General features: G+C 67.2%; 53 protein-coding genes (1 of these 53 only partly in view). 42 read left to right on the top strand and 11 right to left on the bottom strand.

Features of this window, described 5'->3' with window-relative positions; translation table 11 throughout:
* Positions 1-598: the 5' end (the start) of an MBL fold metallo-hydrolase gene (locus D3H34_RS10900; protein WP_119553474.1), read on the bottom strand. It extends 1,085 nt beyond the left edge of the window; 598 of the gene's 1,683 nt are visible here — the first part of the coding sequence; its start codon is at positions 596-598; its stop codon lies off the left edge, out of view.
* A 119-nt stretch (positions 599-717) separates the two neighbouring features.
* Here D3H34_RS10900 and D3H34_RS10895 point away from each other — a divergent pair, with 119 nt between their 5' ends.
* Positions 718-1,722 (top strand): Bug family tripartite tricarboxylate transporter substrate binding protein, encoded by a 1,005-nt coding sequence (locus D3H34_RS10895; RefSeq protein WP_119553473.1) that lies wholly within the window; start codon positions 718-720, stop codon positions 1,720-1,722.
* Here the strand turns inward: D3H34_RS10895 and D3H34_RS10890 are convergent, their stop codons facing one another.
* The gene (locus tag D3H34_RS10890) at positions 1,723-2,556 is read right to left on the bottom strand and encodes a TorF family putative porin (protein ID WP_119553472.1); all 834 of its coding nucleotides are present in this window, start codon (positions 2,554-2,556) and stop codon (positions 1,723-1,725) included. It abuts the gene before it with no gap.
* Between the two features lie 120 nt (positions 2,557-2,676).
* Positions 2,677-3,450: a GntR family transcriptional regulator gene (locus D3H34_RS10885; protein WP_119553471.1), complete on the bottom strand. Its 774-nt coding sequence runs from the start codon at positions 3,448-3,450 to the stop codon at positions 2,677-2,679.
* A 165-nt stretch (positions 3,451-3,615) separates the two neighbouring features.
* Between D3H34_RS10885 and D3H34_RS10880 the strand changes: the two genes are divergently transcribed.
* From D3H34_RS10880 to D3H34_RS10860, 5 genes are read left to right on the top strand one after another with little or no spacing between them, the layout of a single operon-like run.
* Positions 3,616-3,825: a DUF3311 domain-containing protein gene (locus tag D3H34_RS10880; RefSeq protein WP_119553470.1), complete on the top strand. Its 210-nt coding sequence runs from the start codon at positions 3,616-3,618 to the stop codon at positions 3,823-3,825.
* Positions 3,822-5,297, top strand: a complete 1,476-nt coding sequence (locus D3H34_RS10875; RefSeq protein WP_119553469.1) for a sodium:solute symporter family protein — start codon at positions 3,822-3,824, stop codon at positions 5,295-5,297. Before D3H34_RS10880 ends, D3H34_RS10875 begins: the two co-directional genes overlap by 4 nt.
* Positions 5,298-5,342: 45 nt before the next feature.
* Positions 5,343-6,548 carry an amidohydrolase family protein gene (locus D3H34_RS10870; RefSeq protein ID WP_119553468.1) on the top strand — a complete coding sequence of 402 codons (1,206 nt, stop codon included), beginning with the start codon at positions 5,343-5,345 and terminating at the stop codon, positions 6,546-6,548.
* Positions 6,545-7,861, top strand: a complete 1,317-nt coding sequence (locus tag D3H34_RS10865; protein ID WP_119553467.1) for a cyanate transporter — start codon at positions 6,545-6,547, stop codon at positions 7,859-7,861. Before D3H34_RS10870 ends, D3H34_RS10865 begins: the two co-directional genes overlap by 4 nt.
* Before the next feature lie 20 nt (positions 7,862-7,881).
* Positions 7,882-8,376, top strand: a complete 495-nt coding sequence (locus D3H34_RS10860) for a nucleoside deaminase (protein WP_119553466.1) — start codon at positions 7,882-7,884, stop codon at positions 8,374-8,376.
* Positions 8,377-8,388: 12 nt separating this feature from the next.
* Here D3H34_RS10860 and D3H34_RS10855 read toward each other — a convergent pair whose 3' ends face one another.
* Entirely contained in the window at positions 8,389-9,216 is an 828-nt protein-coding gene (locus tag D3H34_RS10855) for a DUF7822 domain-containing protein (RefSeq protein WP_119553465.1), read from the bottom strand.
* Positions 9,217-9,354: 138 nt separating this feature from the next.
* Between D3H34_RS10855 and D3H34_RS10850 the strand changes: the two genes are divergently transcribed.
* Positions 9,355-9,747 (top strand): hypothetical protein, encoded by a 393-nt coding sequence (locus D3H34_RS10850; protein ID WP_119553464.1) that lies wholly within the window; start codon positions 9,355-9,357, stop codon positions 9,745-9,747.
* A gap of 32 nt (positions 9,748-9,779) precedes the next feature.
* Here the strand turns inward: D3H34_RS10850 and D3H34_RS10845 are convergent, their stop codons facing one another.
* The 3 genes from D3H34_RS10845 to D3H34_RS10835 form a co-directional block, all read right to left on the bottom strand.
* A complete protein-coding gene (locus D3H34_RS10845; RefSeq protein WP_119553463.1) occupies positions 9,780-10,205 on the bottom strand; it encodes a PaaI family thioesterase in 426 nt (141 codons plus the stop codon).
* Between the two features lie 98 nt (positions 10,206-10,303).
* On the bottom strand, positions 10,304-11,125 hold the full coding sequence (dkgB, locus tag D3H34_RS10840; protein ID WP_119553462.1) for a 2,5-didehydrogluconate reductase DkgB: 822 nt from the start codon (positions 11,123-11,125) through the stop codon (positions 10,304-10,306).
* Between the two features lie 71 nt (positions 11,126-11,196).
* Entirely contained in the window at positions 11,197-12,399 is a 1,203-nt protein-coding gene (locus tag D3H34_RS10835; protein ID WP_119553461.1) for an MFS transporter, read from the bottom strand.
* A gap of 377 nt (positions 12,400-12,776) precedes the next feature.
* Here D3H34_RS10835 and D3H34_RS10830 point away from each other — a divergent pair, with 377 nt between their 5' ends.
* A complete protein-coding gene (locus tag D3H34_RS10830) occupies positions 12,777-15,263 on the top strand; it encodes a P-loop NTPase (protein WP_119553557.1) in 2,487 nt (828 codons plus the stop codon).
* A 494-nt stretch (positions 15,264-15,757) separates the two neighbouring features.
* Entirely contained in the window at positions 15,758-16,024 is a 267-nt protein-coding gene (locus D3H34_RS10825) for a hypothetical protein (protein ID WP_286185620.1), read from the top strand.
* A gap of 50 nt (positions 16,025-16,074) precedes the next feature.
* Here the strand turns inward: D3H34_RS10825 and D3H34_RS10820 are convergent, their stop codons facing one another.
* Positions 16,075-16,920 (bottom strand): alpha/beta hydrolase, encoded by an 846-nt coding sequence (locus D3H34_RS10820; RefSeq protein ID WP_205736710.1) that lies wholly within the window; start codon positions 16,918-16,920, stop codon positions 16,075-16,077.
* 170 nt (positions 16,921-17,090) lie between these two features.
* On the opposite strand from D3H34_RS10820, the gene D3H34_RS10815 reads away from it, so the two are divergent.
* A complete protein-coding gene (locus tag D3H34_RS10815; RefSeq protein ID WP_119553459.1) occupies positions 17,091-17,720 on the top strand; it encodes a 2-hydroxychromene-2-carboxylate isomerase in 630 nt (209 codons plus the stop codon).
* Between the two features lie 33 nt (positions 17,721-17,753).
* Here the strand turns inward: D3H34_RS10815 and D3H34_RS10810 are convergent, their stop codons facing one another.
* Positions 17,754-18,665, bottom strand: coding sequence for a LysR family transcriptional regulator (locus tag D3H34_RS10810; protein WP_119553458.1), 912 nt, complete (start codon positions 18,663-18,665; stop codon positions 17,754-17,756).
* A 173-nt stretch (positions 18,666-18,838) separates the two neighbouring features.
* On the opposite strand from D3H34_RS10810, the gene D3H34_RS10805 reads away from it, so the two are divergent.
* The 11 genes from D3H34_RS10805 (at position 18,839) to D3H34_RS10755 (ending at position 29,475) form a co-directional block, all read left to right on the top strand.
* A complete protein-coding gene (locus D3H34_RS10805) occupies positions 18,839-19,492 on the top strand; it encodes a hydrolase (protein WP_119553457.1) in 654 nt (217 codons plus the stop codon).
* 30 nt (positions 19,493-19,522) lie between these two features.
* Entirely contained in the window at positions 19,523-19,816 is a 294-nt protein-coding gene (locus tag D3H34_RS10800) for a DUF1427 family protein (protein ID WP_119553456.1), read from the top strand.
* Between the two features lie 80 nt (positions 19,817-19,896).
* Complete coding sequence (locus D3H34_RS10795; protein WP_119553554.1) at positions 19,897-21,789, top strand: amidohydrolase; 1,893 nt, start codon at positions 19,897-19,899, stop codon at positions 21,787-21,789.
* 8 nt (positions 21,790-21,797) lie between these two features.
* Entirely contained in the window at positions 21,798-22,196 is a 399-nt protein-coding gene (locus D3H34_RS10790) for a DoxX family protein (protein ID WP_119553555.1), read from the top strand.
* The gene (locus D3H34_RS10785; RefSeq protein ID WP_119553455.1) at positions 22,189-23,769 is read left to right on the top strand and encodes an MFS transporter; all 1,581 of its coding nucleotides are present in this window, start codon (positions 22,189-22,191) and stop codon (positions 23,767-23,769) included. The genes D3H34_RS10790 and D3H34_RS10785 overlap by 8 nt, the downstream gene beginning before the upstream one ends.
* Before the next feature lie 70 nt (positions 23,770-23,839).
* Positions 23,840-24,715: a diaminopimelate epimerase gene (gene dapF, locus D3H34_RS10780; protein ID WP_119553454.1), complete on the top strand. Its 876-nt coding sequence runs from the start codon at positions 23,840-23,842 to the stop codon at positions 24,713-24,715.
* Complete coding sequence (locus D3H34_RS10775; protein ID WP_119553453.1) at positions 24,712-25,407, top strand: DUF484 family protein; 696 nt, start codon at positions 24,712-24,714, stop codon at positions 25,405-25,407. The genes dapF and D3H34_RS10775 overlap by 4 nt, the downstream gene beginning before the upstream one ends.
* Positions 25,404-26,054, top strand: coding sequence for a YdcF family protein (locus tag D3H34_RS10770; RefSeq protein WP_286185619.1), 651 nt, complete (start codon positions 25,404-25,406; stop codon positions 26,052-26,054). The genes D3H34_RS10775 and D3H34_RS10770 overlap by 4 nt, the downstream gene beginning before the upstream one ends.
* 43 nt (positions 26,055-26,097) lie before the next feature.
* A complete protein-coding gene (locus tag D3H34_RS10765; RefSeq protein ID WP_119553452.1) occupies positions 26,098-27,018 on the top strand; it encodes a tyrosine recombinase XerC in 921 nt (306 codons plus the stop codon).
* A 69-nt stretch (positions 27,019-27,087) separates the two neighbouring features.
* Positions 27,088-28,302 (top strand): class I SAM-dependent rRNA methyltransferase, encoded by a 1,215-nt coding sequence (locus D3H34_RS10760; protein WP_119553451.1) that lies wholly within the window; start codon positions 27,088-27,090, stop codon positions 28,300-28,302.
* A 120-nt stretch (positions 28,303-28,422) separates the two neighbouring features.
* The gene (locus tag D3H34_RS10755; RefSeq protein WP_119553450.1) at positions 28,423-29,475 is read left to right on the top strand and encodes a CobW family GTP-binding protein; all 1,053 of its coding nucleotides are present in this window, start codon (positions 28,423-28,425) and stop codon (positions 29,473-29,475) included.
* A 75-nt stretch (positions 29,476-29,550) separates the two neighbouring features.
* Here D3H34_RS10755 and D3H34_RS10750 read toward each other — a convergent pair whose 3' ends face one another.
* Positions 29,551-31,101, bottom strand: a complete 1,551-nt coding sequence (locus D3H34_RS10750; RefSeq protein ID WP_286185618.1) for a YdgA family protein — start codon at positions 31,099-31,101, stop codon at positions 29,551-29,553.
* 380 nt (positions 31,102-31,481) lie between these two features.
* On the opposite strand from D3H34_RS10750, the gene dksA reads away from it, so the two are divergent.
* The 21 genes from dksA to D3H34_RS34230 all read left to right on the top strand — a co-directional run bounded on the left by dksA (position 31,482) and on the right by D3H34_RS34230 (position 55,930).
* On the top strand, positions 31,482-32,435 hold the full coding sequence (gene dksA / locus D3H34_RS10745; RefSeq protein ID WP_286185617.1) for an RNA polymerase-binding protein DksA: 954 nt from the start codon (positions 31,482-31,484) through the stop codon (positions 32,433-32,435).
* 84 nt (positions 32,436-32,519) lie between these two features.
* On the top strand, positions 32,520-34,142 hold the full coding sequence (locus D3H34_RS10740) for an STAS domain-containing protein (protein ID WP_286185616.1): 1,623 nt from the start codon (positions 32,520-32,522) through the stop codon (positions 34,140-34,142).
* A 105-nt stretch (positions 34,143-34,247) separates the two neighbouring features.
* A complete protein-coding gene (gene hslV / locus D3H34_RS10735) occupies positions 34,248-34,793 on the top strand; it encodes an ATP-dependent protease subunit HslV (protein ID WP_119553446.1) in 546 nt (181 codons plus the stop codon).
* A 2-nt stretch (positions 34,794-34,795) separates the two neighbouring features.
* A complete protein-coding gene (gene hslU / locus D3H34_RS10730) occupies positions 34,796-36,124 on the top strand; it encodes an ATP-dependent protease ATPase subunit HslU (protein ID WP_119553445.1) in 1,329 nt (442 codons plus the stop codon).
* Between the two features lie 273 nt (positions 36,125-36,397).
* A complete protein-coding gene (gene mraZ, locus D3H34_RS10725) occupies positions 36,398-36,826 on the top strand; it encodes a division/cell wall cluster transcriptional repressor MraZ (RefSeq protein WP_119553552.1) in 429 nt (142 codons plus the stop codon).
* An 8-nt stretch (positions 36,827-36,834) separates the two neighbouring features.
* Positions 36,835-37,758 (top strand): 16S rRNA (cytosine(1402)-N(4))-methyltransferase RsmH, encoded by a 924-nt coding sequence (rsmH, locus tag D3H34_RS10720; RefSeq protein WP_119553444.1) that lies wholly within the window; start codon positions 36,835-36,837, stop codon positions 37,756-37,758.
* A gap of 2 nt (positions 37,759-37,760) precedes the next feature.
* Entirely contained in the window at positions 37,761-38,105 is a 345-nt protein-coding gene (ftsL, locus tag D3H34_RS10715; RefSeq protein ID WP_119553443.1) for a cell division protein FtsL, read from the top strand.
* Positions 38,102-39,856, top strand: a complete 1,755-nt coding sequence (locus D3H34_RS10710) for a peptidoglycan D,D-transpeptidase FtsI family protein (RefSeq protein WP_119553442.1) — start codon at positions 38,102-38,104, stop codon at positions 39,854-39,856. Before ftsL ends, D3H34_RS10710 begins: the two co-directional genes overlap by 4 nt.
* 1 nt (position 39,857) lies before the next feature.
* Complete coding sequence (locus D3H34_RS10705; protein WP_119553441.1) at positions 39,858-41,411, top strand: UDP-N-acetylmuramoyl-L-alanyl-D-glutamate--2,6-diaminopimelate ligase; 1,554 nt, start codon at positions 39,858-39,860, stop codon at positions 41,409-41,411.
* Positions 41,408-42,865 carry a UDP-N-acetylmuramoyl-tripeptide--D-alanyl-D-alanine ligase gene (locus D3H34_RS10700; RefSeq protein WP_119553440.1) on the top strand — a complete coding sequence of 486 codons (1,458 nt, stop codon included), beginning with the start codon at positions 41,408-41,410 and terminating at the stop codon, positions 42,863-42,865. The genes D3H34_RS10705 and D3H34_RS10700 overlap by 4 nt, the downstream gene beginning before the upstream one ends.
* Positions 42,866-42,880: 15 nt before the next feature.
* Positions 42,881-44,059: a phospho-N-acetylmuramoyl-pentapeptide-transferase gene (mraY, locus tag D3H34_RS10695; RefSeq protein WP_119553439.1), complete on the top strand. Its 1,179-nt coding sequence runs from the start codon at positions 42,881-42,883 to the stop codon at positions 44,057-44,059.
* A 7-nt stretch (positions 44,060-44,066) separates the two neighbouring features.
* Positions 44,067-46,337 (top strand): UDP-N-acetylmuramoyl-L-alanine--D-glutamate ligase, encoded by a 2,271-nt coding sequence (murD, locus tag D3H34_RS10690; RefSeq protein ID WP_119553438.1) that lies wholly within the window; start codon positions 44,067-44,069, stop codon positions 46,335-46,337.
* A complete protein-coding gene (ftsW, locus tag D3H34_RS10685) occupies positions 46,334-47,635 on the top strand; it encodes a putative lipid II flippase FtsW (protein WP_119553437.1) in 1,302 nt (433 codons plus the stop codon). Before murD ends, ftsW begins: the two co-directional genes overlap by 4 nt.
* Complete coding sequence (murG, locus tag D3H34_RS10680) at positions 47,632-48,696, top strand: undecaprenyldiphospho-muramoylpentapeptide beta-N-acetylglucosaminyltransferase (RefSeq protein WP_119553436.1); 1,065 nt, start codon at positions 47,632-47,634, stop codon at positions 48,694-48,696. The genes ftsW and murG overlap by 4 nt, the downstream gene beginning before the upstream one ends.
* A complete protein-coding gene (murC, locus tag D3H34_RS10675; RefSeq protein WP_119553435.1) occupies positions 48,693-50,171 on the top strand; it encodes a UDP-N-acetylmuramate--L-alanine ligase in 1,479 nt (492 codons plus the stop codon). Before murG ends, murC begins: the two co-directional genes overlap by 4 nt.
* Entirely contained in the window at positions 50,168-51,139 is a 972-nt protein-coding gene (locus D3H34_RS10670; RefSeq protein ID WP_119553434.1) for a D-alanine--D-alanine ligase, read from the top strand. The genes murC and D3H34_RS10670 overlap by 4 nt, the downstream gene beginning before the upstream one ends.
* 3 nt (positions 51,140-51,142) lie before the next feature.
* The gene (locus D3H34_RS10665; protein ID WP_119553433.1) at positions 51,143-51,931 is read left to right on the top strand and encodes a cell division protein FtsQ/DivIB; all 789 of its coding nucleotides are present in this window, start codon (positions 51,143-51,145) and stop codon (positions 51,929-51,931) included.
* Positions 51,932-51,961: 30 nt separating this feature from the next.
* Positions 51,962-53,191, top strand: a complete 1,230-nt coding sequence (gene ftsA, locus D3H34_RS10660) for a cell division protein FtsA (RefSeq protein ID WP_119553432.1) — start codon at positions 51,962-51,964, stop codon at positions 53,189-53,191.
* A gap of 170 nt (positions 53,192-53,361) precedes the next feature.
* The gene (gene ftsZ / locus D3H34_RS10655) at positions 53,362-54,576 is read left to right on the top strand and encodes a cell division protein FtsZ (RefSeq protein ID WP_119553431.1); all 1,215 of its coding nucleotides are present in this window, start codon (positions 53,362-53,364) and stop codon (positions 54,574-54,576) included.
* 225 nt (positions 54,577-54,801) lie between these two features.
* Entirely contained in the window at positions 54,802-55,731 is a 930-nt protein-coding gene (gene lpxC, locus D3H34_RS10650; protein ID WP_119553430.1) for a UDP-3-O-acyl-N-acetylglucosamine deacetylase, read from the top strand.
* Between the two features lie 22 nt (positions 55,732-55,753).
* Positions 55,754-55,930, top strand: a complete 177-nt coding sequence (locus D3H34_RS34230; RefSeq protein WP_167481173.1) for a hypothetical protein — start codon at positions 55,754-55,756, stop codon at positions 55,928-55,930.
* 12 nt (positions 55,931-55,942) lie between these two features.
* Here the strand turns inward: D3H34_RS34230 and D3H34_RS10645 are convergent.
* A partial coding sequence (locus tag D3H34_RS10645) for a LysR family transcriptional regulator (RefSeq protein WP_119553429.1) occupies positions 55,943-56,868 on the bottom strand: 926 nt, incomplete at its 5' end.

The raw sequence follows: 56,868 nt of genomic DNA, 5'->3' as shown, positions 1-56,868 counted from the left end.
AGAAGCTGCCGGCCTCGTGGCGTGCCAGCGCATCGGCCGGTCGCACCCAGCAGGGCTCGAACTGCTCGCTCTCGTCGGCCGTGGGCGTCTGGCCCTCGGGCATGCGCGCCACCAGGAAGGGCACGTCGAAGCGCTTGGGCAGGTCGCGGTCGGTGATCCAGTGCGCGAAGGTGAAGACCTCGTCGGCCGACAGCACCAGACCGCGCGCCGCGCACTGGTCGGCGAAGGCCGTGCCGGCGGTGGCGTTGCGGTCCATGGCGGCGACCTCGTCGGCGCACACGGCACGGCCATCGGCGTGGCGGGCCAGCAGGATGCCGAGTTCTTCAAAAGCTTCGCGGATCGCGGCGATGGCCTGCGTGTGCTGCGTCGTGCTTTGCGTGGCGCGCCGCGCCGCGATGCGCGCGGCCGCGGCGTCGGCCGCATCGATGTGGCCCCCCGGAAAGACGTAGGCGCCGGGCGCGAAGCTCGCGGTCGCCGAGCGGCGGGTCATGAGGATTTCGAGGCCGGCGTCAGTGTCGCGCAGCAGCAGGACGGTGGCGGCGGCGCGCACGGGCACCGGCTCGCGATGGGCGTGGAGTTGTTGTGTGGGGCGGACCATGGAGCGATTATGGAGAGGCGGCGCCGGACGCGGGTGTCGCGCATAAGCACATATGCAACCAGGTATCAGCCGCGCGCCACAATGCGCGCTCGCATCGCCCGCCTCGAAGAAAGACTGACATGGCCCATTTTCCCTTCTCGCGCCGCGCCGTGCTGGCCGCCGGCGCCTTGCTCTGCACCACCGCCGCATCGACCCTCGCGCTGGCCCAGCCCGACTGGCCGCACCAACCCGTCACGCTGATCATGGGCTTCCCGGCCGGCTCCGGCGTCGACGTGGTGGCGCGCGCCATCCAGGAGCCGCTGTCGCGCCAGCTCGGCAAGCCGGTCATCATCGACTACAAGTCGGGCGCGGCCGGCAACATCGCCAGCGAGTACGTGGCCCACGCCAAGCCCGACGGCTACACGCTCTCGTTCGGCACCGCCGCCACGCACGGCAGCAACGCCGCGCTGTACAAGAAGCTGCCCTTCGACGTGGAGGCCGACTTCGTGCCCGTGGCGCCCGTGCTCGACGTGTCGAACGTGCTCACCATCAACCCCGACGTGATCAACGTGCGCACGCTCAAGGAGTTCGTCGACCTGGTGAAGGCCAACCCCGGCAAGTACAACTACGCCTCGACCGGCAACGGCGCGGGCACGCACATGGCCTTTGCCGAGTTCAACTCGCGCCTGGGCCTGAACATGGTCCACGTGCCCTACAAGGGCGGTCCCGAGGCCATCACCTCGGTGGTGCGCGGCGAGACCTGCTGCATCATGAACCAGGTGCAGACCGTGCTGCCGCACTACAAGGCCGGCAAGGTGCGCCTGCTGGGCGTGACCACCGCCACGGCCGTGCCGGCCGTGAAGGAAGTGCCGACCATCGCCTCCAGCGGCCTGCCTGGCACCAAGGGCTTCGACAGTGCGATCTGGTTCGGCATCTTCGCGCCCAAGGGCACCGACCCGCAGATCGTCGACAAGCTCAACGCCGCCGTGAAGACGGTGCTCGAACAGCCCGAGATCCGCGAGCGCTTCGAGAGCCAGGGCAACACCGTGCGCATCGAGTCGCCCGCGCAGTTCAAGAAGACCGTGCACGCCAACCGCGTGAAGTGGGCCGAGGTCGCCAAGGCGGCGAACGTCAGCATCGACTGATCAGAGTGTCTTCGTCAGCGTGAGGATGAAGCGCGCCTTGTTGGGCGAGTAGGTGGTCTGGCCGAAGGTGCCGAAGTCGGGGAGCTCGATGCCCGGGTTGGCCACGGAGACGTACGAGCTCTTCTTGTTTGCGCCCTGCACCGAGCCGGTGAGCGTGAGGCCGCTGCCGAAATCGTAGGTGGCGCCCACGTTGTAGTCGACGTAGCTCTTGTAGCCCAGGCTGCGGATGTCGCTCGACATGTTCGTGTAGCCCACGGCCGCCTTGAGCGTGACCTTGGGCACGATCTCCTTGCTGTAGGCCAGGTTCAGGTAGCCGGTGTTGCGGCCCGTGCGGCCCGAGCCGGTCTTGGCGCCGGCATAGCCGAAGTAGTCCTTCGACACCGTGTGCGAGTACTTCAGCGTGAACGAGCCGAGGGTCGCATCGGTGTAGCCCGCGCTCGCGTACAGCTCCGTCGTGTTGCCCGACGAGTTGCCGGGGTAGATATAGGTGAGCGCACCCACGTCCATGTCGACCGGGCCGGCCTTGAACTTGTAGCCGCCATAGAGGTCGCTCTCCAGGCTGTTGCCCTTGAGCCAGTTGACGCTGGAGTTCCAGTTGCCGATGTAGAAGCCGCTGTCGCCGAAGGCGTAGTCGAAGCCGCCCTGGATCGCGGGCTTGAAGCCACGGGTCTTGGCGTAGTCGTTCTTGCCGAGCATGTCCTGGTCCTGACCGCGGAACTTGTAGTTCGTGGTCAGCGCCACATTGCCCGTGAGCTGCGCGTTCGCAAGCAACGGCAGGGCGAACAGGGTGGGAAGAACGAGCACCGGCAAGGCGGTGCGGATGAGGTGTTTCATCGAAAGAATTCGCTGTCGAATGGAGGAGCCGGCAGCGTAGAAGCGCGGGTCTAAAAGCCGCGTAAAAAAGAGGGGCGCGGGCGCAAATGTTTTGCGCGGTATCGCGTGCCCCGGCGCTCGTCAGTGGTCGTGCGTGTGCGTGTGCGCGTGCGGCTTGGCGCCACCGCCATTCAGCAGCGCCGCCAGGTCGACTTCCTGCTCCGCCGCTGCCCCGGCGATCACACGCTGCTCCAGCTCGTCCAGGTGCTCCAGCGCGACGGCGAGCGCAGCGTCGAGCGAGTCGCCCATGAGCGCTTCGATGATCTGTTCGTGCTCGCGCGGCGCGCAGCTCGCGGCCTCCGCCGAGTCGTACAGCGCCTTGTACAGCTCGGTGTTCGCGATCAGCCGCCGGATGTACGACAGCAGCTCGTCGCTGCCCGCCATCTGCGCCAGCAGCAGGTGGAAGTCGCCCGCCAGGCGGATCGCGTCCTCGCGCCGGCCTTCCTTGAACGCCTTCTGCTCCGCCTGCACGTGCTTGCGCAGCGCGGCTACCTGGTCGCGCGCCAGTGCGCCGAACAGCGTGGTCACCAGCCCCGCCTCCACGATGCGGCGCGCGCGGTAGATGCCGCGCATGTCCTCGATCGACGGGTTGGGCACGAAGGCGCCGCGGTTGTGCTCCAGCACCAGCCGCTTCTCGGAACCCAGCCGCGCCAGCACCTTGCGCACCGCGCCGCGCGTGCAGCCCAGCGCCTCGGCCAGCGCGCGCTCGCGCAGCGGCGTGCCGGGGCGCAGCTTGCCGCTGAGCAGCGCCTTCGATACGGCGGCGTAGACGCGTTCGTCCACGTTCGCATCGTCGGTCTCGACGGGATCGGGCAGGGGAGCGGGCGCTGGGGTTTTGCGGGTGGCGGCGGGCATGGGCCTGCGGATTATTGCCCGCGTCCGCCCGCCTCCGGGAAAGCCCGCGGATTGACGCGCCCCTGGGGGCTCCGTACCATTCGCGCCGTTTGGTTAACCAAATACAAAAATATGGTTGACCAAAATAAGAGACAATCCGCAACCAGACAAGGAATCGAGACATCCATGAAATCCGCCAAATGGCTGGCCGTGCTGCCGGTCGCCGCCTTCTTCAGCGGGGGATGGCTGTCGTCCGTCGCCCCCACCTTCGTGCTCGGCATGCCCTTCCTGATGGTCTGGAACGTGAGCTGGCTGGTGCTGACCTCGCTCATCCTGTTCGTGATCGACCGGGCTGAAGGCGACCTCGACGCGCAGGCTGCAGGAGGCACGCGATGAACGCGGCGCTGGGCGTGATCGCGCTCTTCGTCATCGGCGCGCTGGGCCTGGCCGTGCTCGCGCGGCGCGGGCGCACCATGAGCCTGGAGCAGTGGGCGCTGGGCGGGCGCGGGCTGGGCACGATCATGGTGTTCCTGCTGATGGCGGGCGAGTCGTTCTCCACCTTCACCTTCCTGGGCGCCAGCGGCTGGTCGTACAGCAAGGGCTCGCCGGCCTTCTACATCCTGGCTTACGGCGGCCTGGCCTACCTCATGGCCTTCTGGATGCTGCCGGCCATCTGGCGCTACGCCACCGCGCACAAGCTGGTGTCGTTCTCCGACTTCTTCGCCCACAAGTACGACAGCCGCCCGCTGGGCGTGCTGGTGTCGGTGGTCGCGCTGATGGGCATGGTGGCGCTGCTCACCATCCAGCTGCGCGGGCTAGGCATCATCGTGTCGGAGGCCTCGTACGGCTCCATCGCGCCGCAGGTGGCGATCTGGATCGGCACGGTCGTGATGGTCAGCTACATCCTGTTCTCGGGCATCCACGGCTCGGCCAGCATCGCGATCGTGAAGGACATCCTGATCCTTGCGCTCGCCGTGTTCCTGGGCATCTACCTGCCATGGCACTACTACGGCGGCGTCGCGCCGATGTTCACCGCCATCCACGCGGCCAACCCCGGCTTCTTCGAGTTCCCGAAAGAGGGCCTGAACCTCACCTGGTACAACTCGACCATCCTGCTGACGGCGCTGGGCTACTACCTGTACCCGTTCAACCTCACCTCGGTGTACGCCGCCAAGAGCGCGAGCGCGGTGCGGCGCAACACCATCCTGATGCCGCTGTACCAGGTGGTCATCGCCTTCCTGTTCCTGGTGGGCTTCGCGGCCATCCTGCAGGTGCCGGGCCTCAAGGGCTCGGAGGTCGACCTGGCCCTGTTCGGCCTCGTGAAGCACACCTTCGACCCGTGGTTCGTCGGCGTCATCGGCGGCACGGGCGTGCTCACGGCCCTCGTGCCGGGCTCGATGATCCTGCTGAACGCCTCCACCGTGATCGGCAAGAACGTCTACAAGGAAGGCTTCGCGCCGACCGCCACCGACCGACAGGTGGCGCGCGTGGCACGCTGGGCGCTGCCGATGTTCGCGCTGGTGGCCGTGTACTTCGTGCTGCGCGGCGGCACCACCATCGTGGCGGTGGCCATCTTCGCGTCGAGCCTGCTCACGCAGCTGCTGCCTTCGCTCCTGTTCAGCCTCATGAAGAAACCCTTCGGCAGCAAGCAGGCGGCGTTCGCGGGCATCCTCGCGGGCGGTGCGGTGCTGGCATTCATGATGACCACCGGTGCGAACCTCGGCACGCTGTTCCCGTCGGCGCCCGTGGTCGTCAAGTCGCTCAACACCGGGCTGGTGGCGCTGGCGACCAACGCGCTGGTCTTCGTGCTGGTGGCGCTCATCACGCCGCGCGTGCTGCCGCGCGCCGTGGCGGCGCAACCCGCCTGACCGATCTTCTCCTGCTCCTGCCTCACGAACAAAATCGAAAATCGAATGACCTCGTCGCTCCTGATCCGCAACGTGCGCCCCCTCGGCGCTTCTCCTGTCGATGTTTGCGTGCAGGACGGCCGCATCGCCGAGATCGGCGCGGCGCTCGCCGCACCGGCCGGCACTGAAGTCGAAGACGGCGGCGGCGCCTTGCTGCTGCCCGGCCTCGTCGAAGGCCACACCCATCTCGACAAGACGATGTGGGGCATGGACTGGTACCGCAACGAGGTCGGCACCAACCTCATCGACAAGATCGAGAACGAGCGCGCCTTCCGCCATGCCAGCGGGCACGACGCCGCTGCCCAGTCACTGGTGCTCGCCAAGGCCTTTCTCGCGCTGGGCACCACGCGGCTGCGCACGCATGTCGATGTCGACACCCAGGCCGGCCTGCGCCACCTCGAAGGCACGCTGCGCACGCGCGAGACGCTGCGCGAGGTGCAGCAGATCCAGATCGTGGCCTTTCCGCAGTCGGGCCTGCTCGGGCGCCCCGGCACGGCCGAGCTGCTCGACCAGTCGCTCGCACTGGGCGCCGACGTGCTCGGCGGCCTCGACCCCTGCGCCATCGACGGCGACCCCGTGAAGTCGCTCGACGTGCTCTTCGGCATTGCCCACAAGCACCAGCGTCCCGTCGACATCCACCTGCACGAACCCGGCGCCATGGGCGCCTTCTCGCTCGACCTGATCCTGCAGCGCACCGAGGCGCTCGGCATGCAGGGCAAGGTGGCGATCAGCCACGGCTTCTGCCTCGGCGACGTGAGCGAACGCGAGCGCGACGCGCTGCTCGCGCGCATGGCGAGGCTCGGCGTGGTGCTCATCACCAGCGCGCCGCCTTCGCGCACCGTGCCCTCGCTCATGGCCTGCCGCGCGGCCGGCGTGACCGTGCTCGGCGGCAACGACGGCATCCGCGACACCTGGTCGCCCTATGGCAACCCCGACATGCTCGAGCGCGCCATGATCATCGGCTTGCGCTACAACCTGCGCCGCGACGACGAGCTCGAAGTCGCACTCGACACCGTCACCCACGCCGGCGCGCGTGGCTGCGGCTTCGAGGCCTACGGGCTCGACGTGGGCTGCCGCGCCGACCTCGTGCTGGTCGATGCACAGACCGTGGCGCAGGCCGTGGTGGCGCGCCCGGTGCGCCGGCTCGTGGTGTCGGGCGGCCGCGTCGTCGCGCGCGACGGCACGCTGGTGCCCGGCGCCGTGCCCGCGTGAGCCGCAACGCATCTCCCGCATCCGTCAGCTCGCGCAGCGGCGCGGGCCCGGTCTTCTTTGCCTGCGTGGTCGTGCTCGTGGCGCTCAACCTGCGCGCCTTTCTCACGTCGAGCAGCCCCTTGCTCGAACCGATCCGTGCCGCGACCGGCATCGGCTTTCATGCCGTCGCGCTGCTCACCGTGCTGCCGATGTTCGCGATGGGCGCCGTGTCGCTGTCCGGCGCCGCCGTGGGCCAGCGCCTGGGCGCGCGCGGTGGCATCGCGCTCGGGCTCGGCGCCATCGCGCTGGCCTGCGCCGGCCGCTATGTGGCGGGCGGCGCCGCGGCGTTGTTGTGGAGCGCCGCGCTCGCGGGCGCGGGCGTGGGGCTGGTGCAGGCGCTCATGCCCGGCGTGGTCAAGCAGGCGTACCCCGCGCGGCTGGGCCTCATGACCGGGCTCTACTCGGCCGCCATCATGGGCGGCGGCGGGCTCGGTGCGATGGCCAGCCCGTGGCTCGCGCGCGCCCTGGGCGGCGATGCGCAACTCGACTGGCACGCCGGCCTCGCCATGTGGGCGGTGCTCGCGTTCGTGGCGCTCGTGGCGTGGCTGCGCGGCGCAAGGCAGCTGCCGTCCGCGCCCTCATCCGCACGCGGTGCCAGCGACCCGTCGCTCGACCGCGCCTGGCTGCGCTGCTTCGGCCACCGCCGCGCGTGGCTGCTGGCCCTGTGCTTCGGCCTCATCAACGGCGGCTACACGAGCCTTGTCGCGTGGCTGCCGCATTACTTCCATGCCGAGCGCGGCTGGACTGCTCAGCAGGGCGGCGCCGTGCTCGCGCTGATGACGCTGGCGCAGGTCGTCGGTGCGCTCACCCTGCCGGCGCTCGCGCGGCGCGGCGGCCAGCGCGACCTGCGGCCCTGGCTGGTCGGTGCGCTGCTCGCGCAGCTCGCGGGCTTCGCGGCGCTCGGGCTCGCGCTGCCCGTGCCGGCGGCCGTCATCGCCGTCGTGCTCGGCGCCGGCCTGGGCGGTGCCTTCTCGCTGTGCATGGTGCTCGCGCTCGATCACCGGCCCGACCCCGCGCAGGCCGGTGCGCTCGCAGGCTTCATGCAGGGCGTGGGCTTCATGATCGCGGCGCTCGCGCCCTTCGTCACCGGCTGGGTGCGCGAGCAGACGGGTGGCTTCACCATGGCCTGGGCCTATCTGGCCGCCGTCACCGTGCTGCTGCTGCCCGCGGTGCTGCGCTTCGATCCGCGCCGCTACGCCCATGCCACGGCCGGCCTTTTCGACACGCAGAGCGCGTCGAAGCCTTCCCCCATCGACCACGCCCGCAAGGCCTGAGCAACAAGGAGATTCCACCGATGTACAACGAACACTTCATGCAGCGCGCCCTGGCGCTTTCGGCCCGTGCACTCCAGGAGCCCGGCACCGAGCCCTTCGGCGCCGTCGTCGTCAAGGACGGCGTGGTGGTCGGCGAGGGCTTCAACCACTCCGTCGCGCACCACGACCCGACTTCGCACGGCGAGGTCGAGGCGATCCGCGATGCCTGCCGCAATCTCGGCACCGTCGACCTGTCGGGCTGCGAGCTCTACACCTCGTGCGAACCCTGCGCCATGTGCGTGGCCGCCATGCACATTGCGGGCATCGGCCAGCTCTACTACGCGGCCACGCTCGCGCAATCGGGCGAAGCGTTCAAAGGAGTGACCGTGGCGGCGCGCCACCCCATCGATGTCGACGTGCTGCGCACCGAAGCCGGCGCACCACTGGCCGCGCGTGCGCAGCCGGCCGAGCAGAAGATGGACGCCGAAGCCGTGCGCATCCTCTCGGCGTGGGCCGAGCCGCGGCGCGGCGGCTGAAGCCAGGTCGCGCTACGCAGCAGTAGCGTCGCCGCGCGTTGCCTCCTCGAACTCGGCGCGGTTGAACAGCCCGAAGTACAGAACCTCCGACCACTGCAGCCCCAGCGGATATTCCGTCGCGCGGCTGCGCGTGCTGTCGCAGTCGTCGTCGAAGCGCAGCCCGAAGAAGGCATCGAGCGGCGCTGCCTGCTTTCTTGCCCCTGCCTCGCGCAACTGCTGCGCAGCCGCCGCGATGTCTTGCGGCAACGCATCGAGCGCCGCGCCGGCCTGCTGGCAACGGGCGAGTTCCTGTTCGACGCAGGCCCGCAGCGGGCCTTCTTCCGATTCGCTCATCGTGTCGAGCTCGACCGTCTCCAGCAGCAGGTACTCGTCGCGATGGGCTTCCAGAAAGGCGAGGGTGTCGTCCAGCCATGTCAGCAGGTGCGCGGAGCCCACCGCGGTTTTCGCCGCCGCGGCAGGCGCCGCAGTTGGCGGGCTGGGTGGCGAGAACCAGTGCTTGAGCCGGCCGACGAACGACGTCGCCTGTGGCGCGGCAGCAGGCGCAGGAGGTGGCGCCTGCTCCGCCAGAAACCGCATGAGGGCGACAAGGCCCTTCACCCGCGCAAAGCCCGGCTCGAAGCGGCCGCTGATCGCGTACAGCCTGACCTTCTCGTCCCCTTCGTCACTGTCCAGGCCGTCGGAGATCAGCGAAGCGCACAGCTGCGGCTCGCCCGACATCAGCAGCCGGTACATGAACGGGATGTCGTAGTTCCACTCGGACAGGCCCGAGATCGTTTCGGGCCGGTCCGCGTACGCCGTGGGCCGGTTGCTGAGGCTGTAGAGGTAGGAGCGATTGGCCATGGGTCTGAAATGTGAATGGCGGATGCAGTCCGGCGTCGCCGTGACGCACCACCAGGGAATGAAGAAGAACCACCGTTTGCGAAGCGGCCTTCGGCCTGTCTGGCGGATTCTGCCTGTGCCAGATTTACACTCCGCCCCATGCAAGGAAAGCAAGGCAACGGCGACGTTCAGCGCGGTCTGCAGCCCGTGGTGGAGCTGCGGTCGGAGGGCGCGTCGTACTTGTATTCCGTGCGCGCGCCACGCTCCAAGGGCGTGATCCCGCCCAGCTCTTATCGCCACACCGGCTTTGCCAGCCTGCCCGATTGCCTGCGCGACGTGGCACGCGCGCTCGGGGGCAACTTCACGCGCATCTACGTGCGCCTCGAAGGCCATTGCGTCGGGGAGCGCGACATCGCCGAGTTGCGCAAGGCACCCGATGCTGTCGCCGGCGAACTGCAGGCCATGTGCCGCGAGGTGATCGCCGAGCTGGAGAAGAAGCAGCAACAACAGCAACAGCAGGCACAGGGCGAAGCGACCGTGCCGCGCGGGTAGCCGCGAAACGGCGAAGGAGCGAAAGCCCGCCCCTACTGCGCCACGTTCACGATGGTCGCCTGCATCATCGCCACCACCTTGTAGTCCGTGTCGCCCGCCTTCGCGAAGGCGCGCACTTCGCCTGTGCACACCGCGAGCAGCTTGCCCGAGCTCTGCACCCGGCCCACCGCCAGGAAGCGCTCGCCCAGCGCGGGCCGCATGAAGTTGATCTTGAATTCCGCCGTCACCACGTCGCAACCCTGCGGCGCCTTCGTCAGGCCCGCATAGCCGCAGGCGCTGTCGACGATGCTCGTCACCGCGCCCGCATGCACATAGCCGCGCTGCTGCGACAGCGCCTTCGAGAACGGCATCTCGATGTGAACCTCGCCGTCGGCCACATGCACCAGCCGCGCGCCGAGCGTGGCCATCAGGCCCTGTGCGTTGAAGCTGTCGGTGATGCGGGTCTGGATGTCGGTCATGGCTGGCGAAAGAAAAGAGGCAAAAGGAAAGGGCGCCGATCACGACGCCCCCAGGGCTCACCGCATTCTGCCGTGCGGCCCCGCCCGTGCCTTCGGGCTCAATCCCAGGCCGGCGACAGCCCTGCCGGATCGGTCAGCCGCTCGCCCCGGTCGAGTGCCGCGATCTGCGCCATCTCGGCCTCGGTCAGCGTCAGCTGTTGCGTCTTCAGGTTGCTTTCGAGGTTCGCGCGCTTCGTCGACGACGGAATCACCGCGTAGCCCAGCTGCATCGCCCAGGCCAGCACCACCTGCGCGGGCGTGGCGTCGTGCGCCGTGGCAATGGCGCCGATCACCGGGTCGTTCAGCACCTTGCCGTAGGCCAGCGTCATGTACGAGGTGATGCGAATGCCCTGGCTCTGCGCGAAGGCCGCCACCTTGCGGTTCTGCAGGTAGGGGTGCAGCTCGATCTGGTTGGTGGCGATGTTCTGCGCGCCCACGGCGGCAATGGCCTCCTGCATCAGCGCGATGTTGAAGTTCGACACGCCGATCTGCTTCGTGAGCCCCTGCGCCTGCGCTTCGGCCAGCGCGCCCATGAACTCTGCCACCGGCACCGCGTTGCCGGGCGAGGGCCAGTGGATCAGCGTCAGGTCCACATGGTCTGTGCGCAGCTTCGCGAGGCTGTCCTTCAGGCTGGGCACCAGCTTGTCCTTGGCGTAGTGGTCGGTCCAGATCTTGGTGGTGATGAACAGGTCTTGGCGGGCCACGCCGCTTTCGGCAATGGCCTGGCCGACTTCGGCTTCGTTGCCGTAGATCTGCGCCGTGTCGATCGTGCGGTAGCCCGCTTCGAGGCCGTTCTTCACCGAGTCGATCACCACCTGGCCCTGCAGGCGGAAGGTGCCGAGGCCGAAGGCGGGAATGGGAACGTTGTTGTTCGTGGTCATGACGTGTGTGGTCCTTGCGTTCAAAGAAAGAGAAGAAAGAAAAGAGAGGAAGGAGGGGAGAAGAGGAAAGCTCAGTGCCCGACCGGCACCGGCCCCGAGGCGCGCACCGGAATGCCGGCACGACGGTCGAGCGAGCCGCTCCACTGCGTGAGGGCCAGAGAGACCAGCACGACGAGTGCGCCGATCCAGGGCGTGTGCATCAGCCCGAGGTGCGTCACGATCAGGCCGCCGGCCCAGGCGGCGAGGGCAATGCCCAGGTTGAAGGCCGCGATGTTCAGGCCCGAGGCCACGTCCACCGCCTGCGGCGTGAAGCGCTCGGCCTGCTTCACCACGTACACCTGCAGCCCCGGCACGTTGCCGAACGCCACCGCGCCCCACATCAGCACCGCCACCAACGCCAGCCACTTGTGCGGCGCCGCGAAGTTGAAGACCAGCAGCACGGCCGCCAGCAGCGCAAAGATGATCTTCAGCGCCGGAATCGGCCCCAGCCGGTCGGCCAGCTTGCCGCCCCAGATGTTGCCCACCGCCACCGAGAGGCCATAGACCAGCATCACCCAGCCCACTGCGCCGGCGCTGAAGCCCGACACCTCCGTGAGGATCGGCGCCAGGAACGTGAACGGAATGAACGAGCCGCCATAGCCGATGGCCGTCTTGGCATACACCAGCAGGAGGCGCGGCTCGGCCAGCACCTTGGCCTGCTGCGCCAGCGAGGCCGGCGGCGTGTGGCGGATGTTGCCCGGCACGAAGATCCAGCTGCCGATGAAGGCCACCACGCCCAGCGCCGACACCGCCAGGAAAGTCTCGCGCCAGCCGAAGTGCTGCCCGATGAACGTGCCCAGCGGCACGCCCGTGACCAGCGCCACCGTGAGCCCCGTGAACATGATCGCGATGGCGCTCGCCGCCTTTTCCTTCGGCACCAGGCCGGTGGCAATCGTCGAGCCGATCGAGAAGAACACCCCGTGCGCCAGCCCCGTGAGCACGCGGGCGGCAATCAGCGATTCATAGCTGGGCGCTTGCCACGCCAGCAGATTGCCGACCGTGAAGAGGGCCATCAGCCCGAGCAGCAGCGCCTTGCGCGGCAGCTTGCCCGTGAGGGCCGTGAGCACCGGCGCGCCAATGGCAACGCCCAGCGCATAGAGACTGACCAGCAGGCCGGCCGAGGGGAGGCCGATGCCGAGGTCGGCAGCGACGGTGGGGATGAGGCCAACGATGACGAACTCGGTCGTTCCGATGGCGAAGGCGCTGAGGGTCAGCGCTAGCAGGGCGATGGGCATGAGAGCACTCCTTGGGGGATGAGGAGGAGTGTCTCGTGGTTACCTTTGCGGATAAATGGGGTACGAGACAGAAGATAGTTGCGATTGAATCAACTATTGAAGCGCGTGCAAAGCGAGAGTGACGCTGATTGACGCTGCTGTGGCGGAGATTCCAACAGCGCTGAGAAGACATCCAGTTCCGCTTGTCGCAACGGGCTATTTTTGCCAACTCTCCATGCAAACTCACTTCAGCAGCCGTTATCAAGACTTCACGCTACTACAACATCCGGCATGATCGATGATGCAGTGAGAATCCATCATCTAGCCGAGGAGCTTCGCCGCTCACGGTTGGATTGAATTTATTTCAAATTTCAAAAATCATTTATGAGGGCGGAACGATGAAGCTTGTTACTGAATTCAATATTCCAGAATCGGATGCAAAAAAACTCGTGGCGGCCCTCACAGAGGAGGCGGTTAGCTTGCTAACTGGTGCGGGAGCGAGTTTTGGTGCAACAGGCGGGGATGGCGTTGCTCTAGCCGGTGGGGGCGAACTTGCAAAGGAAATGAACACAATTTTCGACCTCGGACTTGTAAATGGTGAGGCTGAAAATTTACCTTTGGTCTATAACGATATTAAGAGTCAAGCCTCATATCGAGGTCGGCTAAATTCTTTTTTGCAAAAGAGATTTACAAGATGTAGTCCGACGTGGCAATCAAGCATCAGAAGCGTTCCCTGGAAGCGTATTTGGACATTAAATATCGACGACGTTCTTGAGCGGGTGGCGTCAGATCCAAAGCACGAGAAAAAGAAGGTATTTTCATGGGGTGACGCCTATGAGCCGCGTCGCATGGATAGGCGTGAATTGCAAATAGTGCATTTGCATGGCCGGGCTAGTGAGCTAAATGATCATCCCGATCATTTGATTTTTTCCATGGTTGAATATGCTAGCAGGGCTGAAGCTAGCCCTGGATGGCACACGGAGTTTCGCTCTGAATTTTGTCAAAAACCTTTTATTGTTTGTGGCGCTCGTCTTCAGGAAGAATACGATTTGTCGACTGTCCTGAATTTTGGTAATCAATCTCGTGCGCGCGGAGGTTGCCCATCGCTGATTGTTCTTCGCTCGTTCTCGCCGGGGCAAAAAGAACGTTTTGAACGACAAGGACTTCTTGCAGTCGCTGCGGATGGAGAAAAATTCTTCAAAGCTCTAATTGAGGATATTGAAAACTGGCGCTCGGATAATGAAGTGACTGATGAGGCTTTGAATCGTGGGTATTTGGAGTTGAAATCTCATTTTAAACTATTGAGTAAAAAAGACGATAGTCTTGTAAAGCGTAAGGTCCTTAATTTTTATGAGGCTGCTGAAACTCAATGGAGTCATGTAGTAAATGGAAATGATGCCATTTTTGAAGAGTCTAAAACTGCCGCAAATCACCTTGCTACTGATAGCGATGCGATAGCGCGAGTTAGTCTGATTAATGGTGGTCCTACATCGGGAAAGACTGCAGCGTTGTTTCGAGCAGCTTTGACATTATTGAACGCAGGTTACAGCGTGTGGGAATTTCGAGGGGAAGAAGGATTTAATGTCGATGAATTGTTTTTGTATCTCGCTCGAAATGAAAAATTAGTTCTTCTTTTTGATGATTGCGCAAATTATTCAAGTCTATTTGTCGAGCTCATGGAGGTCGCAGATCAGTTGAATTGCAAGATACTAGTGCTCGCGGCATGTGACCTTGTTCGAACTAGAGCCGTAACTGCTGACTGGCGAGGTGCAGATGTTCGTACTATTAGTATGAGTCCTTTGAAGCGGCGGTCGTTTGAGCTTCTATTTCAAAAAAGAAGCGACAAAGGCCGACTTGGTCGATGCGCGAATTTATCTGAAGCAAATGCTTGGTTCGAATTTTCCAAAGTATATGGAGGTCATATCTTGGAGTGGCTTGAGAGCTTGGAAAATGCGCATCCCTATCGGGATGCAATTGTAAATATGTTTCGAGGTGCATCCGACGTTGCCGATGTAGATCGAAATTTATTGTCAGCTGTCGCAGCCGTTCACAGATTTGGTTATTCCTTGCCGTTCTTTATTTTCGACTCTTACAGAGCTACGTATGCGCAGAATGAAATATTTGCTGATAAGGGCCCGTTGCAGCAACTTGGCTACATCGACCGCAATGGTGCAAGACTTCGGAGTCGCGCTTTCTCTGAATTTGTGTGGAACCAGTTGTCGGTGGAAAAGAAATACCTGTGGTCGAAGGTAATTGCCTCAACCCTTGCGCCGATCGTCGTTCGCTCCGCAATTGCTCGTAGAACGCTCGCTTATCAGATAATGAAGAGCCTTATGAGTTGGCAGGTCGTAGTTAGTAATGTAGGTGAACGCGCTGATGATTGGTATGGAGAATTAGAATTGGCGTGTGGTTGGAATGCGAGATTCTGGGAGCAGCGAGCACTGCTTGCTAGCGAAAACAACGACGAATCCAAAGCATTTTCATTTGCCAAAAAAGCTGTCACGCTACACCATAGTGACCCATTTACTCACACCACGCTTGGTAAAGTCTGCGTGCATATTGGGATCAATAGGAAAGATCAAGTCGGTGTTGATCGTTTTTGGGAGGGGGTTGATTCATTGGAGAATTCAAGACAAATTGCAAGAGATTCTGGCCTCGAGTGGGAGCATCCTTACATCACCTTCTTTTCTCATGCCTTGCGGGCAGCAGACGAAAATCATTTTAAGAATGAAAATTCCTCATTAAATAAAAAATGGGCAGAGTGGATGCGCGCAGCGCGTGTTTCAAAAGCCTTTCCTCCTAATTCTATTGGTGCTCGTGATTTGGATGATTTTGATCATCGGTGGCGTATGGTGTTCGTTAGGAATAACAAGGGGTACGCGTAATCTTTCGAAATTCTGCATTGCCCTTCGTTTTATTTGACACCCATTTTCTGTGGCAGTCAGAGCGATGAGGGATTTCATTTTGATGCGTTTTTAATGAACAAAAAAAGGGGGGCAGGAGCGTCCAATGTTGCGAGAGGGTGATTTCGGACGCTTGAGCGTTGAAGGCGTTTAGTGCAATCCGTAGATATCTGTCGCCGTCGCGTACAAGCGCGGCCGGGTTTGGACGCCCGCAGAAGTTCTGCGACGAAAGCCGCGGTCACCGCAACTTGGACTGCGGCTTCTCTGTTTGCGCCTCCATTTTTTGGAGGCTCGAACGGGAAGGCGCGAGCCCTGCCGGTTTCTTGCAAGAGTTTCCCGGTCTTCCAACCCGTTTGAGCTGCCGCCCCCGTTTGGAAGCGGGTGCGGCGGTTGTAGCAAACCGAAATTCTTGGAGGCCTCTCATGGCTGAAGCTGCATCCGCGCCCGGGCAATTACCCAGTCAGCACGATCTCGTCTTGCCCTCTCTCGACGACCTCGCCCTGCAGGCCTGCGACGACGCCGACAACCTCAACGCAGTAATGCGCGCCTACACCGCCCTAGAAAAGCTCGTAGACACCGGCGCCCTGAACGACAGCGAAGAGTTCGCCCCCACCCGCACCGAACTGAGCGCCTTGCTGCGCCTGCTCAACGAAGCGTTGATGACACGCATCGCCACCGTCAACACAACAGCCGGCGCCGTGCGCGACGCGCTGCAAGCGCAACCCTCACTCAAGCCGGTCTAGCCCACAGAGGCCGGCGTGAAGCCTCTGCACCACGACCGGCCCGCAACGCCTCAAGCCGCCTTCGGCTCCGGCAACACCGCCGTCAACGCAAAGTCCACCAGCATCAGCCAGGTCTCTTCGAGTCCGGTGATGTTGTGGTGGTCCGAGTTCGACACGGTCTGCACGCTCACGGGCGTGGGCCAGGCGGCGATGAGTTTTTCGGAGCGTTCGTGCGGCACCACGTCGTCGCTCGCGGCCAGCAGCACCTGGGTCTTGGCGGCGACTTCCTTGCTGTGCTCGATGGAGTTGAAGCGGTGCCGCAGCAGCAGCGACAGCGGCACGAGCGGAAAGCGCTTCTTGGCGACTTCGAGCAGCGAGTCGTAGGGCGTGACGAGCTGCAGGCTCTCGAACTTCTGCTGCGCCACGAGCTGGATGGCCACGCCGGTGCCGAGGCTGCGGCCCACCACGTGCAGGCGCGCGTGCGGGAAGGCGCGGCGCAGGTGGTTGGCGAACTGGGCGGCGTCGGCCACGGAGGCGATTTCGGAAGGCGTGCCCTCCGAGTCGGCCACGCCCCGGTAGTTGAGCGCGGCAAAGCCGAAGCCCTCGGGCAGCCAGTGCAGCATCTGCGCGGTGGCGCGCACGTCTTCGCCGCGGCCGGCGAAGTAGATGAACAGATCTTGCAGCGCGTCTTCGCCCTGCGGGTGGTACACGTAGCCGCGCACCATGCCGCCCGGCACGGAGTGGGAATAGGTCGAGAAGTCGTCCGACAGATGCACCACAGGCAGCTTGCGGGCGTTGAAAAGAATGTGGCCCTGGCGCGTGGCGAGCAGGGTCCAGTAGGCGGCGAGGCTGCCGATGGCGGCGGCCGAGGCGGACAGGGCAATGCGGGCAATCTTGGCTTGAGTCTTCGGCTGCAAATCGGGGCTCCCGGAAAGTGGCGGCGGTGCATCGCAAGGGCAGGGCCGGCAGATGCAGAGCGCGCAAGGGGCGTAGTTTCACCGCGTTCGCGGGGCGGTGCGTTGCGAGGTGTATGCCGGCGCCCGGCGGCCCCGCGGCGCGGTGGCCGGGGGCTGACCATAATCCCCGCATGATCGCCATCGACTGCTACTACAGCCTTTCCTCGCCCTGGGCCTACCTCGGCGGCCCGCAACTCCAGGACATCGTGCGCCGCCACCATGTGCAGCTCACGCTCAAGCCCTACGACTTCCAGGCGGTGGTGCCGCAGACCGGCGGCATTCCGCTGAAGACGCGCCCGGAGCCGCGCCGCACGTACCACGCGCTGGAGCTCTCGCGCTGGCGCGACTACCTCGGCATGCCGATGAACCTGGAGCCCGCGCACTACCCCAAGGGCGCGCCCACCGATCCGAACTGGAACAAGTACCCCGGCTGGATGGTGATCGCCGCCCAGCTGAAGGGCCTCGACGCGCAGCCGCTGTCGCACGCGCTGCTGCGCGCGCTGTGGGCCGAGGAGCGCGACACGGCGCAGGCCGGGGTGCGCATCGCCGTCGCCGACGAGAACGGCTACGACGGCGCGGCGCTGCAGGCGATGGAGCAATCGGCCGAGGTGCTGGCCGTGTACCGCGCGAACAGCGCCGACGCGGTGGAAGCGGGCGTGTTCGGCGCGCCCACGTTCATCCTGAACGGCGAGCGCTTCTGGGGGCAGGACCGCCTGGCGTTTCTCGATCGGGCGCTGGACAAGCTGCGCGCCGGCCGCTGAGCGCGCACCGCTCTTTCTTCTTTTTCTTTCTCTTCAGCCGAACGAGCGCGGCAGCAGCGCAGGCACGAGCGCGCGGTTCAGCCGCTCGCGCCACCAGCGCAGCGCCTGGCCTTGCGCGCCGGTCTTCCACGCGAGCCAGAAGGCTTCGGGCGAGCGCGGCTCTTCGGTCGGCAGTTCGACCAGCGTGCCGCGCGCCAGCTCGCCGGTGATGCAGGCACGCGGCAGAAAGCCGTGGCCCAGCCCGGCGACTTGGCAGGCGACCTTGGCGGCCATCGACGGCACGGTGATGCGCGGCTGGCCGGCCATGAGGCCGACGGTGCGGTCCGACAGGATGCGCGCGGTGTCGCCGACGACGATGGCGTTGCAGTCGATGAGGTCGCCGCGCTGCACGGGGCGCGTCAGCCGCGTGAGCGGGTGGGTGGGCGCCACGCAGAAGGCGAATTCGAGGCTGCCCACGGCCGCGGTCTGGTAGCCGCCGCCGGCCGGGCCTTCGCCCGCGGCCACGACGATGTCGGCGCGGCCTTCGCGCAGGGCTTCCCAGCTGCCGGTGAGCGCCTCGCAGCCGATGCGCAGCCGCGTGCCGCAGCGCAGGTCTTCGAAGGCGCGGATGTCGCTCATGAACGCTTCGGTGGGAATGAGCGAGTCGTGCACCAGCCGCAGCTCCGACTCGTAGCCGGTGGCGATTTGCCGCATGCGCGATTCGAGGTCGCTCGCGGCGCCGAGCAGCCACCGGCCTTCCTTGAGCATTTCCTCGCCGGCCCCGGTGAGGGTCACGCGCGGGCCGTTGCGCTCGAACAGCAGCATGCCCAGCTGCTCCTCGAGCTTGCCCACGGCGTAGGAGATGGTGGAGGGCACCTTGTTCAGCCGCGTGGCGGCGGCGGCGAAGGAGCCGTGGCGCGCGATGGCGTCGACGACCTCGATGGCTTCCAGGGTGAGCTTGAGCACGGTGGTCCTTGAGAGGGTGAAAGGTAATGATCGAAAACTTCGATCATGGATGGTGAAAAGTTTCGTCGAAGGCCGGGTATGCGGAACCGATGATTGCGTCCATGCCAAGGAGATTTCCTCCTGAAGCAATGGTGAATCCAATCGATTATCCGCTCAACCCCAGGAGTCTTTTCATGTCCATCCAAGCCACCCCCACCGCCGGTTCGAAGCTGCTCACCCCCACCGACCACACGCTGGTGATGATCGACTTCCAGTCGCAGATGGCCTTTGCCACGCACTCGATCGACGCCGTGAACCTGCGCAACAACGCCGCGCTGGTGGCGCAGGCGGCGGCCGGTTTCAAGGTGTCGACCATCCTCACGACGGTGGCCGAGAAGAGCTTCTCGGGCCCGATGTTCAGCGAGATCACCGACGCCTTCCCCGGCCAGCCGATGCTCGACCGCACCTCGATGAACACCTGGGAAGACGCTGCCGTGATCGACCGCGTGAACGCCATCGGCAAGCCGCGCATCGTGCTGGCGGGCCTGTGGACCAGCGTGTGCATCGTCGGCCCGGCGCTGTCGGCGCTCGACCAGGGCTTCGAGGTGTACGTGATCGCCGACGCCTGCGGCGACGTGTCGACCGAGGCGCACAACCGCGCGATGGACCGCATGGTGCAGGCCGGCGCGCGGCCGATGACCTCGCTGCAGTACCTGCTCGAGCTGCAGCGCGACTGGGCGCGTGGCGACACCTACGAGCTGACCACGGGCATTGCGAAGAAGGTGGGGGGTGCGTACGGTATCGGCATCGACTACGCCAAGACGATGTTCGGCGCCCACGAGGGTTGAGCGACACCCGTCCCGGAAGGCCGACCGACCATGAAGACCTATGTCGTTTCCCTCGCGCTCGGCCTGCTGGTCGGCGTGATCTACGCGCTCTTCCAGGTGCGCTCGCCGGCGCCGCCGGTGATCGCCCTGGTGGGCCTGCTGGGCATCCTGCTCGGCGAGCAGATCCCGCCGCTGGTGCGGCAGGTGTTCGACCGCCCGGCCACCGCGACCTCGTGGCTGCATCACCAGGTCAAGCCGCACGTGTTCGGTGAACTGCCCAAGTGCGTGCAGCCAGAGGCGGTGAAGACCGCCACTGCGCGCCCGTCCGACCGGAGCGACGCATGAGCGCCCCCGACCCGCAACGCCGCCACTTCATCGGCGCCCTCGGCGCCTTCGCCGCCACCTCCCTCGCACCCGGATCGACCATGGCCCAGAACCTCACTCCCGACCTCATCCTGCGCAACGGCCGCTTCACCACGCTGGACCGTGCCAACCCCACGGCCGACGCGGTGGCGATCAAGGATGGCCGCTTCACCCGCGTGGGCCGCGCCGAAGACGTGCTGCCGCTGGCCGGCAGCCACACCCGCGTGATCGACCTGCAGGGCAGGCGCGTGCTGCCGGGGCTCATCGACAACCACCTGCACATCATTCGCGGCGGGCTGAACTACAACATGGAGCTGCGCTGGGACGGCGTGAAGAGCCTGGCCGACGCGATGGGCATGCTCCGGCGCCAGGTGGCGATCACGCCCGCGCCGCAGTGGGTGCGCGTGGTGGGCGGTTTCACCGAGCACCAGTTCGTCGAGAAGCGCCTGCCGACGCTGGCCGAGCTGAACGCGGTGGCGCCCGACACGCCCGTGTTCATCCTGCACCTGTACGACCGCGCGCTGCTCAACGGCGCCGCGCTGCGCGCCGTCGGCTACACCAAGGACACGCCCGCGCCGCCCGGCGGCGAGATCGTGCGCGACAGCGCCGGCAACCCCACGGGCCTGCTGCTGGCCAAGCCGAATGCGGCCATCCTCTACGCCACGCTGGCCAAGGGGCCGAAGCTGCCGTTCGACTACCAGCTCAACTCCACGCGCCACTTCATGCGCGAGCTGAACCGCCTGGGCGTGACCGGCGCCATCGACGCGGGCGGCGGCAACCAGAACTACCCCGACGACTATGAAGTGATCCAGAAGCTGCACGACGACGGGCAGCTCACGATCCGCCTGGCCTACAACCTCTTCACGCAGAAGCCCAAGGCCGAGAAGGAAGACTTCCTGAACTGGACCGCCAACTCGGCCTACAAGCAGGGCGATGACTACTTCCGTCACAACGGCGCGGGCGAGATGCTGGTGTTCTCGGCGGCCGACTTCGAAGACTTCCGCCAGCCGCGCCCCGAGATGGGCCCCGAGATGGAAGGCGACCTGGAAGGTGTGGTGCGCATCCTGGCGCAGAACCGCTGGCCGTGGCGCATGCATGCAACCTACGACGAGACGATCAGCCGCTCGCTCGACGTGTTCGAGAAGGTGAACAAGGACACGCCGCTGGCCGGCCTGAACTGGTTTTTCGACCATGCCGAAACCATCTCCGAAAAGTCGATGGACCGCATCGCCGCGCTGGGCGGCGGCGTGGCGGTGCAGCACCGCATGGCCTACCAGGGCGAGTATTTCGTTGAGCGCTACGGCGCCGGCGCGGCCGAGGCGACGCCGCCGGTCAAGCGCATGCTGGAGCGCGGCCTGAAGGTCTCGGCTGGCACCGACGCGACGCGCGTCGCCTCGTACAACCCGTGGGTGTCGCTGTCGTGGCTGGTCACGGGCAAGACGGTGGGCGGCCTGCAGATCACGCCGCAGCGCAACCTGCTCGACCGCGAACAGGCGCTGCGCATGTGGACCGAGAACGTCACCTGGTTCTCGAACGAGGAGGGCAAGAAGGGCCGCATCCAGGCCGGCCAGCTCGCCGACCTGGTGGTGCCCGACCGCGACTTCTTCGCCTGCCCCGAATCGGATATCGCCGACACCACGGCGCTGCTGACGATGGTGGGCGGCAAGGTGGTCTACGGCGCCGGTGCGTTCGCCGCGCACGACGAAGGCGGCCTGCCGCCGGCCATGCCCGACTGGTCGCCCGCGCGCACCTTCGGCGGCTATGCCGGTTGGGCCGACAAGCAGGAGGGCGCGCCGCTGCAGAAGGCCATGCGCAACGCCGCGATGTCGTGCGCCTGCGCCAACGACTGCAACGTGCACGGCCACAGCCACGCGACGGCCTGGAGCAGCAAGCTGCCCATCTCCGACCTGAAGAGCTTCTGGGGTGCGCTCGGCTGCGCCTGCTGGGCGGTGTGATGAAGGCCATGCACTGGACCCTTTCACCTGCGGTGCGCTGGATCGCCTTGCTGCTGCTGTGCGCGGCCTACCTGCAGGGCGGCCTGAACAAGGCGATGGACTTCAACGCCGCCATTGCGGAGATGAACCACTTCGGCCTGTCGCCGGCCGGCCCGCTGGCCGTCGCGGTGATCGTGCTGGAGCTGGGCGCCGCGGCGCTCATCCTCACCGGTTTCTGGCGCTGGCTCGGCGCGCTGGCGCTCGGTGGCTTCACGCTGATGGCGACCTTCGTCGCGCTGCGTTTCTGGGAGATGCCGCTGGGGCAGGAGCGCTTCATGGCCGCCAACTCCTTCTTCGAACACCTGGGCCTGGTCGGCGGCTTCGTGCTGGTCGCCTGGCTCGACCTCAAGGAGCGCCACGATGACTGAGCCCCAGAAATCCGCCGGCGCCTTCGCGCCGCTGCGCCAGCCGGTCTTCGCCGTGCTGTGGGCCGCCACCGTGCTCGGCAACATCGGCAGCTTCATGCGCGACGTGGCCAGCTCGTGGCTGGTGACCGACCTGTCGGCCAGCCCCACGGCGGTGGCGCTGATCCAGACGGCGGCGACGCTGCCGATCTTCCTGCTGGCGATTCCGGCGGGGGTGCTGTCGGACATCCTCGACCGCCGGCGCTTCCTGATCTTCGTGCAGGTGCTGCTGGCCGCGGTGAGCGGCACGCTGCTGGTGCTGTCGCACACGGGCACGCTCACGGTCGAGTACCTGATTGCGCTGACTTTCGTGGGCGGCATCGGCGCGGCGCTGATGGGGCCGACCTGGCAGTCGATCGTGCCGGAGCTGGTGCCGCGCAGCGAGCTGAAGGGCGCGGTGGCGCTGAACTCGCTGGGCATCAACATCGCGCGTTCCATCGGGCCGGCGGCGGGCGGGTTGATCCTCGCGAGCTTCGGCGCGGCCGCGACCTACGGGCTGGACGTGCTGAGCTATGTGTTCGTGATTGCCGCGCTGCTGTGGTGGAGGCGCCCGGCGGCGGTGGACAGTGGCCTGTCGGAGAACTTCTTCGGCGCCTTCCGCGCGGGCATCCGCTACACGCGGGCCAGCAAGGAGCTGCATGTGGTGCTGCTGCGCGCGGCGGTGTTCTTCCTGTTCGCCAGTTCGGTGTGGGCATTGCTGCCGCTGGTGGCGCGCGAGATGCTCGGCGGCAGCGCGGGCTTCTACGGCATCCTGCTCGGCGCCGTGGGCGCGGGCGCCATCGGCGGCGCGCTGGTGATGCCGCGGCTGCGCGCGCGGCTCGATGCCGACGGCATGCTGCTGCTGGCCTCGCTGCTCACGGCCGCGGTGATGGGCGCCCTGGTGTTCGCGCCACCGCAATGGCTGGCGGTGCCGATGCTGGGCGTGCTGGGGCTGGGCTGGATCATTGCGCTGACCACGCTCAACGGGGTGGCGCAGTCGATCCTGCCGAACTGGGTGCGCGGGCGCGGGCTGGCCGTGTACCTCACGGTGTTCAACGGCGCGATGGCCGCCGGCAGCCTGGGCTGGGGCCTGGTCGCGCAGCAGATCGGCGTGCCGGCCACGCTGGTGGCGGGCGCCGTGGGGCTGGTGGTGATGGGGCTGGTGTTCCACCGCGTGCGGCTGCCCGCCGGCGAGGCCGACCTGCAGGCCTCGAACCACTGGCCCGAACCGCTGCTGGCCGAACCGGTGGCGCACGACCGCGGGCCCGTGATGATCCAGGTCGAGTACCGCATCCGCAAGGAAGACCGCCCGGCGTTCCTGGCGGCGATGAAGCGGCTGTCGCTGGAGCGCCGCCGCGACGGCGCCTACGCCTGGGGCGTGCACGAGCACACGGCCGATGCCGAGCGCGTGATGGAGTGGTTCCTCGTGGAATCGTGGGCCGAGCACCTGCGCCAGCACCACCGCGTGTCGCAGGCCGATGCCGACCTGCAGAGCGAGGCGCTGCGCTTTCACATCGGGCCCGGCAAGCCGGAGGTGCACCACTTCCTGGCGCTCTAGCAGCGGGGTGTAGCGGCGGGGGCTTGGGCCCTCGGTCGCCAGGGGCGATGCCCGTGGCGATAATCCTGCGATGCGAATCCGCTTTACCAAGATGCAGGGAGCCGGCAACGATTTCGTCGTGCTGGACGAAACGCGCGGCACGCTCGGCCTGAGCGCCGCGCAATACCGCTTCCTGGCCGACCGCCATTTCGGCGTCGGCGCCGACCAGATCCTCACGGTGCGCCCGTCGCCCGCCGAAGGCATCGATTTCCAGTACGTGATCCACAACGCCGACGGCGGCGAGGTGGAGCAGTGCGGCAACGGGGCGCGCTGCTTCATGCGCTTCGTCAGCGAGCACGGCCTGACCGACAAGAAGGACGTGCGCGTGCAGACGCTGGCCGGCGTCATCGAGCCGCGCATGGGCGACGACGGCCGCGTGACGGTCGACATGGGCGCCCCGGTCTTCGAGCCGGCGCGCGTGCCCTTCGACACGGCCGGGCTTGACCCGCAGCACGAAGGCGCGTGGCAGACCTGGCACCTGGCGCTGGGCACGCGGGCGGGAAGTGCTATCGTTTCGGTAGCGGTGCTGTCCATGGGCAACCCGCACGCGGTGCAGGTGGTCGACAACGTCGACACGGCGCCGGTGGCCGAGCAGGGCCCGCAGATCGAACACCACCCGCGCTTTCCGCAGCGCGTGAACGCGGGCTTCATGCAGGTGCTCGACCGGTCGAACATCAAGCTGCGCGTGTTCGAGCGCGGCGCCGGCGAAACGCTGGCCTGCGGCACGGGCGCCTGCGCGGCGGTGGTCGCGGGCATCCGCCTGGGGCTGCTGGAGCGCCGGGTCGACGTGCAGACGCGCGGCGGCACGCTCACCATCGAGTGGCAGGGCGAAGGCCAGCCCGTGCTGATGACGGGACCGGCGGTGACGGTCTTCGAAGGCGACATCGAGGTGCCCGAACTGCCATGAACACTTTCACGAACAACAACGACGCCATGAACCCGATCACCGAAGACGACATCGCGAACTACCTGGCGAACACGCCCGACTTCTTCGAGCGCCACGCCCAGCTGCTGGCGCAGGTGCAGCTCACCAGCCCGCACGGCAATCGCGCCGTGAGCCTGCAGGAGCGCCAGGCCGAGATGCTGCGCGAGAAGATCAAGGCGCTGGAGCACCGCCTGATGGACATGGTGCGCCACGGCACCGAAAACGTCGTCATCGCCGACCGCCTGCAGCGCTGGACCAAGGGCCTGCTGACCACGCGCGACCCGCGCAGCCTGCCCTACCGCATCGCGGTCGACCTGCAGTCGCTGTTCCTGGTGCCGCAGACGGCCATCAAGGTGTGGGACTGCGGCACCGAGTACCTGAACGAAGCCTATGCCCAGTGGGTGAGCGACGACGTGAAGGCACTGGCCACCTCGCTCACTTCGCCCTACTGCGGCCTCAACTCGGGCTTCGAGGCGGCCAACTGGCTGCCCGAGCCGCAGGGCGCTGCGTCGATCGCGCTGATTCCGCTGCGCCCGGACGCCGAATCGCCGGCCTTCGGCCTGCTGGTGCTGGCGTCGCCGGACGCGCAGCGCTTCAATTCGGAAATGGGCACCGACTTCCTCGAGCGCATCGCCGAGCTGTCGTCGGGCGCGCTCTCGCGGCTGCGCCCTTGAGCCGCGCGAACCGTGCGGCCCGGGGCTGGCGCCGCCGACCCTGGCTGACCGGCGTGTGCGCGGTCTTGCTGGCCGGCGTGCTGACCTATGCCGCCATCGCGGGCGTGATCTGGCAGCGTGCCGAAGCCGCACTGGCCAGCCCGCTGCCGCGCGCGGCCGACGTGGCGCTGGTGCTGGGCAATCGCGCCTACCTCGACGGCAAGCCGAACCCCTGCCTTACGGGCCGGGTCGACCAGGGCATCGTGCTGGCGCGCGCCGGACGCGCGCAGACGCTGGTGTTCTCGGGCGGCGTCGATGTCGAAGACGGCCGCATCGAAGCCGAGGTGATGCGCGACCACGCCACGTCCGAGGGCTACACGGGGCCGATGGTGCTGGAGTCGGTGTCGTCGTCCACGCGCGCCAACCTGTCGCTGTCGCGCACGGTGCTGGAAGCCCACGGCGTGCGCAGCGTGATCATCGTGTCGGAGCCCTACCACCTGTGGCGCATCGAGCGGCTGGTGCGCGCCAGCGGCTTCGACCAGGCCTTCGACGTGCAGTACGCCGCCGCGCCCACCTCGTGCTGGCGCCGCTGGGGCATGCTGTTCAAGGGCGCGTTGCGCGAGCCGGCGGCCATCGTGAACAATGCATCGCTGGGCTATCTGTTCTAGTTCCAGCTAACGGGCTCGCGCGCCGCACGGAGCACGACGACATATGGAATGGATCGACAAATACCTCGAACACGTGCGCGTGGAGCGTCGGCTCGCGCCGCGCACGGTCGAGCTGTATGCCTTCCACCTGCGCGCGCTGAGCGACCATGCGGCCGAGGCCAACCTGCCGCTGGACCGCGTGCAGACGGCCCACATCCGCCGTTGGATGGCGCAACTGCACAGCGCCGGGCGCGAGCCGCGCGGCATTGCGCTGGTGCTGTCGTGCTGGCGCAGCTTCTACCGCTGGCTCGGCCATGAAGGGCTGATCGGCTTCAACCCGGTGCAGGACGTGCACGCGCCCAAGGCGGGCCGGCCGCTGCCGAAGGCGCTGGGCGTGGACGACGCGGTGCGCCTGGCCGAGCTGTACGACCCCGAGGCCGACCCCTGGACCGAATCGCGCGACGGCGCCATCGTCGAAATGCTCTACGGCTGCGGCCTGCGCGTGAGCGAGCTCACGGGGCTCGACGCGCAGGCGAGCGCCACGGCGCGCGGCTGGATCGACCTCGACGCCATGGAAGCCCACGTGCTCGGCAAGGGCAGCAAGCGGCGCAGCGTGCCCGTGGGCAGCAAGGCCGCCGAGGCGCTGCGCGACTGGCTCGCGGTGCGCGGCGAGCGCCAGGAGCCGGCGCTGTTCGTCAGCGCGCGCGGCGCGCGCATGTCGTCGCAGGCCGTGTGGAAGCTGCTGCGCGAGCGCAGCCTGAAGGCGGGCCTGGCGGCGCCGGTGCATCCGCACATGCTGCGCCACTCGTTCGCGAGCCACGTGCTGCAGTCGAGCAGCGACCTGCGCGCGGTGCAGGAGCTGCTGGGCCATGCCAACATCGCGACCACGCAGGTCTACACGCGGCTGGATTTCCAGCACCTGGCCAAGGTCTACGATGCGGCGCATCCGCGCGCCAAGGCCCGGCCGGACAAGGACGGCAAGTAGCGCCGCTTGGCACAGCGCTAGCTACCGGCTTCTTTTCTTTTCGTTTTTTATTTCTTCTTTCATTCATTCATGAAAACCCTTCGCCTCAAGCCGGGCAAGGAGCGCTCGCTCCAACGCCGTCATCCCTGGGTCTTCGAATCCGCCATTGCGCGCGGCGGCGCGGACTCAGGGGAAACGGTGCGCGTGGAGTCGCACGACGGCCACTTCCTCGCGTGGGCGGCCTTCGGCCCCACCTCCAAGATCCGGGCACGGGCCTGGAGCTTTGAAGAGAAGCAGCGCATCGACGCTGCTTTTTTTTCCACGGTCTGCACGCGCGCGGTGAATGCGCGCGGCCTGTTCGAGCTGCAGAGCGACGGCGTGCGGCTGGTGCATGGCGAGGCCGACGGCCTGCCGGGGCTGATCGTCGACCGCTACGGCGACACGCTGGTGGCGCAGTTCCTGTCGGCCGGCGTGGAGCGCTGGAAGGACGTGCTGGCCGATGCGCTGCTCAAGGCCACGGGCCTGACGAAGCTCTATGAACGCTCCGACGCCAGCGGCCGCGAACGCGAGGGCCTGAAGCCCGTCACGGGCTGGCTGCGCGGCGACGGCCCCACCGAGATCATCATCCGCGAGCACGGCTGGAAGCTGTCGCTCGACATCGCCACGGGCCACAAGACCGGCTTCTACCTCGACCAGCGCGACAGCCGCCAGCGCTTTGCCGAGCTGGCGCAGCACCGGCGCTTTCGCCGCGTGCTGAACTGCTTCTGCTACACGGGCGGCTTCACGGTCGCGGCGGCGTCGGGGCTGAAGGCGGCCGGGGTGCTCGACGGCGCGTCGCTGGTGTCGGTCGACTCGTCGCTGCCGGCGCTGGAGCGCGCGCGCGAGCACCTCGCGCTGAACGGCTTCGAAGGGCAGGGCATCCAGGCGGAGTTTCTCGATGCCAACGTGAACACCGTGCTGCGCGAATTCATCGACCAGGGCCGCACCTTCGACGCCATCGTGCTCGACCCGCCGAAGTTCGCGCCCACGGTGGCCCACGCCGAACGCGCCGCGCGCGCCTACAAGGACATCAACCGCCTGGCGCTCAAGCTGCTGGAGCCGGGCGGCGTGCTGCTGACCTTCTCATGCTCGGGCGGCATCAGCGCCGACCTGTTCCACAAGATCGTGGCCTCGGCGGGGCTCGACGCCGGCGTGGATGGCTACATCGCCGAACGCCTGGGCGCGGCACCCGACCATCCGATGACCATCGAATTCCCCGAGGGGGAGTACCTCAAGGGCCTGGTGGTGGTGCGAAAACCCCTGTAGACACGAGGGATGGCGGGGCGGCTTGACCCCGCCGGCAACGCAACTCAGTGGCATTGGCTAAACTGCCCGGCACGTCTTTTCGACCCATTTTCCGTTTTCCGCATCCGGAGCACCTTTCCCATGGCCCTCATCCCCGCGACCATCCTGACCGGCTTTCTCGGCTCGGGCAAAACCACGCTGCTCAAGCGCATCCTGACCGAGGCCCATGGCCAGAAGATCGCGGTCATCGAGAACGAGTTCGGTGAAGAGAACATCGACAGCGATATCCTCGTGACCGAGTCGAAGGAGCAGATCGTGCAGATGAGCAACGGCTGCGTCTGCTGCACCATCCGCGAAGACCTGCGCGAGGCGCTGCAGCTGCTGGCCGCCAAGAAGCGCCAGGGCCTGCTCGATTTCGACCGCGTGGTGATCGAGACCACCGGCCTGGCCGACCCCGGCCCCGTGGCCCAGACCTTCTTCATGGACGACGAGATCGCCGAGAGCTATCTGCTCGACTCGATCCTGACGCTGGTCGATGCCAAGCACGCGCCGCAGCAGCTCAACGATCGCCAGGAAGCGCGCCGCCAGGTGGGCTTTGCCGACCAGATCTTCATCAGCAAGAGCGAGCTGGTGTCGGCCGAAGAGACCGAGGCGCTCATCCATCGCCTGAAGCACATGAACCCGCGCGCGCCGCAGCAGAAGGCGCACTTCGGCGACGTGCCGCTGAAGGACATCTTCGACCTGCGCGGCTTCAACCTGAACGCCAAGCTGGACATCGACCCCGACTTCCTGAAGGAAGACGACCATGACCATCACGATCATGACCACGCGCATGGCGAGCACTGCGATCATCCGTCGCACAAGCACGACGGTCACGGCCACCATCACCACACGGACGACGACGTGAAGAGCTTCGTCTACAAGGCCGACCGTGCCTTCGATCCGGCCAAGCTCGAGGACTTCCTGGGCGCCATCGTGAACATCTACGGCCCGCGCATGCTGCGCTACAAGGGCGTGCTGAACATGAAGGGCACCGAGCGCAAGGTGATCTTCCAGGGCGTGCACCAGCTGATGGGCAGCGACCTGGGCCCCGAGTGGGGCAAGGACGAGGCCCGCCAGAGCCGCATGGTGTTCATCGGCATCGAGCTGCCGCGCGAAATCCTGGAGCAGGGCCTGGAGCAGTGCCTGGTCTGAGCACGCTCGCCTGACCCGAATGAAAAAACGGCGCTGGCCTCGCGGTCAGCGCCGTTTTTCATGGGCGGGAGGCGGCTACTTGCCGAGCGGCGACCCCACCGGCTTGCCGATGAGCTTGAGCTGGCCTTCGCTGAACTCGACCTGGCTGACCACGTCGTCGCCTGCGCGCTTCACGTAGCCGTTCTGCTCGGCCTGTTCGATCAGGCCCGCGACCATTTCGGGCGGCGGCGTCTGGCCGCTGCCGGCGCCGGTTTCGGCCAGCTTCTCGATCCACTTCACCGGCACCCGCGCGTTGGCCTTGAGCACGCCGCGCTTGAGCACCAGCGAGTTGCCGGGCAGTTGCAGGTCTTCGTCGGTCACGCCGGCGAGGGCGACCGAGTAGCTGATCTCGGCGCTCTGGCCGCCGACCTCGACCAGCATCCGGTCGATGCCGGCTTCGGGGCTGTGCTTGGCCATGGCCTTGAGGTCGGGCGCGAGCTGCTCGATCAGCGCCTGCATCGCGTCCTTCTGGGCCTTGCTGCGCTGACCGCAACCGGCGCCGGCGGTGGATTGCAGCCACGCGTCGGCCAGCTTCTTGTAGCCGGCCACCTGGATGCGGCGCGCGCTGCTGGCGAGCTCGAACTTGTCGATGGCGGTCTCGTTGATCTTGCCCTTGCCCTTGAAGGTGCCTTCGGAGGCGTACAGGCCGTCCTTGATGGTGGCTTCGCCGATCAGGTCGATGTTCTGCAGCAGCACCTTGATCGCCTTGGCGGGGGGCGCGCCTTCCTCGGCCTGGGCGCCGGCGGCCAGGCCCTTGGGTGCGTTGAACTCGAAGCTGTCGAGCCGGCCTTCGGTCTTGCCCGTGGCCAGCATCCAGCCGGCGCTGCCGTCCATGTCGGCCTTGGCCGTGAACTTGCCCATCTTCATCTGCACGCCCTTGGCGGCGGTGTTGACGTCCAGGCCCGGCATCGTCATGTCGTAGCGCAGGCGGGTGCGGGCGGCGTCCATGTCCAGGCGGGCCTGCGCGCCTTGCCAGGCGAACTCGCCCTTGCCTTCTTCGGCCAGCTTGGCGGGCGCCACCGTGAGGTCGGTGGTGAAGCCGCCGCCGAAGCCGACCTTGGTGTGCGCGGTCAGCGGCTTGGCCTTGCCGAACAGCTTCTCGGCTTCCGCCTGGGCCTTGGCGTCGAGCACCAGCTCGCTGTCGATGACCGCCGCGGTCAGCGTGCCGCCGGCGAACGGGCCGTGGTGGATGGTGTCGCGGATGGTGATGCGCACGGGCTTGGGCGGGGGCGTGGCGGCGTCGCCGTCGTCTTCGCTGGGCTCTTCCTCGCCTTCGGTCGCGGCTTCGGCGGTGTCCGTCGTGGCGGCCGCCGCGTTGGTGGCCGGGTTGGCGGCGGGAGCGGTGGCGGCGGGGGCAGTCTCGGCCTCGGCCGGGCAGCCCAGCTCGAGCGTCACGGTGCTCACCGCGCCGAGGAAGCTGCGGTCGTAGTTGCGCTCGATCACGCGCACCAGCGCGGTCTGCTTCGGCAGTTCGCCGAAGGCGACGTCATAGCTCGACTTGACTTGCGTGCCCGCCCACCAGGTGCTGCCGCCGTAGGCGACGACGATGGCCGCGGCCAGGACTCCCAATGCTGTTTTCTTGCTCAAGATTTCTTTCCGATCGGTTGTTTTGAAGGGCCGGCGCGGCGCCTCCCGGGCGCGCGGCGTGCCTGCGCCACCCCCTGTGGCGGCGCCGCGCGATGCTAACGGAGCGGGGCCGTGCGGGACCCGATGGCCTTGCGTTTCGAGTTCTCTATACAATCGCGCGCCTGTTCCGGGAGCCATGCTTCGTCCACAGGGGCGAGATATGACTTACGGCACGGGGCGCCGAGGGTTTTTGGCGGGCTTTCGGGGGTATAACCCCGGGGTTCACCACTTGCGGACGCCCCCGACAACGTGGAGCCGCGCGGCCTGACAGCCGCAACGGTTCCCTTGGGAGGAGACACCCAGTGAAAGCGCGTTCCAGTTCGTACAAGGAGCCAGTCACCGTGAAGAAACCCGCCGCCAAGGCCACGCCAGCCACCAAGTCCGCCGCAAAGAAGGCGCCGGCTGTGAAGGCTGTACCCGCGACGAAGAAGGTTTCCGCCACCGCTGCTGCTGCCCCTGCCGCGAAAGAGAAAAGTGCTGCCAAGAAGCCCGCGGCAACCCCGGCCAAGACCGGGACCGCTGCTGCCAAGAAGTCCGCCAAGCCCGCAACCAAGACCGCGGGCGCGGCGCCCTCGTCATCCCACCCGGTCGGCCGTCCTGCGGCCACCCCTTCTGTTCCCTCGACCCCCATGAAAAAAACGGCTGCCGCCACTTCTTCCGCCCCGGCGACACCCTCGATCCCCGCTACGCCCGCTCCCGCCGCGCGTGGTGGCCGCGTGTCCCGGCTGTCGCAACTTACCGTGCCTTCGATGCCCCAATCCGTGGCCTCGACCGCCGCCAAGTCCAGCTTCTCGCAGGCACCTTCCAACGCGCTGGTGCCGCCGCCGCCGCTGGCCGTCAAGAAAGACCCGAAGCTCGCCAACAACTGGAAGACCAAGACGCCCGCCGAGCTGAGCGACGCCGAAGTCATCGCGATGCCCGACGACGAGTACATGAACGACAAGCAGATGGCGTTCTTCCGCCTGAAGCTCGAAGAACTCAAGCGCGGCATCCTCGAGAACGCCGGCGAGACCACCGAGCACCTGCGTGAAGACACCGTGGTCGTGCCCGATCCGGCCGACCGCGCCACCATCGAGGAAGAGCACGCGCTCGAACTGCGCACGCGCGACCGCGAACGCAAGCTGCTCAAGAAGATCGAGCAGTCGATCCAGCGCATCGACGCCGGCGACTACGGCTACTGCGACGAGACCGGCGAGCCCATCGGCGTCGGCCGCCTGCTGGCCCGCCCGACCGCCACGCTTTCGCTCGAAGCGCAGCAGCGCCGCGAGCTCAAGCAGAAGATGTTCGGGGATTGAACGGCGGCAAGGTAGAACGAAACCCGCGCTTTCGATAACCTTCTCCGAATGCCAAAGGAAGAGTCAGGCCGCCTTTTTTCGAAGGTGGCCAAGTTCGTTCGAAATCCCCTGAAAGACTGGTCGGAGCTGGACACCCCGTCCTCCGACTCGTCGCTGCCCGAGCAGACCTACAGCCGCGAGATGCTGAAGGAAATGATCGAGCGACGCCAGCGCAACGACTTCGTGCGCCGCCGCGAGTTCGACATGCTGCGCAAGCTGCGCCAACGCGAGGCGGCGGCCCATGCCTTCGAGGCGACGGTCACGCCCTCGTCGTTCAACCTCAACAGCACCTCCGAAAAGACCGAAGGCCGCGCACTCACGCTCAAGAAGATCGACGAGATCGAGGAGCAGATGTCGCAGCAGTGGTGGAAGGGCCGCGGGCCGAACGGCCAGACGCTGGTCAATCCGCCGCCCGACGCGGGGGCTGAAACGCTGCCGCCGGTCGACAGCGGGGGCGGCCAGTTGCCGGCTGACCCGGGCGCACCCGCCGCTTCCGCGCCTGTGGCCGCGGCGCCGGTGGCTGCTGCTTCAACTGCGGCTTCCGCGCCGCAGCCGTCCCGGCTCGCACATGACGGCGCGCTCGAAGAAGCGGTGATCCGCTTTGCGCACGGCGACGACACCGGCGCCGAAGCCATCCTGCTGCAGGCGCTGGCCGCCGAGGCCGCGCCCGCCACCGAAGACGGCGCCGCAGCCGCCACGCTGGAGCGCGACGATGCCCGCTGGCGCGCACTGTTCGATCTGTACCGCGCCACGGGCGACGCCGCCAAGTTCGCGGCCGCCCGCATGCGTTATGCGCAGCGCATGAAGCGCATGGGCCCCGACTGGGTCTCGCTCGACGAACTCGCCCGCAGCGTGAAGGCCGTGACCGCCAGCGAGGACGCCGAGGCGGCCTCCGACACCACAGGCGCTGCCGACTGGGCCAGCCCGGCGCATCTCACGCGCGAGGGGCTGATGGCGCTCACGCGCGCGCTCTCGCAGGCCGGCATGGTCTGGACGCTGGACTGGCGCGCGCTCACCGAGATCGATCCGTCCGCCGCCGCGCCACTGCGCATCCTGTTCACGCACTGGTCCGATTCGCCGGTGCAGCTGCGCTTCTTCGGCGCCTCGCAACTGATGGCCGTGCTGGCTGCGGCCACACCCAACAACGAGCGCCATCCCGACGACGCCTGGTGGCAGCTGCGCCTCGCGGCGCTGCGCCTGATGCACCTGCCCGACGACTTCGAGCTGGTGGCGCTCAACTACTGCATCACCTACGAGGTGTCGCCGCCGTCGTGGCAGGACCCGAAGGGCGAGTGCACCTCGCTGGCCGCGCCGCCGGCGAGCCGGCCGAGTTCGGTCTGGTCGCTGCTGTCGGTCGGGGGCGATTCCGAGAGCTTTCCGTCCACCGACAGCGGCTTTGCCGCGCTGGCGGGCGACCTGCGCGGCGATTCGCTGTCGTGCTGGCAGCGCTTGGACCACGACCTGCGCCACACGACCGCGCCGGTCATCTCGTGCGCGGCCCTGCTGCGCATGGACCTCACGGCTGCGGGCACGCTGTTGAGCTGGGTGCGCGACCGCGATGCGAATGGCGAGCGGGTGCAGTTCGTCGACGCGCATCGGCTCATCGCTGCGCTGTTCGGGCTGATCGGCATCACCGACCACGCCACGGTCGCTGTTCGCAAGAACTGACACCGGAACAGGGGCGTCCAGGGCCCCTGCGCCGCGGTGTTTTCCGCCACCAGCTTGTCCGACCGCAGGGGTTGCATTGCCCGGGCCCATCCCCAGATGGCTGCGATGGAACAGTTTCACGGCACCACCATCGTGAGCGTGCGCCGCAAGACTCCCCAGGGCGACCAGGTCGCCATCGGGGGGGACGGGCAGGTCACACTCGGCAACATCGTCATCAAGGGTACGGCGCGCAAGGTGCGGCGGCTCTATCACGGCAAGGTCCTGGCGGGCTTCGCCGGCGCCACGGCCGATGCCTTCACGCTCTTCGAGCGCTTCGAGGCCAAGCTCGAGAAGCACCAGGGCCATCTGACCCGCGCGGCGGTCGAACTCACCAAGGACTGGCGCACCGACCGCGTGCTGCGCAAGCTCGAAGCCATGCTGGCCGTGGCCGACGCCACGACCTCGCTCATCATCACCGGTAATGGCGACGTGTTGGAGCCTGAAGACGGCGTGATCGCCATCGGTTCAGGCGGCGCCTATGCCCAGTCGGCCGCCAAGGCGCTGATCGAGAACACCGAGCTGTCGGCCGAGCAGATCGTGCGCAAATCGCTGACGATCGCCGGAGAAATCTGCATTTACACGAACATGAACCACACGGTGGAAGCGCTCTGACCATGTCCATGACCCCCCAGGAAATCGTCTCCGAGCTCGACAACCACATCGTCGGCCAGCCTGCCGCCAAGCGCGCCGTCGCCATCGCACTGCGCAACCGCTGGCGCCGCCAGAAGGTCGACGAGAAGCTGCGTCACGAGATCACGCCGAAGAACATCCTCATGATCGGCCCGACGGGCGTCGGCAAGACCGAGATCGCCCGTCGCCTGGCCCGCCTGGCCGATGCGCCCTTCATCAAGGTCGAAGCCACCAAGTTCACCGAGGTGGGCTACGTGGGCAAGGATGTCGATTCGATCATTCGCGACCTCGCCGAGATCGCCGTCAAGCAGACGCGCGAATCCGAAAGCGTGAAGGTGCGCGCCCGTGCGGAAGACGCGGCCGAGGAGCGCATCCTCGACGCACTGCTGCCCCCGGCGCGCGGCGCCGATGGCGCCACGCCCGCACTCGACAGCCCCAACCCCACGCGTCAGGCCTTCCGCAAGAAGCTGCGCGAGCACCAGCTCGACGACAAGGAGATCGAGCTCGATCTCGCCGAGACCCGCGCGCCGCTGGAGATCATGGGTCCCGCCGGCATGGAGGAAATGACCGAGCAACTGCGCGGCATGTTCGGCCAGATGGGCGGCGGCAAGCGCAAGACGCGCAAGCTCAAGATCGCCGAGGCGATGCGCCTCCTGATCGACGAAGAGGCCGCCAAGCTGGTCAACGAGGACGAGATCCGCGCCCAGGCGATTGCCAACGCCGAGCAGAACGGCATCGTGTTCATCGACGAGATCGACAAGGTGGCCACGCGCAGCGAGGCGCAGGGCTCCGACGTCTCGCGCCAGGGCGTGCAGCGCGACTTGCTGCCACTGGTGGAGGGCACGGCCGTGTCCACGAAGTACGGCGTGGTGCGCACTGACCACATGCTGTTCATCGCGAGTGGCGCGTTCCACCTGAGCAAGCCGAGCGACCTGATTCCCGAGCTGCAGGGGCGCTTCCCGATCCGCGTCGAGCTGCAATCGCTCTCGGTGGCGGACTTCGAGAGCATCCTCACGCAGACCCGCGCTTCGCTCGTGAAGCAGTACCAGGCGCTGCTGGCCACCGAAGGCGTGACGCTCGACTTCACGCCCGACGGCATCACGCGCCTGGCGGCCATTGCCTTCGAGGTGAACGAGCGCACGGAGAACATCGGCGCGCGTCGCCTCTCGACCGTGATGGAGCGCCTGCTCGATGAGGTAAGCTTCGACGCCACCCGCATCGAAGGCCAGACGGTCCGCATCGATGCCGCTTATGTCGACGAGCGCCTTGCGGCACTAAGTCACGACGAAGACCTTTCGCGCTTCATCCTCTGAAGCCGCCTCCCTCGGCCCCTGTAACGGGGTCGTCCTTCACGCATCACTTTCACTGCGTGAGCTAAGTACTTCATTTTCAACGAAATTCGCCGATTTCCAGGTTTGGAAATCGGCGCTAAGTCGTTGATTCCATTACAAAAAATACCCCCGGCGGGCCGTTGTGTCGCAAGTGTTTCCTGCTACAGTGGAAAAAAGTGCAGTTAAGTGGGAAAAAGTGCGGGCAACGCCCCTTTCGGGTGTCGCGGCACCTCCCACCACAGGGGTTTCGTGGTCGTGTTTCAAGGCGCTTCATCGCTCAGTCTGGATGCCAAGGGGCGGCTCTCCGTGCCGACCCGGCATCGCGACGTCCTGAGCGCCACGGCAGGCGGCCAGCTCACGATCACCAAGCATCCGCACGGATGCCTGATGGTGTTCCCCCGTCCCGAATGGGAAAAATTCCGCGAACGCATTGCTGCGCTGCCGATGTCGGCGCAGTGGTGGAAGCGCGTCTTTCTCGGCAACGCGATGGACGTCGAGATGGACGGCACCGGCCGCGTGCTTGTGTCGCCCGAACTGCGCGCCGCCACCGGCATCAGCCGCGACACGCTGCTGCTGGGCATGGGCAATCACTTCGAGCTGTGGGACAAGGCCACCTACGAGGCCAAGGAGGCCGAGGCCACCCAGGGCGAGATGCCAGACGTGTTTCAGGACTTCTCGTTCTGAACGGCGCCATGAACACCCCCCTGACCCACACGACCGTCTTGTTGAACGAGGCGGTGGAAGCCCTTCTTTCCGGCAGCACGGCTGCCGTGGGCACGTACGTGGACGCCACCTTCGGCCGCGGCGGGCATGCGCGCGCCGTCCTGGCGCGGCTGGCGCCGGAAGGCAGGCTCATCGCATTCGACAAGGATGCAGAAGCAGTGGCCGAAGCAGCGCGCATCTCGGATGCGCGTTTTTCTATCCGCCACCAGGGATTCCGCTCGCTGGGCGAGCTGCCCGACGCCAGCGTCAATGGCTTGCTGATGGACCTGGGCGTGAGTTCGCCGCAGATCGACAACCCGGTGCGCGGCTTCAGTTTTCGATTCGACGGTCCGCTCGACATGCGCATGGACACCACGCGCGGCGAGAGCGTGGCCGAGTGGCTGGCGACGGCCGAAACCCAGCAGATTGCAGAGGTGATCCGTGACTATGGCGAAGAACGGTTTGCTGTTCAGATTGCAAAGGCGATTGTTGCTCGCAGACAAGAACGGGGCGCAATTTCAACCACCGCCGAACTGGCCGAGCTCGTGGCTGGCACGGTCAAAACCCGCGAGCAGGGCCAGAACCCTGCAACGCGCACATTTCAGGCTTTTCGGATTTTCATCAACGCCGAGCTTGAGGAGCTGCAACAAGCGCTAGACGCCAGCCTGTCGGTGCTCGCGCCCGGCGGCCGGCTCGCGGTGATCAGCTTCCATTCGCTCGAAGACCGCATCGTCAAGCAGTTCATCGCCAAGCACTCGAAGGAGGTCTACGACCGCCGCGCGCCCTTCGCCGCGCCGAAGGTGATGAAGCTGCGCGCCCTGGAGCGCATCAAGCCGTCCGACGCCGAGGTGAGCGGCAATCCGCGCTCGCGCAGCGCCATCCTTCGGGTGGCGGAACGAACGGAGGCAGGGTAGCCATGGCGCGCATCAACCTGCTCCTTTTGCTGGCCGTCATTGCGACGGCTTTGTACCTTGTGCACACCCAATACCAGTCGCGCCAGCTCTACACGGAGTTCGACCGCGCACAGCAGGAGGCGCGCAAGCTCGAAACCGAGCATGACCGACTGCAGGTCGAGAAGCGCGCGCAGGCCACGCCGCTGCGCGTGGAAAAGCTCGCCAAGGAACAGCTGCAGATGCGCACGGCCTCGCCGGCCATCACGCAGTACGTGCGCCCCGACGGCTCGGTGATCCCCGCCGTCGCGCCGCTGCCCCCGACCACGCCGGCCAAGCCCGGCGTCGCATCCGCGAGGCCCGCCCGATGAGCCGCGGCAACCGCAGCGTTCGCTACACCACCAGCCCCTTGCTCGCGAGCAAGACGCCGGTGTGGCGCAGCAAGTTCATCGTCGCCGGCATCGCCTTCGGCTTCGTCATGCTGGCGGGGCGGGCTGCGTACGTGCAGGTCTTCAACAACAGCTTCTTCCAGCGCCAGGGCGAAGTGCGTTTCGCGCGCACGCTGGAGTTGCCGGCCAACCGTGGCCGCATCCTCGATCGCAATGGGCTCATCCTCGCTTCGAGCGTGGTGGCGCCCAGCATCTGGGCCATTCCGGAAGACATCGAGCGCGACGACCCCGAGGTGCGCGCCAAGCTCAAGCAGGTGGCCAAGCTGCTGGGCATGCCGCAGAAGGACTTCGACAAGAAGCTTGAGGACGAGGACAAGACCTTCGTCTGGATCAAGCGCCAGGTCGACGAGCCCATCGCCAAGCAGATCGCCGCGCTCAACCTCAAGGGCATCTATCAGCGCAAGGAATACAAGCGCCAGTACCCCGAGGGCGAGGCCGCGGCGCACGTGGTGGGCTTCACCAACGTGGAAGACAACGGGCAGGAAGGCATCGAGCTCTCGTTCAACAAGGAACTGGCCGGCAAGGCCGGTTCGCGCCGTGTCATCAAGGACCGGCTGGGCCGCGTGGTCGAAGGCGTGGGCGAACAGGTGCCGCCGGTCGAGGGCAAGGACATCCAGCTGAGCATCGACAGCAAGGTGCAGTTCTTCGCCTACCAGAAGCTGCGCGACGCCGTGACGGCGCGCAAGGCCAAGGCCGGCAGCGTGGTGGTGCTCGACAGCACCACCGGCGAAGTGCTGGCGCTGGCCAACTACCCGAGCTACGTGCCCGACAAGCGCCAGAACCTCACCGGCGAACAGCTGCGCAACCGCGCGCTCACCGACACCTTCGAGCCCGGTTCGACCATGAAGCCCATCACCGTGGCGATGGCGCTGGAAGCCGGCCGCGTGAAGCCCTCGACCATCATCGAGACGTCGCCCGGGCGTTACCAGCTGGGCGGCTTCACCATCAGCGACACCCACAACTACGGGTCGCTGACGGTCGAGGGCGTGATCCAGAAGTCCAGCAACGTGGGCGCGCTCAAGATCGCCCAGAAGATGACGCCCCACGAGATGTGGGACACCTACACCGCATTGGGCTACGGCCAGAAGCCGCAGATCCAGTTCCCCGGCGCCGTGACGGGCCGGCTGCGGCCGTGGAAGACCTGGAAGCCGGTCGAGCAGGCCACCATGGCCTACGGCTATGGCCTGTCGGCGTCGCTGTTCCAGATGGCGCATTCGTACACCTCGTTCGCGCACGACGGTTCGCTCATCCCGGTCACCATCCTGAAGAACACCGAATCGCCGGTGGGCGTGCGGGTGTTCTCGCCGTCCAACGCGCTCGCCGTGCGCAAGATGCTGCAGATGGCCGCCGGACCGGGCGGCACCGGCACGCGCGCGCAGACCATCGGCTACTCGGTCGGCGGCAAGTCAGGCACGGCCCACAAGCAGGTCGGCAAGGGCTACGCCAGCAACAAGTACCGCGCGTGGTTCACGGGCATGGCGCCCATCGAGAAGCCGCGCATCATCGTCGCGGTGATGATCGACGAGCCCAGCGACGGCCAGTACTACGGCGGTCTTGCCGCGGCGCCCGTGTTCAGCGAAGTCGTGCAGCAGACGCTGCGCATGATGAACGTCCCGCCCGATCTGGCGGTCAAACCCCTGGTGATGACGCAAGACGTCCCCGAGAGTTTCTGACATGCTGACCCTCACTTCCCCCACCACCGCCGCGTTCTGGCTCAAGGAGCGCGTGCAGGGCGCGCTGCAGGCCGACAGCCGCGCGGTCGGCCCCGGCGACGCCTTCATCGCCTGGCCCGGTGCCGCGACCGACGGCCGCCAGCACGTGGCGGCTGCGCTGGCGCAGGGCGCCGTGGCCTGCCTCGTCGAACACGAGGGCGTGGACGCCTTCGGCTTCGACGGCGACGAGCGCATCGTGAGCTACCCCGGCCTGAAGGCCGCCACCGGCCCGATCGCCGCCGCCTTCTACGACAACCCCTCGACACAGCTCGACCTGCTGGCCGTGACCGGCACCAACGGCAAGACGTCCACCGCGTGGTGGCTGGCCGAATCGCTGTCCACGCTGCGCGCGGCCGGCGGCGTGCGTGCGATGCGTCCCGACGGCACCACCGAGCGCGGTGCTCCGTCGCCCTGCGCCGTGGTCGGCACGCTGGGCATCGGCGTGCCGCCCGCGCTGACCTACACCGGCCTGACCACGCCCGACCCCGTGATGCTGCAACGCGCGCTGCGCGACTTCGTCACCGAAGGCTTCGGCGCCTGCGCCATCGAGGCCTCGTCCATCGGCATCGCCGAGCGCCGGCTCGACGGTTGCCGCATCGCGGTCGCCGTGTTCACCAATTTCACGCAGGACCACCTCGACTACCACGGCAGCATGGACGCCTACTGGCAGGCCAAGGCCGAGCTGTTCCGCTGGCCCGGCCTGCGCGCCGCGGTGATCAACATCGACGATGTGCACGGCGCCAGCCTGTGTGCCAATCTGGTCGACGCCGGCATCGGTGCGCTCGATGTCTGGACCGTCTCCGCCGCCGGCAAGCCCGCGCGGCTCATGGCGCGCGACATCGGCTACGACGCCCAGGGCCTGCAGTTCACCGTGGCCGAGCATGGCACCGCGTCGGCCGAACGGCTGTCGACCGGCCTGATCGGCCAGTACAACGTCGCCAACCTGCTCGGCGTGCTCGGCACCCTGCGTGCGCTGGGCCTGACGCTGGCACAGGCCGTCGCGGCCTGCGCCGACCTCAGCAGCGTGCCCGGCCGCATGGACCGTGTGCAACCGACCGACGGTGCGCCACTGGCTGTGGTCGACTACGCCCACACGCCCGACGCGCTCGACAAGGCGCTGGCCGGCCTGCGCCCGCTGGCCAAGCAGCGCGGCGGTGCGCTGTGGTGCGTGTTCGGCTGCGGCGGCAACCGCGACCCGATCAAGCGCCCGCTGATGGCCGCCGTCGCCGAACGACAGGCCGACCATGTGGTGGTCACCAGCGACAACCCGCGCAACGAGAACCCCGACGCGATCATCAGCCAGGCCTTGCGCGGTTTCACGCGCGTCGAGGCGGCCCGCGTGCAGGTCGACCGTGCGCGCGCCATCGCAGAAACCATTGCGCAGGCGGCACCGCAGGACGTGGTGCTGATCGCCGGCAAGGGCCATGAAGCGTGGCAGGAGATCGCGGGCCAGCGCCTGCTGTTCTCCGACAAGGCCCATGCGTTCGAAGCGCTGGCGAAGCGGGGGGCCGCATGACCGCTGTGACCACGCCCGTCACCACTCCGCTGAACCTCACGCTGGCCCAGGCGCAGCAGTGGATTCCGGGCGCGCGCCTCGTGGGCGACCCGTCCACCGTCATTGCCCGCGTCCACACCGACACGCGCACCCTGGCCGCCGGCGACCTGTTCGTCGCGCTCAAGGGTGAGCGCTTCGACGCCAACGACTTCCTCGCCGATGCGAAGAAGCAGGGTGCCGTGGCCGCCATCGCGCACCACGGCCTCGAAGCCGCCGGGCTCGCCGGTCTCGAGGTGCCCGATTCGCTCGTGGCGCTCGGTGCGCTGGGCGCCGGCTGGCGCGCGCAGTTCGATCTGCCGCTGATCGCCGTCACGGGCAGCAACGGCAAGACCACGGTCACGCAGATGATCGCGGCCGTTCTCTTCGCTTTCCGCGCCGACCGCGCACTGGCCACGGCCGGCAACTTCAACAACGAGATCGGCGTGCCACTCACGCTGATGCGCCTGCGCGCACAGCACCAGCTGGCGGTGCTCGAACTGGGCATGAACCATCCGGGCGAGATCGCGCGGCTGGCCGCCATTTCGCGGCCGACCATCGCGCTGGTCAACAACGCGCAGCGCGAGCACCAGGAGTTCATGGCCAGCGTCGAGGCGGTGGCCATCGAGAACGCCGCCGTGTTCGCGGCGCTGCCCGACAACGGCACCGCCGTGTTCCCGTACGGCGACACCTTCACCTCGTTGTGGGCCGACATGGCGCGCCAGAGCGGCTCGCGCCGCTGCCTGACGTTCGGCGAGCACGCCGACGCCGACATCGCGCTCGACAGCGCGCAGTGGCAGCAGGGTGCCTGGAGCGTGCGCGTGCGCACGCCGCTGGGTGCCTTCGATGCGCGCCTGCACATCGCGGGTCGCCACAACGTGGGCAATGCGCTGGCCGCCACCGCCTGTGCGCTGGCGGCTGGCGTGCCGCTGGATGCCATCGCCGCGGGCCTGTCGGCCTTCGAGCCGGTCAAGGGCCGTTCCAGGGCCAGCGAGGTCGTGCTGCCCGGCGGGCATGCGCTCACGCTCGTCGACGACAGCTACAACGCCAACCCCGATTCCGTGATCGCCGCCATCGACGTGCTCACCGGCCTGCCCGCCCCGCGCCTGCTGGTGCTCGGCGAGATGGGCGAGGTCGGCGACCGTTCGCCCGAGTTCCACGCCGAGGTCGGCGCCTGGGCGCGGCAGCGCGGCCTCGACGCCGTCTACACCTTGGGCGGCGAGACCGTGCATGCGGCGACGGCTTTCAACAACAAGGACGACGCTGGCGACGCCGGCGGACGTCATTTCGACGATTTCGACACGCTCCGCGCCGCCGTGCTCGCACGTCTGCCGCAGCTGGGCAGCGTGCTGGTCAAGGGTTCGCGCTTCATGAAGATGGAACGCGTGGTGCAGGCGATCGAAGCACAACAACAAAAGGAGGCCGGTCATGACGCATGAGCCGCGCAACACACCATGCTGATGTCCCTGGCCCAATGGCTGCAGACGCTGTCGCCCGAGTTCGGGTTCCTGCGCGTTTTCAACTACCTCACGTTCCGCGCCCTGATGGCCGCGCTGACCGCGCTCGTCGTCGGCCTGGTGGCCGGCCCGTACGTGATCCGCCGCCTTGCCGCGCTCAAGATCGGTCAGCCGATCCGCGGCTACGGCATGGAAACGCACCTGACCAAGAGCGGCACGCCGACCATGGGCGGCGTGCTCGTGCTGTTCGCCATCGCGTTGTCCACGGTGCTGTGGTTCGACCTGTCGAACCGCTTCGTGTGGATCGTGCTGTGGGTCACGATGGGTTTCGGCGCCATCGGCTGGGTCGACGACTGGCGCAAGGTGGTGCGCAAGGACCCCGAAGGCATGCGTTCGCGCGAGAAGTATTTCTGGCAATCGGTGGTCGGCCTGCTGGCGGGCTTTTACCTGCTGTTCAGCATTTCCGAGAGCTCCAACTGGCGCGTGCTCGAGCTGTTCTTCGCCTGGGTGCGCTCGGGCTTCGACCTCGACTTCCCGCCCAAGATCAACCTGCTGGTGCCCTTCTTCAAGGAAGTGAGCTACCCGCTGGGCGGCATCGGCTTCGTGATCCTCACGTACCTCGTGATCGTGGGCGCGAGCAACGCCGTCAACCTGACCGACGGCCTCGACGGCCTGGCGATCATGCCGGTGGTGATGGTGGGCTCGGCGCTGGGCGTGTTCGCCTACGTCACCGGCAGCGCGGTGTTCTCCAAGTACCTGCTGTTCCCCTACATCCCGGGTTCGGGCGAGCTGCTGGTGTTCTGTTCGGCGATGGCCGGCGCGGGGCTGGCGTTCCTCTGGTTCAACACCCATCCGGCGCAGGTCTTCATGGGCGACGTGGGCGCTCTGGCGCTGGGCGGCGCGCTGGGCACCATCGCGGTCATCGTGCGCCAGGAGATCGTGTTCTTCATCATGGGCGGCATCTTCGTGGTCGAGGCGATCTCGGTGATGGCGCAGGTCACGTACTTCAAGTACACGAAGAAGCGCTTCGGCGAAGGCCGCCGCGTGCTCAAGATGGCGCCGTTGCACCACCACTTCGAGAAGAGTGGCTGGCGCGAGACGCAGGTCGTCGTGCGCTTCTGGATCATCACGATGCTGCTGTGCCTCATCGGCCTGTCGACGTTGAAGCTGCGGTAACGGAACCATGCGGCACCTGAAAGACCTCCCCGTTCTCATCCTCGGCCTCGGCGCGTCCGGGCTGGCGATGGCGCGCTGGTGCGCGCGCCACGGTGCGGTCGTGACCGTGGCCGACACGCGCGAGGCACCGGCCTCGCTGGCGACGCTGCAGGCCGAGTTGCCCGACGCCATCTTCATCGGCGGGCCGTTCTCGGCCGCGCTGGTCGAAGGCACGCCGATCCGCGCCGTGTACCGCTCGCCGGGCCTGTCGCCCGCAACGCTGGCGCCGGTCGTCGATGCCGCCAAGGCCGTGGGCCTGGTGGTCGGCGGCGAGCTGGACCTGTTTGCACGGGCGCTGCTCGACCTGCAGACGGTCGAAGTGCCGGTGGTGGAAGCCGAAGCTGAAGTGCCGGTTGAAACCGTGGCCGAGCCGGTCGTTGAAACGCCTGCCGAGAGTGAACCGGCACAAGCCGAGCTGGCGTTGAGCGATAAAGCTCCCGCAGCGGACACCGTGGTGGTCGAAGCGCAAGAGGCGGTGCCTGCGCCGGTGGTCGAGGGTGAAGCCGAAGTGGCTGCGCCCGTCGAAGCTGTTGAACCGACCGAGGCCATTGCACCTGCGGACGCCGAGGCGACCGCCTCCACCGAAACGGTGCCGCCGGTCGATGCGACTGCGGCAGCAACCGAACCCGTCGCTTCCTCCGACTCAGCCGAAGCCCCCGAAGCTACGCCGCCCGCCATGGCCGAAGCCATGCCGCGCGACGCGTCGCTGAGCGTGCCGGTGTCGCCTCCCGCCGAAAGCGTCGTCGCTGAGGACATCGCCGCAGAAGACGGCGCAGCGCCGGTCGCCGCCACGGACGCACCCGATGCGCCGCCCGCGCCTGCCGCCACCGTCTCCCGTCTCCCGACCCCCGGCAAGCCCTACGTGCCCACCGCGGCGCGCGAGGCGGCCGAGTTCGTCGCCAAGATCGCCGAGCTGGCGACCACCAACCCGGCGTCGGCGGCGGTCGAGGAAGACACGCCCCAGCTTCAGCTCGTGCCGGAGCCCGAGCCCGAAGCGCCCAAGGGCTACACGCCCGCCGTCCTCGCGATCACCGGCACCAACGGCAAGACCACCGTCACCTCGCTCACCGGTCAGCTGATCGAGCGTGCGGGCAAGACCGTGGCCGTGGCCGGCAACATCGGTCCGACGCTGCTCGACACGCTGGCCGCGCACATCGATGCCGACACGCTGCCCGATGTGTGGGTGCTCGAACTCTCGAGCTTCCAGCTCGACGGCGTGCAGGGCTTCGAGCCCACGGCCGCGACCGTGCTCAACCTCACGCAGGACCATCTCGACTGGCATGGCGACATGCCGGCCTATGCCGCCGCGAAGGCGCGCATCTTCGGTGCCAAGGGCCTGATGATCCTGAACCGCGACGACGCCGGCGTGATGGCCATGCTGCCGCCGCCGGTCAAGGTGCGGCTGCAGCGTCCGCAGATCCGCACCCACGTCACCTTCGGTGGCGCGATGCCGCTGCGTCCGGGTGACTACGGCATCGAGCGCATCAACGGCGTTGCCTGGCTGGTGCGTGCGCTGGAAGCCGACGAAACGCAGAAGCGCAAGCGCGGCGCGGTGGTGGAAGAAGAGCTGTTCTTCCAGCGCCTCATGCCCGCCGACGCGCTGCGCATCCGCGGTCGCCACAACGCCATGAACGCCCTGGCGGCGCTCGCGCTCGCCAGCGCCGCCGACTGCCCGCTGGGCCCGATGCTCTACGGCCTGCGCGAGTACCGCGGCGAGCCGCACCGCGTCGAGCCGATCGCGATCGTGGACGAGGTCGAGTTCTTCGACGACAGCAAGGGCACCAACGTCGGCGCCACCGTGGCCGCGCTGAGCGGCCTCGGCGAAGAGCGCCGCGTGGTCGTGATCCTCGGCGGCGAAGGCAAGGGCCAGGACTTCGAGCCGCTGGCCGACCCCGTGCGCCAGTACGCGCGTGCCGTCGTGCTGATCGGCCGCGACGCCCCGCTGATCGAGGCCGCGCTGGCCTCCACCGGCGTCTCGCTGAAGCATGCGGGCTCGATGGAAGAAGCCGTGAAGCTTGCCGCCGCGCGCGCCTACCCTGGCGATGCCGTGCTGCTGTCACCGGCCTGTGCGAGCTTCGACATGTTCAAGGACTACGCGCACCGCGCCGAGGTGTTCTGCGAGGCCGTCGAGGCGTATGCCGACGGCCCGCGCGAGCAGGTCGGTGGCGACGATGCGGTGGTGTCGTACGGCCCGAGCGCATCGCTGTCCACCGCAGGATCGATGGAGGACCCGATTTGAACTCCGCAGCCGCAGGCACCCCGCAGGAAAGCCGCACCGGCAGCCGTTTCGGCGGCTGGTTCCGGCGCGCCCGCAGCAGCATGGATTCGCTGCCCGTGCACCTGCCGGTGCGGCTGGGCGGCGCCGGCGTCGCGCAGACCAAGGCCACGCCGATGCGCGTGCTGGGCTTCGACCAGTCGCTGGTCTGGGTCACGGTCGCGCTGATGACCTGGGGCCTGATCATGGTGTATTCGGCCTCGATCGCGCTGCCCGACAACCCGCGCTTCGCGCGCGCCGGTTACGGCGCCTCGTACTTCCTCACGCGGCACGCGGCCTCGCTGGTGATCGCCTTCATCGCCGCGCTGCTGACCTTCCAGGTTCCCATGAAGACCTGGGAGCGCGCCGCGCCCTGGCTCTTCATCGCCTCGCTGCTGCTGCTGGTGGCGGTGCTCATTCCGCACATCGGCATCAACGTGAACGGCGCGCGCCGCTGGCTGCCGATGGGCTTCATGCGTTTCCAGCCGTCGGAGCTGGCCAAGTTCGCGATGGTGCTCTATGCCGCCAGCTACATGGTGCGCAAGATGGAGATCAAGGAACGCTTCTTCCGCGCCGTGCTGCCGATGGGCATCGCGGTGGTGGTGGTCGGCATGCTGGTGATGGCCGAGCCCGACATGGGCGCGTTCATGGTCATCGCCGTGATCGCCATGGGCATCCTGTTCCTGGGCGGCGTGAACGCGCGCATGTTCTTCGTGATCGCGGCGCTGGTGGTGGTGGCCTTCGGCTCCATCGTGGCGAGCAGCCCGTGGCGCCGCGAGCGCATCTTTGCGTACCTCGATCCGTGGAGCGAAGAGCACGCGCTGGGCAAGGGCTACCAGCTGTCGCACTCGCTCATCGCCATCGGGCGCGGCGAGATCTTCGGCGTGGGCCTAGGCGGCAGCGTCGAGAAGCTGCACTGGCTGCCCGAAGCGCACACCGACTTCCTGCTGGCCGTGATCGGCGAAGAGTTCGGCCTCATCGGCGTGCTGCTGATCATCGGCCTGTTCCTCTGGCTCACGCGCCGCATCATGCACATCGGCCGCCAGGCCATCGCGCTCGACCGCGTGTTCTCGGGCCTCGTGGCGCAGGGCGTGGGCGTGTGGATCGGCTTCCAGGCCTTCATCAACATGGGCGTGAACCTCGGCGCACTGCCGACCAAGGGCCTGACGCTGCCGCTGATGAGCTTCGGTGGTTCGGCGATCCTGATGAACCTCGTGGCGCTGGCCGTGGTGCTGCGCATCGATTACGAAAACCGCGTGCTGATGAGAGGGGGCCGCGTATGACCGGCCGTACCGCACTCGTCATGGCCGGCGGCACGGGTGGCCACATCTTCCCGGGCCTGGCCGTGGCCGAGGCCCTGCGCGAGCGCGGCTGGCGCGTGCACTGGCTGGGCGCGCCCGGCAGCATGGAAGAAAAACTCGTGCCACCGCGCGGCTTCGCCTTCGAGCCGGTGCAGTTCGGTGGCGTGCGTGGCAAGGGTCCGCTCACGCTGTTGCTGCTGCCGCTGAAGCTGCTGCGCGCCTTCTGGCAGAGCTTTCGCGTGGTGCGCCGGGTCAAGCCCGACGTGCTGGTGGGCCTGGGCGGCTACATCACCTTTCCGGGCGGAATGATGGGCGTGCTGCTCAACAAGCCACTCGTGCTGCATGAGCAGAACTCCGTCGCCGGCCTCGCCAACAAGGTGCTGGCGGGCGTGGCCGACCGTGTGTTCACGGCCTTCCCGAATGTGCTGAAGAAGGCGCAGTGGGTGGGCAATCCGCTGCGCGCCGCGTTCACCTCCCAAGCCGCGCCGGCCGAGCGCTTCGCGGGCCGCAGTGGCCCGTTGAAGCTGCTCGTCGTGGGCGGCAGCCTCGGCGCGAAGGCGCTGAATGCCGTGGTGCCGAAGGCGCTGGCGCGCATCGCGCCGGACGCGCGCCCGCAGGTGCTGCACCAGAGCGGTACCAAGCAGATCGACGAACTGCGCGCCAACTACGCGGCGGCCGGCGTCGACGGCGAACTCACACCCTTCATCGAAGACACCGCGCAGGCGTACGCCGACGCCGACCTCATCGTCGCGCGCGCCGGCGCGAGCACCGTCACCGAAATCGCGGCCGTCGGCGCAGCAGCGCTGTTCGTGCCTTTCCCCTCGGCGGTCGACGACCACCAGACCACCAACGCACGCTTTCTCGTGGACGCGGGCGGCGGCTGGCTGGTGCAACAGACTGACCTCACTCCTGAATTGCTGGCTGATTTGCTACAGAAGACCGAGCGCACCGCGCTGATAGACCGGGCCGAGAAGGCCAAGACCATGCAGAAGACCGAGGCCGTCGAGGCTGTCGTCCGCGCCTGCGAGGAGCTTGCCAGATGAAGCACGCGATTCGTCACATCCATTTCGTCGGCGTCGGCGGCTCGGGCATGAGCGGCATCGCCGAAGTGCTGCTCAACCTGGGCTACAAGATCACCGGCTCCGACCTGTCGGACAGCGCCACGTTGCGCCGCCTTGCGGGCCTGGGCATCGGCACCTTCGTGGGCCACGCCGCTGCGCACATCGATGGCGCCGATGCGGTCGTCACTTCCACGGCCGTGCAGTCGGACAACCCCGAGGTGCTGGCCGCGCGCGAGAAGCGCATTCCGGTCGTGCCGCGCGCGTTGATGCTCGCGGAGCTGATGCGCCTGAAGCAGGGCATCGCCATCGCGGGCACGCACGGCAAGACCACCACCACCAGCCTTGTGGCAAGCGTGCTCGAAGCCGCGGGGCTCGACCCGACCTTCGTGATCGGCGGTCGCCTGAACAGCGCCGGTGCCAATGCGCAGCTGGGCAGCGGCGACTACATCGTGGTCGAGGCCGATGAATCGGATGCTTCGTTCCTGAACCTGCTGCCCGTGATGGCGGTGGTCACGAACATCGATGCCGACCACATGGAGACCTACGGGCACGACTTCGCGAAGCTCAAGAAGGCATTCGTCGATTTCCTGCACCGCATGCCGTTCTACGGCGTGGCCATCCTGTGCACCGACGATCCGGCGGTGCGAGAGATCGTGGCTGACGTCACCTGCCCGGTGACGAGCTATGGCTTCGGCGAAGACGCGCAGGTGCGCGCCATCGACGTGCGCGCCGTCGGCGGCCAGATGCATTTCACCGCGCAGCGGCGCAACGGCGTGACGCTGCCCGACCTGCCCATCGTGCTGAACCTGCCGGGCGAGCACAACGTGCGCAATGCGCTGTCGGTGATCGCCGTGGCGGTCGAACTCGGCATTCCCGACGAGGCCGTGCAGCGTGGGCTGGCCGGCTTCAAGGGCGTGGGTCGCCGCTTCCAGAGCTACGGCGAGGTGGCCGTGCCGAACGACGCGGCCGGCGGCCGCTTCACCGTCATCGACGACTATGGTCACCACCCGGTCGAGATGGCGGCCACCATTTCCGCCGCGCGCGGTGCCTTCCCGGGCCGCCGGCTGGTGCTGGCCTTCCAGCCGCATCGCTACACGCGTACGCGCGATTGCTTCGAGGACTTCGTGAAAGTCATCGGCACGGCCGACGCCGTGCTGCTGGGCGAGGTCTATGCCGCGGGCGAAGCACCCATCGTGGCCGCCGACGGCCGCACGCTGGCGCGCGCGCTGCGCGTGGCCGGCAAGGTCGAGCCGGTCTTCGTGGACGACATCGCCGCCATGCCGCGGACCATCCTGGACAACGCCCGCGCGGGCGACGTGGTGCTGTGCATGGGCGCCGGCTCCATCGGCGCGGTGCCGGGCAAGGTGGTCGAACTCGGCGCTGCCGTGGCGACGTTGCCCGCAGCACCCTCATCAACAATTTCGGAGCGCACTGCGCGCAAGGAGGGGGCCTCGTGAGCCTTCAGGATCCCAAACTCTTCGGCAAGGTGGCCGTGCTGTTCGGCGGCAGTTCCGCCGAGCGCGAGGTGTCGCTGATGTCCGGCGCCGGCGTGCTGGAGGCCTTGCGTTCGCGCGGCGTCGACGCGCATGCGTTCGACCCGGCCGAGCGCGATCTGACCGACCTGAAGCGCGAAGGCTTCGACCGCTGCTTCGTCGCGCTGCATGGCCGCCATGGCGAAGACGGCACCGTGCAGGGCGCGCTCGAGCTGCTCGGCATTCCCTATACCGGCTCGGGCGTGATGGCCTCGAGCGTGGCCATGGACAAGGTCATGACCAAGCGCATCTGGCAGGCCGACGCCCTGCCGACGCCCAAGTACGTGCGCCTGGCCTTCGACCAGCAAAGCCGTGAGCAGATCATGGTCGTGCCCGACGTGCTGGGCCTGCCGCTGATCGTGAAGCCGCCGCGCGAAGGCTCGTCCATCGGCGTGACCAAGGTCCAGGGCTACTCGCAGATGCAGGACGCCGTGGCGTTGTCCGCGAAGTTCGATGCCGACGTGCTGTGCGAAGAGTTCATCGAAGGCGAGGAAGTGACCTGCGCCGTGCTCGGCCAGGGCCTCGATGCGCGCGCACTGCCGGTGGTGCGCATCGCCGCGCCCGAGGGCGCCTACGACTACCAGAACAAATACTTCACCGACGACGTGAAGTACCAGTGCCCGAGCGGCCTGCCCGAAGCCGAGGAACGCGAGATCCAGCGCATCACGCTGGCCGCGTACCACACGCTCGGCTGCCGCGGCTGGGGCCGCGCCGACGTGATGATCCGCGCCAGCGACCGCAAGCCCTTCCTGCTCGAGATGAACACCTCGCCCGGCATGACCAGCCACTCGCTGGTGCCGATGTCGGCGCGCGCGGCGGGCATTCCCTACGAAGAGCTGTGTGTGCGCGTGCTGGCTTCGGCCGCGCTCGATGCCAAGGGAGGCGCGAACTAAGCCATGGCCGACAGCATCCCCGCTCCCTTCGACGTCAAGCTGATGAACATCGTCGCGAACGTTGCGTTCGTGCTGGTGGCGCTCATGCTGCTGGCGGCGAGCGCGTGGTGGGTGCTGCGCCAGCCTTTCTTCCCGATCTCGGGCATCAAGGTGGACGGTGAGGTCACGCACAACAACGCGGTCACGCTGCGCGCCAATGTGGCGCCGCAGCTCAAGGGCAACTTCTTCACCATCGACCTGGCGCGCGCGCGCACGGCCTTCGAGACGGTGCCGTGGGTGCGCAGTGCCGTGGTGCGGCGCGAGTTCCCGAACAAGCTGCGCGTGACGCTGACCGAGCAGGTGCCGGTGGCGGTGTGGGGCGACGAAGCGGGCTCCAAGCTGATCAACGGTTTCGGTGACGTGTTCGAAGCCAACGTGGCCGAGGTCGACAGCGACCTGCCGCGCCTGGACGGCCCGATCGAGCAGGCCGGGCAGGTGCTGGGCATGTACCGCGTGCTCGCGCCGATGTTCGAGCCCTACGACTTCGACATCGCCGAGCTGCGGCTGTCCAGTCGCGGCAGCTGGAAGGTGCTGCTCGACAACGGCGCCGAGATCGAGCTGGGCCGCGGCCAGAGCGACGAGGTGTCGGCGCGCCTGCAGCGGTTCCTGAAGACCGTGACGCAGGTCGCGGGCCAGTACCGGCGCACCGTGGCCGACGTCGAGCGCGCCGACCTGCGCCACAACGACGCGTATGCCCTGCGGCTGCGCGGCGTCACCACGGTCTCGCCCGAGGCCCCAAGAAAAATCAAGTAGCGCATAGCGAGAAATCGAGGACATATCTCAATGCCCAAAGAATACAAAGACCTGGTCGTAGGCCTGGACATCGGAACCGCCAAGGTGATGGTGGTCGTGGCCGAGGTGCTGCAAGGTGGCGAGCTCAAGCTGGCCGGCCTGGGTGTCGCGCCCAGCAACGGCCTCAAGCGCGGCGTCGTGGTGAACATCGACGCGACCGTGCAGAGCATCCAGCAGGCGCTGAAAGAAGCCGAGCTGATGGCCGACTGCAAGATCAGCCGCGTCTACACCGGCATCACCGGCAGCCACATCCGCGGCATCAATTCGAGCGGCATGGTGGCGGTGAAGGACAAGGAAGTCACGCCCGCCGATGTGGCCCGCGTGGTGGAGACGGCGCGCGCCATCAACATCTCGAGCGACCAGCGCCTGTTGCTGGTGGAGCCGCAGGAATTCGTGATCGACGGCCAGGACGTGAAGGAGCCGATCGGCATGAGCGGCATGCGCCTGGAAGCCAAGGTGCACATCGTGACCGGCGCGCAGAGCGCGGCCGAGAACATCATCAAGTGCGTGCGCCGCTGCGGCCTCGAGGTCGACCAGCTGATGCTGAACCCGCTGGCCTCGAGCCAGGCGGTGCTGACCGAAGACGAGCGCGAACTGGGCGTGGTGCTGGTCGACATCGGCGCGGGCACCACCGACGTGGCGATCTTCACCAACGGCGCGATCCGCCACACGGCCGTGATCCCGATCGCGGGCGACCTCATCACGAGCGACATCGCCATGGCGCTGCGCACGCCCACCAAGGATGCGGAGGACATCAAGGTCGAGAACGGCTACGCCAAGCAGCTGCTGGCCGATCCAGACACGCAAGTCGAAGTCCCCGGCCTTGGCGATCGCGGCCCGCGCATGTTGAGCAAGCAGGCGCTTGCCGGCGTGATCGAGCCGCGTATCGAGGAAATCTTCTCGCTGGTGCAGCAGGTGGTGCGCGAGTCGGGCTACGAGGAAGTGCTGTCTTCGGGCGTGGTGCTCACGGGCGGCAGCGCCGTCATGCCCGGCATGGTCGAGCTCGGTGAAGACATCTTCCTGAAGCCCGTGCGCCGCGGCATTCCGAAGTATTCGAGCGCGCTGTCGGACATGGTGGCGCAGCCTCGCGCGGCCACCGTGATGGGCCTGCTCGAAGAAGCACGTTTTGCGCGCATGCGTGGTTTCAAGGTCGCACAGAAGAACGGGTCCGTAAAGACTGCGTTCGGACGTTTCAAGGACTTCATCGTGGGGAACTTCTGACCATGAACCACTCCCCACTCTGGCTTGCGCGCGCGGGCCCTCCGCTGCATTTCAACGAGCGATGGCGGCGCACCGGTCCACCATCCCGACGGCGATCCCGTTGATCACGTCACGGCAAAAGAATTATTCATAGACACAAAACGGCAACTGCAATATTCAAGGAGTTAGAAATGACCATCGAAATGATCGAAGTCGAAGAATTCAATCAGGGCACGCAGATCAAGGTGATCGGTGTCGGCGGCGGCGGCGGCAATGCGGTCGCGCACATGATGGAACGTGGTGTGCAAGGCGTGCAGTTTGTCTGCGCGAACACCGACGCACAGGCTCTGCAACGCAGCAACGCCCACAAGAACATCCAGCTCGGCATCAGCGGCCTGGGCGCCGGCAGCAAGCCCGAGAAGGGCCGTGACGCGGCCGAAGCCGCCGTGGACGACATCCGCGCTGCCATCGACGGCGCGCACATGCTGTTCATCACGGCCGGCATGGGTGGCGGCACCGGCACCGGCGCTGCGCCCGTGATCGCGCGCGTGGCCAAGGAGATGGGCATCCTGACGGTGGGCGTGGTGACCAAGCCCTTCGACTGGGAAGGCGGCCGTCGCATGACCAACGCCGATTCCGGCCTGGCCGAACTCGAAGCCAACGTCGACTCGCTGATCGTGGTGCTCAACGAGAAGCTGCTGGACGTGCTCGGTGAAGACATCACCCAGGACGAAGCCTTCGCGCACGCCAACGACGTGCTGAAGAACGCCGTGGGCGGTATCTCGGAAATCATCAACGAGTACGGCGGCGTGAACGTCGACTTCGAAGACGTGCGCACCGTGATGGGCGAACCCGGCAAGGCCATGATGGGCACGGCCGCGGCCGCAGGCCCGGACCGCGCGCGCATCGCCGCCGAACAGGCCGTGGCCTGCCCGCTGCTCGAAGGCATCGACCTCTCGGGCGCCAAGGGCGTGCTGGTGCTGGTGACGGCATCGAAGGGCTCGCTGAAGCTGAACGAGTCGAAGCTCGCGATGAACACCATCCGCGCCTACGCCTCGCCGGACGCGCACGTGATCTACGGCGCCGCCTACGACGAAAGCCTGGGCGACCAGATGCGCGTCACGGTGGTGGCCACGGGCCTGTCGCGCGCCGACGCTCGTCGTCAGGCTCCAACGCTCGAAGTGATCCGCACCGGCACCGACAACATCCCGTTCACCGTGCCGACGCTCGGCGGCGGCGTGGGCCACGCAGGTGGTTCGGGCAGCCAGCCGAACTACGATGGCATGGCCGTGCCCAGCGTGTGGCGTACCAACCGCACGATGGCCGCCGCCAAGGTCGACGCGCTGTCGTCGGGTGGTATGGACGACTTCGAGATCCCCGCATTCCTGCGCCGTCAAGCCGACTGACCGCAGGCCACCGAACGCAGAGGGCACGAGGGTTCGCAAGGGGACGGGGAAGACCTGAAAGGGACTGACCCCCGGCTCTAGGCGCTGCGTCCACCTCGTGCCCCTTGCGTCCATCGCCGGGGGCTCCCCGGCTTTGTTCTTTCTTTTTTTGACCGGTCCATGTCTATCGCGGCCATAGCGAAGGGAATAGGGCGTCACGGTCGCCGCCCGCCTAAAATCACGGGCGTGCTGCAACAACGAACCCTCAAGTCGATCAGCCGCGCCGTGGGCGTGGGGCTTCACAGCGGGCAACGCGTGGAGCTGACGCTGCGACCGGCCCCGGCCGACACGGGCATCGTGTTCCGCCGCGTCGACCTGCCCGAGCCGGTCGAGATCCGCATGACCGCCGAATCGGTCACCGACACGCGCCTGGCGTCCACCGTGTCCACGGGCGGCGCCAAGGTGCAGACCGTCGAACACATCATGTCCGCCTGTGCGGGCCTGGGCATCGACAACCTCTACATCGACATCACGGCCGACGAAGTGCCGATCCTCGACGGGTCGGCCTCGTCCTTCGTGTTCCTGCTGCAAAGCGCGGGCATCGAACTGCAGAAGGCGCCGCGCCGCTTCATTCGTGTGCTGCGCAAGGTCGAGGTGCGCGAAGGCGAAGGCGAAGGCGCCAACGAGAAGTGGGCGAGCCTGGAGCCGTACCACGGCTTCAAGCTGAGCTTCGAGATCGACTTCGACCACCGCGTCGTCAACTCCACTGGCCAGCGCGTGGAGTTCGACCTGGGCACCGACTCCTACAGCCGCGACATCGCGCGTGCGCGCACCTTCGGCTTCACGAAAGAAGTCGAGTACATGCGCAGCAAGGGCCTGGCGCTCGGCGGCGGTCTCGACAACGCCATCGTCATGGACGACACCAAGGTGCTCAATGCCGGCGGCCTGCGCTACGACGACGAGTTCGTGAAGCACAAGATCCTCGACGCGATGGGTGACCTGTACATCATCGGCAAGCCGCTCCTGGCTGCGTACACCGCGTTCCGTTCGGGCCATGCGCTCAACAACAAACTGCTGCGCGAACTGCTCTTGCACAGCGACGCCTACGAGGTCGTGACCTTCGAGGACGAGAAGCGCGCACCGCGCGGCTTCGGCGAAGTGGCGCGGGCCTGGTAAGCAGGGCGCGCCCTTTTTTCCGATGCTTCTCTTTCGCTGGGCCATCCTGCTGCTTCTGCTGGTGGCAGGCGTGTCCTTTGCGTTCTACGCGGGCACGGGGCAGGTCAAGTACCGCCGCTTCGGCTGGATCGTGTTCAAGTGGACCGTGTTGGCGGCGTTCGGCTTCTTTGCCGTACTCATCGCCGAGCGCGTCGCTTAGCCAGCCAGCCGTTCAGTCGACTAGAGCCTGCAAGGCCTGCACCTGCTGCGCGAGCAGCGGCCCCTTGCGGTGCGCCGGCACCCACAGCATGAGCGTGTCTCCCAGTGCCTTCGGCCGCCCCCAGGGGGCGTGCAGCCGGCCTTTCTCCAGCAGCGGCGCCACCAGCCGCTCGCGCCCCATCAGAACCCCTTCGCCGTCGAGTGCGGCCTGCAGCGCGAGGCTGTAGAGCGAGAAATCCGGGCCGGCGGCCAGCGCATCGGCCTCGGCCGTCGCGGTGCCGGGACGCACGGCCTGCAGCCAGCGGGACCAGTCGTCGCGCCACACCGTGTCATGCAGGCCGCCACTTTGAGCGAGCACGTCGATGAGGTCGTCGATCGGCCGCGGGCGCCCGCTGTCCTGCGATGGCCGCACGCGCGGGCTGCACACGGGCACGAGGCGGTCGCGCGCGAGCGGGATGCCCGTGGCACCGACGGCAGCCTCGGCGCCGCGCGCGTAGAACAACCCGAGATCGAAAGGCTCGCGCCGGAAGTTCGGCGGCTGCTCCAGCGCCGTCACCGACACCTGCACGCCCGGCAGCGCAGCCTTCAGCCGCGAGAGGCGCGGCGACAGCCACAGCTGCGCCATGGCCGGCAGGGCCGCCACCTGCAACGTGCTGCGGCGCGCTGCGGTCTGTGTTTCCTGGCGCAGCGCCTGCACCGCGAGGCCGAGCTGGTCGACCGCGGCACTGAGCGCGGGGAGCGCGCGCCGACCGTGCGCGCTGAGCCGGATGCCCTGGCTGTGCCGCTCGAACAGCGCACCGCCGGCCCAGGTCTCGAGGGCCTTGATCTGCTGCGCGACGGCGGCGGGTGTCACGAACAACTCTTCAGCCGCCCGTGCGAAGCTGCCGTGGCGCGCCGCGGCCTCGAAGGCGCGCACGGCCGTGTGGGGCGGCAGGCGAG

Source organism: Acidovorax cavernicola (assembly GCF_003581445.1).
This window is presented reverse-complemented; position numbering and strand designations above follow the sequence as displayed.

What these genes read in the sequence shown, in the direction of transcription:
- D3H34_RS10710 (WP_119553442.1), top strand. Translation starts at nt 38,102, where the DNA reads ATGAGCCGCGGCAACCGCAGCGTTCGCTACACCACCAGCCCCTTGCTC.
- D3H34_RS10805 (WP_119553457.1), top strand. Translation starts at nt 18,839, where the DNA reads ATGTCCATCCAAGCCACCCCCACCGCCGGTTCGAAGCTGCTCACCCCC.
- D3H34_RS10860 (WP_119553466.1), top strand. Translation starts at nt 7,882, where the DNA reads ATGTACAACGAACACTTCATGCAGCGCGCCCTGGCGCTTTCGGCCCGT.
- hslV (WP_119553446.1), top strand. Translation starts at nt 34,248, where the DNA reads ATGGAACAGTTTCACGGCACCACCATCGTGAGCGTGCGCCGCAAGACT.
- ftsL (WP_119553443.1), top strand. Translation starts at nt 37,761, where the DNA reads ATGGCGCGCATCAACCTGCTCCTTTTGCTGGCCGTCATTGCGACGGCT.
- ftsZ (WP_119553431.1), top strand. Translation starts at nt 53,362, where the DNA reads ATGACCATCGAAATGATCGAAGTCGAAGAATTCAATCAGGGCACGCAG.
- D3H34_RS10785 (WP_119553455.1), top strand. Translation starts at nt 22,189, where the DNA reads ATGACTGAGCCCCAGAAATCCGCCGGCGCCTTCGCGCCGCTGCGCCAG.
- D3H34_RS10870 (WP_119553468.1), top strand. Translation starts at nt 5,343, where the DNA reads ATGACCTCGTCGCTCCTGATCCGCAACGTGCGCCCCCTCGGCGCTTCT.
- D3H34_RS10765 (WP_119553452.1), top strand. Translation starts at nt 26,098, where the DNA reads ATGGAATGGATCGACAAATACCTCGAACACGTGCGCGTGGAGCGTCGG.
- D3H34_RS10835 (WP_119553461.1), bottom strand. Translation starts at nt 12,399, where the DNA reads ATGCCCATCGCCCTGCTAGCGCTGACCCTCAGCGCCTTCGCCATCGGA.
- D3H34_RS10895 (WP_119553473.1), top strand. Translation starts at nt 718, where the DNA reads ATGGCCCATTTTCCCTTCTCGCGCCGCGCCGTGCTGGCCGCCGGCGCC.
- murD (WP_119553438.1), top strand. Translation starts at nt 44,067, where the DNA reads ATGCGGCACCTGAAAGACCTCCCCGTTCTCATCCTCGGCCTCGGCGCG.
- D3H34_RS10885 (WP_119553471.1), bottom strand. Translation starts at nt 3,450, where the DNA reads ATGCCCGCCGCCACCCGCAAAACCCCAGCGCCCGCTCCCCTGCCCGAT.
- mraY (WP_119553439.1), top strand. Translation starts at nt 42,881, where the DNA reads ATGCTGATGTCCCTGGCCCAATGGCTGCAGACGCTGTCGCCCGAGTTC.
- D3H34_RS10880 (WP_119553470.1), top strand. Translation starts at nt 3,616, where the DNA reads ATGAAATCCGCCAAATGGCTGGCCGTGCTGCCGGTCGCCGCCTTCTTC.
- D3H34_RS34230 (WP_167481173.1), top strand. Translation starts at nt 55,754, where the DNA reads ATGCTTCTCTTTCGCTGGGCCATCCTGCTGCTTCTGCTGGTGGCAGGC.
- dapF (WP_119553454.1), top strand. Translation starts at nt 23,840, where the DNA reads ATGCGAATCCGCTTTACCAAGATGCAGGGAGCCGGCAACGATTTCGTC.
- D3H34_RS10775 (WP_119553453.1), top strand. Translation starts at nt 24,712, where the DNA reads ATGAACACTTTCACGAACAACAACGACGCCATGAACCCGATCACCGAA.
- D3H34_RS10760 (WP_119553451.1), top strand. Translation starts at nt 27,088, where the DNA reads ATGAAAACCCTTCGCCTCAAGCCGGGCAAGGAGCGCTCGCTCCAACGC.
- D3H34_RS10755 (WP_119553450.1), top strand. Translation starts at nt 28,423, where the DNA reads ATGGCCCTCATCCCCGCGACCATCCTGACCGGCTTTCTCGGCTCGGGC.
- D3H34_RS10700 (WP_119553440.1), top strand. Translation starts at nt 41,408, where the DNA reads ATGACCGCTGTGACCACGCCCGTCACCACTCCGCTGAACCTCACGCTG.
- D3H34_RS10665 (WP_119553433.1), top strand. Translation starts at nt 51,143, where the DNA reads ATGGCCGACAGCATCCCCGCTCCCTTCGACGTCAAGCTGATGAACATC.
- D3H34_RS10890 (WP_119553472.1), bottom strand. Translation starts at nt 2,556, where the DNA reads ATGAAACACCTCATCCGCACCGCCTTGCCGGTGCTCGTTCTTCCCACC.
- D3H34_RS10830 (WP_119553557.1), top strand. Translation starts at nt 12,777, where the DNA reads ATGAAGCTTGTTACTGAATTCAATATTCCAGAATCGGATGCAAAAAAA.
- D3H34_RS10705 (WP_119553441.1), top strand. Translation starts at nt 39,858, where the DNA reads ATGCTGACCCTCACTTCCCCCACCACCGCCGCGTTCTGGCTCAAGGAG.
- D3H34_RS10790 (WP_119553555.1), top strand. Translation starts at nt 21,798, where the DNA reads ATGCACTGGACCCTTTCACCTGCGGTGCGCTGGATCGCCTTGCTGCTG.
- rsmH (WP_119553444.1), top strand. Translation starts at nt 36,835, where the DNA reads ATGAACACCCCCCTGACCCACACGACCGTCTTGTTGAACGAGGCGGTG.
- murC (WP_119553435.1), top strand. Translation starts at nt 48,693, where the DNA reads ATGAAGCACGCGATTCGTCACATCCATTTCGTCGGCGTCGGCGGCTCG.
- hslU (WP_119553445.1), top strand. Translation starts at nt 34,796, where the DNA reads ATGTCCATGACCCCCCAGGAAATCGTCTCCGAGCTCGACAACCACATC.
- dkgB (WP_119553462.1), bottom strand. Translation starts at nt 11,125, where the DNA reads ATGACCACGAACAACAACGTTCCCATTCCCGCCTTCGGCCTCGGCACC.
- ftsA (WP_119553432.1), top strand. Translation starts at nt 51,962, where the DNA reads ATGCCCAAAGAATACAAAGACCTGGTCGTAGGCCTGGACATCGGAACC.
- D3H34_RS10875 (WP_119553469.1), top strand. Translation starts at nt 3,822, where the DNA reads ATGAACGCGGCGCTGGGCGTGATCGCGCTCTTCGTCATCGGCGCGCTG.
- D3H34_RS10795 (WP_119553554.1), top strand. Translation starts at nt 19,897, where the DNA reads ATGGCCCAGAACCTCACTCCCGACCTCATCCTGCGCAACGGCCGCTTC.
- murG (WP_119553436.1), top strand. Translation starts at nt 47,632, where the DNA reads ATGACCGGCCGTACCGCACTCGTCATGGCCGGCGGCACGGGTGGCCAC.
- D3H34_RS10815 (WP_119553459.1), top strand. Translation starts at nt 17,091, where the DNA reads ATGATCGCCATCGACTGCTACTACAGCCTTTCCTCGCCCTGGGCCTAC.
- D3H34_RS10845 (WP_119553463.1), bottom strand. Translation starts at nt 10,205, where the DNA reads ATGACCGACATCCAGACCCGCATCACCGACAGCTTCAACGCACAGGGC.
- D3H34_RS10855 (WP_119553465.1), bottom strand. Translation starts at nt 9,216, where the DNA reads ATGGCCAATCGCTCCTACCTCTACAGCCTCAGCAACCGGCCCACGGCG.
- D3H34_RS10850 (WP_119553464.1), top strand. Translation starts at nt 9,355, where the DNA reads ATGCAAGGAAAGCAAGGCAACGGCGACGTTCAGCGCGGTCTGCAGCCC.
- D3H34_RS10800 (WP_119553456.1), top strand. Translation starts at nt 19,523, where the DNA reads ATGAAGACCTATGTCGTTTCCCTCGCGCTCGGCCTGCTGGTCGGCGTG.